Annotated in this window: 50 protein-coding genes, 5 tRNA genes and 2 pseudogenes (2 of these 57 only partly in view); 42 read left to right on the top strand and 15 right to left on the bottom strand. The window is 55.6% G+C overall.

Going from position 1 to position 57,671, the window contains the following annotated elements; genetic code table 11:
* On the bottom strand, positions 1-1,908 hold the 5' portion of the coding sequence (gene barA / locus ACA108_17415; GenBank protein ID XEX95111.1) for a two-component sensor histidine kinase BarA. The gene continues 864 nt to the left of window position 1, outside the view; 1,908 of the gene's 2,772 nt are visible here — the first part of the coding sequence; it begins with the start codon at positions 1,906-1,908; its stop codon lies off the left edge, out of view.
* A gap of 59 nt (positions 1,909-1,967) precedes the next feature.
* Here barA and rlmD point away from each other — a divergent pair, with 59 nt between their 5' ends.
* The 6 genes from rlmD to adhP all read left to right on the top strand — a co-directional run bounded on the left by rlmD (position 1,968) and on the right by adhP (position 10,876).
* A complete protein-coding gene (gene rlmD, locus ACA108_17410; protein ID XEX95110.1) occupies positions 1,968-3,281 on the top strand; it encodes a 23S rRNA (uracil(1939)-C(5))-methyltransferase RlmD in 1,314 nt (437 codons plus the stop codon).
* Positions 3,282-3,329: 48 nt separating this feature from the next.
* On the top strand, positions 3,330-5,561 hold the full coding sequence (gene relA / locus ACA108_17405) for a GTP diphosphokinase (GenBank protein XEX95109.1): 2,232 nt from the start codon (positions 3,330-3,332) through the stop codon (positions 5,559-5,561).
* A gap of 98 nt (positions 5,562-5,659) precedes the next feature.
* Positions 5,660-6,451: a nucleoside triphosphate pyrophosphohydrolase gene (gene mazG / locus ACA108_17400; protein XEX95108.1), complete on the top strand. Its 792-nt coding sequence runs from the start codon at positions 5,660-5,662 to the stop codon at positions 6,449-6,451.
* Positions 6,452-6,677: 226 nt separating this feature from the next.
* Complete coding sequence (gene pyrG, locus ACA108_17395; protein XEX95107.1) at positions 6,678-8,315, top strand: glutamine hydrolyzing CTP synthase; 1,638 nt, start codon at positions 6,678-6,680, stop codon at positions 8,313-8,315.
* Between the two features lie 81 nt (positions 8,316-8,396).
* Positions 8,397-9,692 carry a phosphopyruvate hydratase gene (gene eno, locus ACA108_17390; GenBank protein XEX95106.1) on the top strand — a complete coding sequence of 432 codons (1,296 nt, stop codon included), beginning with the start codon at positions 8,397-8,399 and terminating at the stop codon, positions 9,690-9,692.
* Between the two features lie 167 nt (positions 9,693-9,859).
* Positions 9,860-10,876: an alcohol dehydrogenase AdhP gene (gene adhP, locus ACA108_17385; GenBank protein ID XEX95105.1), complete on the top strand. Its 1,017-nt coding sequence runs from the start codon at positions 9,860-9,862 to the stop codon at positions 10,874-10,876.
* 47 nt (positions 10,877-10,923) lie between these two features.
* On the opposite strand, the pseudogene ACA108_17380 reads toward adhP, so the two are convergent.
* Positions 10,924-11,055: pseudogene (locus ACA108_17380) on the bottom strand (RpiR family transcriptional regulator).
* Between the two features lie 166 nt (positions 11,056-11,221).
* Between ACA108_17380 and ACA108_17375 the strand changes: the two are divergent.
* Together ACA108_17375 and queE are read left to right on the top strand one after the other, a co-directional pair.
* Positions 11,222-11,353, top strand: a pseudogene (locus ACA108_17375) (N-acetylmannosamine-6-phosphate 2-epimerase).
* 113 nt (positions 11,354-11,466) lie between these two features.
* Entirely contained in the window at positions 11,467-12,138 is a 672-nt protein-coding gene (gene queE / locus ACA108_17370) for a 7-carboxy-7-deazaguanine synthase QueE (protein ID XEX98148.1), read from the top strand.
* A 79-nt stretch (positions 12,139-12,217) separates the two neighbouring features.
* On the opposite strand, the gene queD is transcribed toward queE, so the two are convergent.
* A complete protein-coding gene (gene queD, locus ACA108_17365) occupies positions 12,218-12,580 on the bottom strand; it encodes a 6-carboxytetrahydropterin synthase QueD (protein ID XEX98147.1) in 363 nt (120 codons plus the stop codon).
* 326 nt (positions 12,581-12,906) lie between these two features.
* On the opposite strand from queD, the gene cysJ reads away from it, so the two are divergent.
* The 3 genes from cysJ to cysH all read left to right on the top strand — a co-directional run bounded on the left by cysJ (position 12,907) and on the right by cysH (position 17,252).
* Positions 12,907-14,712 carry an NADPH-dependent assimilatory sulfite reductase flavoprotein subunit gene (gene cysJ / locus ACA108_17360; protein XEX95104.1) on the top strand — a complete coding sequence of 602 codons (1,806 nt, stop codon included), beginning with the start codon at positions 12,907-12,909 and terminating at the stop codon, positions 14,710-14,712.
* Entirely contained in the window at positions 14,712-16,424 is a 1,713-nt protein-coding gene (gene cysI, locus ACA108_17355; GenBank protein ID XEX95103.1) for an assimilatory sulfite reductase (NADPH) hemoprotein subunit, read from the top strand. The genes cysJ and cysI overlap by 1 nt, the downstream gene beginning before the upstream one ends.
* A 93-nt stretch (positions 16,425-16,517) precedes the next feature.
* Positions 16,518-17,252: a phosphoadenosine phosphosulfate reductase gene (gene cysH / locus ACA108_17350; protein XEX95102.1), complete on the top strand. Its 735-nt coding sequence runs from the start codon at positions 16,518-16,520 to the stop codon at positions 17,250-17,252.
* Positions 17,253-17,298: 46 nt separating this feature from the next.
* Here cysH and ACA108_17345 read toward each other — a convergent pair whose 3' ends face one another.
* Positions 17,299-18,339: an aminopeptidase gene (locus tag ACA108_17345; protein ID XEX95101.1), complete on the bottom strand. Its 1,041-nt coding sequence runs from the start codon at positions 18,337-18,339 to the stop codon at positions 17,299-17,301.
* 271 nt (positions 18,340-18,610) lie between these two features.
* Here ACA108_17345 and cysD point away from each other — a divergent pair, with 271 nt between their 5' ends.
* From cysD to rpoS, 12 genes are all read left to right on the top strand, one after another.
* A complete protein-coding gene (gene cysD, locus ACA108_17340; protein XEX95100.1) occupies positions 18,611-19,519 on the top strand; it encodes a sulfate adenylyltransferase subunit CysD in 909 nt (302 codons plus the stop codon).
* Positions 19,520-19,530: 11 nt separating this feature from the next.
* Positions 19,531-20,958, top strand: coding sequence for a sulfate adenylyltransferase subunit CysN (gene cysN / locus ACA108_17335; GenBank protein ID XEX95099.1), 1,428 nt, complete (start codon positions 19,531-19,533; stop codon positions 20,956-20,958).
* A complete protein-coding gene (cysC, locus tag ACA108_17330) occupies positions 20,958-21,563 on the top strand; it encodes an adenylyl-sulfate kinase (protein XEX95098.1) in 606 nt (201 codons plus the stop codon). The genes cysN and cysC overlap by 1 nt, the downstream gene beginning before the upstream one ends.
* Before the next feature lie 53 nt (positions 21,564-21,616).
* On the top strand, positions 21,617-21,940 hold the full coding sequence (locus ACA108_17325; protein ID XEX95097.1) for a DUF3561 family protein: 324 nt from the start codon (positions 21,617-21,619) through the stop codon (positions 21,938-21,940).
* A 182-nt stretch (positions 21,941-22,122) separates the two neighbouring features.
* Complete coding sequence (gene ftsB, locus ACA108_17320) at positions 22,123-22,437, top strand: cell division protein FtsB (GenBank protein ID XEX95096.1); 315 nt, start codon at positions 22,123-22,125, stop codon at positions 22,435-22,437.
* Between the two features lie 19 nt (positions 22,438-22,456).
* On the top strand, positions 22,457-23,167 hold the full coding sequence (gene ispD / locus ACA108_17315) for a 2-C-methyl-D-erythritol 4-phosphate cytidylyltransferase (GenBank protein ID XEX95095.1): 711 nt from the start codon (positions 22,457-22,459) through the stop codon (positions 23,165-23,167).
* The gene (gene ispF, locus ACA108_17310) at positions 23,167-23,646 is read left to right on the top strand and encodes a 2-C-methyl-D-erythritol 2,4-cyclodiphosphate synthase (protein XEX95094.1); all 480 of its coding nucleotides are present in this window, start codon (positions 23,167-23,169) and stop codon (positions 23,644-23,646) included. The genes ispD and ispF overlap by 1 nt, the downstream gene beginning before the upstream one ends.
* Positions 23,646-24,692, top strand: coding sequence for a tRNA pseudouridine(13) synthase TruD (gene truD, locus ACA108_17305; GenBank protein XEX95093.1), 1,047 nt, complete (start codon positions 23,646-23,648; stop codon positions 24,690-24,692). Before ispF ends, truD begins: the two co-directional genes overlap by 1 nt.
* Complete coding sequence (gene surE / locus ACA108_17300) at positions 24,673-25,434, top strand: 5'/3'-nucleotidase SurE (GenBank protein XEX95092.1); 762 nt, start codon at positions 24,673-24,675, stop codon at positions 25,432-25,434. The genes truD and surE overlap by 20 nt, the downstream gene beginning before the upstream one ends.
* Complete coding sequence (locus ACA108_17295; protein XEX95091.1) at positions 25,428-26,054, top strand: protein-L-isoaspartate(D-aspartate) O-methyltransferase; 627 nt, start codon at positions 25,428-25,430, stop codon at positions 26,052-26,054. The genes surE and ACA108_17295 overlap by 7 nt, the downstream gene beginning before the upstream one ends.
* A 104-nt stretch (positions 26,055-26,158) precedes the next feature.
* Complete coding sequence (nlpD, locus tag ACA108_17290; protein XEX95090.1) at positions 26,159-27,322, top strand: murein hydrolase activator NlpD; 1,164 nt, start codon at positions 26,159-26,161, stop codon at positions 27,320-27,322.
* A gap of 58 nt (positions 27,323-27,380) precedes the next feature.
* Positions 27,381-28,373, top strand: coding sequence for an RNA polymerase sigma factor RpoS (rpoS, locus tag ACA108_17285; GenBank protein ID XEX95089.1), 993 nt, complete (start codon positions 27,381-27,383; stop codon positions 28,371-28,373).
* 89 nt (positions 28,374-28,462) lie between these two features.
* Here the strand turns inward: rpoS and mutS are convergent, their stop codons facing one another.
* The gene (mutS, locus tag ACA108_17280) at positions 28,463-31,024 is read right to left on the bottom strand and encodes a DNA mismatch repair protein MutS (GenBank protein ID XEX95088.1); all 2,562 of its coding nucleotides are present in this window, start codon (positions 31,022-31,024) and stop codon (positions 28,463-28,465) included.
* Between the two features lie 290 nt (positions 31,025-31,314).
* Here mutS and mltB point away from each other — a divergent pair, with 290 nt between their 5' ends.
* The 19 genes from mltB to ACA108_17185 all read left to right on the top strand — a co-directional run bounded on the left by mltB (position 31,315) and on the right by ACA108_17185 (position 46,617).
* The gene (gene mltB, locus ACA108_17275; protein XEX95087.1) at positions 31,315-32,391 is read left to right on the top strand and encodes a lytic murein transglycosylase B; all 1,077 of its coding nucleotides are present in this window, start codon (positions 31,315-31,317) and stop codon (positions 32,389-32,391) included.
* 255 nt (positions 32,392-32,646) lie between these two features.
* On the top strand, positions 32,647-33,342 hold the full coding sequence (locus ACA108_17270) for a metal ABC transporter ATP-binding protein (protein XEX95086.1): 696 nt from the start codon (positions 32,647-32,649) through the stop codon (positions 33,340-33,342).
* Positions 33,339-34,223: a metal ABC transporter permease gene (locus ACA108_17265; GenBank protein ID XEX95085.1), complete on the top strand. Its 885-nt coding sequence runs from the start codon at positions 33,339-33,341 to the stop codon at positions 34,221-34,223. Before ACA108_17270 ends, ACA108_17265 begins: the two co-directional genes overlap by 4 nt.
* A complete protein-coding gene (locus ACA108_17260) occupies positions 34,220-35,098 on the top strand; it encodes a metal ABC transporter substrate-binding protein (GenBank protein ID XEX95084.1) in 879 nt (292 codons plus the stop codon). Before ACA108_17265 ends, ACA108_17260 begins: the two co-directional genes overlap by 4 nt.
* A 129-nt stretch (positions 35,099-35,227) precedes the next feature.
* Positions 35,228-35,737: a nicotinamide-nucleotide amidase gene (pncC, locus tag ACA108_17255; protein ID XEX95083.1), complete on the top strand. Its 510-nt coding sequence runs from the start codon at positions 35,228-35,230 to the stop codon at positions 35,735-35,737.
* Between the two features lie 82 nt (positions 35,738-35,819).
* Complete coding sequence (gene recA, locus ACA108_17250) at positions 35,820-36,884, top strand: recombinase RecA (GenBank protein XEX95082.1); 1,065 nt, start codon at positions 35,820-35,822, stop codon at positions 36,882-36,884.
* A 67-nt stretch (positions 36,885-36,951) separates the two neighbouring features.
* Positions 36,952-37,461, top strand: a complete 510-nt coding sequence (locus tag ACA108_17245; GenBank protein ID XEX95081.1) for a regulatory protein RecX — start codon at positions 36,952-36,954, stop codon at positions 37,459-37,461.
* Between the two features lie 139 nt (positions 37,462-37,600).
* On the top strand, positions 37,601-40,228 hold the full coding sequence (alaS, locus tag ACA108_17240) for an alanine--tRNA ligase (protein XEX95080.1): 2,628 nt from the start codon (positions 37,601-37,603) through the stop codon (positions 40,226-40,228).
* A gap of 246 nt (positions 40,229-40,474) precedes the next feature.
* Entirely contained in the window at positions 40,475-40,660 is a 186-nt protein-coding gene (gene csrA, locus ACA108_17235) for a carbon storage regulator CsrA (protein ID XEX95079.1), read from the top strand.
* 325 nt (positions 40,661-40,985) lie between these two features.
* Positions 40,986-41,078: transfer RNA gene (locus ACA108_17230), tRNA-Ser, on the top strand.
* 4 nt (positions 41,079-41,082) lie between these two features.
* Positions 41,083-41,159, top strand: a tRNA-Arg gene (locus ACA108_17225).
* A 202-nt stretch (positions 41,160-41,361) separates the two neighbouring features.
* A tRNA-Arg gene (locus tag ACA108_17220) sits at positions 41,362-41,438 on the top strand.
* A gap of 202 nt (positions 41,439-41,640) precedes the next feature.
* Positions 41,641-41,717, top strand: a tRNA-Arg gene (locus ACA108_17215).
* A 191-nt stretch (positions 41,718-41,908) separates the two neighbouring features.
* Positions 41,909-41,985 (top strand) — tRNA-Arg (locus ACA108_17210).
* A gap of 282 nt (positions 41,986-42,267) precedes the next feature.
* Positions 42,268-42,834 (top strand): fructose-1-phosphate/6-phosphogluconate phosphatase, encoded by a 567-nt coding sequence (gene yqaB / locus ACA108_17205; GenBank protein ID XEX95078.1) that lies wholly within the window; start codon positions 42,268-42,270, stop codon positions 42,832-42,834.
* A complete protein-coding gene (locus ACA108_17200) occupies positions 42,831-43,259 on the top strand; it encodes a YqaA family protein (protein ID XEX95077.1) in 429 nt (142 codons plus the stop codon). The genes yqaB and ACA108_17200 overlap by 4 nt, the downstream gene beginning before the upstream one ends.
* 78 nt (positions 43,260-43,337) lie before the next feature.
* Complete coding sequence (gshA, locus tag ACA108_17195; GenBank protein ID XEX98146.1) at positions 43,338-44,897, top strand: glutamate--cysteine ligase; 1,560 nt, start codon at positions 43,338-43,340, stop codon at positions 44,895-44,897.
* Between the two features lie 152 nt (positions 44,898-45,049).
* Positions 45,050-45,565 (top strand): S-ribosylhomocysteine lyase, encoded by a 516-nt coding sequence (luxS, locus tag ACA108_17190; protein ID XEX95076.1) that lies wholly within the window; start codon positions 45,050-45,052, stop codon positions 45,563-45,565.
* A 254-nt stretch (positions 45,566-45,819) separates the two neighbouring features.
* Positions 45,820-46,617, top strand: a complete 798-nt coding sequence (locus ACA108_17185; protein ID XEX95075.1) for a helix-turn-helix transcriptional regulator — start codon at positions 45,820-45,822, stop codon at positions 46,615-46,617.
* Here ACA108_17185 and leuA read toward each other — a convergent pair.
* From leuA to proV, 10 genes are all read right to left on the bottom strand, one after another.
* Complete coding sequence (gene leuA / locus ACA108_17180) at positions 46,575-48,245, bottom strand: 2-isopropylmalate synthase (protein XEX95074.1); 1,671 nt, start codon at positions 48,243-48,245, stop codon at positions 46,575-46,577. The two genes, ACA108_17185 and leuA, sit on opposite strands and share 43 nt — an antisense overlap.
* Positions 48,246-48,408: 163 nt before the next feature.
* Entirely contained in the window at positions 48,409-49,947 is a 1,539-nt protein-coding gene (gene emrB / locus ACA108_17175) for a multidrug efflux MFS transporter permease subunit EmrB (protein ID XEX95073.1), read from the bottom strand.
* 15 nt (positions 49,948-49,962) lie between these two features.
* Positions 49,963-51,138, bottom strand: coding sequence for a multidrug efflux MFS transporter periplasmic adaptor subunit EmrA (emrA, locus tag ACA108_17170; GenBank protein ID XEX95072.1), 1,176 nt, complete (start codon positions 51,136-51,138; stop codon positions 49,963-49,965).
* Between the two features lie 131 nt (positions 51,139-51,269).
* Positions 51,270-51,800, bottom strand: a complete 531-nt coding sequence (mprA, locus tag ACA108_17165; GenBank protein ID XEX95071.1) for a transcriptional repressor MprA — start codon at positions 51,798-51,800, stop codon at positions 51,270-51,272.
* A gap of 91 nt (positions 51,801-51,891) precedes the next feature.
* Positions 51,892-52,227, bottom strand: a complete 336-nt coding sequence (gene ygaH / locus ACA108_17160) for an L-valine transporter subunit YgaH (GenBank protein XEX95070.1) — start codon at positions 52,225-52,227, stop codon at positions 51,892-51,894.
* Positions 52,227-52,964: an AzlC family ABC transporter permease gene (locus ACA108_17155; protein XEX95069.1), complete on the bottom strand. Its 738-nt coding sequence runs from the start codon at positions 52,962-52,964 to the stop codon at positions 52,227-52,229. The genes ygaH and ACA108_17155 overlap by 1 nt, the downstream gene beginning before the upstream one ends.
* 115 nt (positions 52,965-53,079) lie before the next feature.
* Positions 53,080-54,264, bottom strand: a complete 1,185-nt coding sequence (locus ACA108_17150; protein ID XEX95068.1) for an MFS transporter — start codon at positions 54,262-54,264, stop codon at positions 53,080-53,082.
* A 161-nt stretch (positions 54,265-54,425) separates the two neighbouring features.
* Positions 54,426-55,418 (bottom strand): glycine betaine/L-proline ABC transporter substrate-binding protein ProX, encoded by a 993-nt coding sequence (gene proX, locus ACA108_17145; GenBank protein XEX95067.1) that lies wholly within the window; start codon positions 55,416-55,418, stop codon positions 54,426-54,428.
* Between the two features lie 57 nt (positions 55,419-55,475).
* Positions 55,476-56,558, bottom strand: coding sequence for a glycine betaine/L-proline ABC transporter permease ProW (gene proW, locus ACA108_17140; protein XEX95066.1), 1,083 nt, complete (start codon positions 56,556-56,558; stop codon positions 55,476-55,478).
* Positions 56,551-57,671, bottom strand: partial view of a glycine betaine/L-proline ABC transporter ATP-binding protein ProV gene (gene proV / locus ACA108_17135; protein ID XEX95065.1) — the 3' portion only. It continues 82 nt past the right edge of the window; 1,121 of the gene's 1,203 nt are visible here — the last part of the coding sequence; its start codon lies beyond the right edge, outside the window; its stop codon occupies positions 56,551-56,553. Before proV ends, proW begins: the two co-directional genes overlap by 8 nt.

Here is a 57,671-nt window from a genome sequence, read left to right as displayed (position 1 = left end):
AGGTTTGAGCAGACAGCCCGCCACGCCTTTGCTCTTCAGCTCCTCTGCGTTGACCTGCGCATGGCAGGGGAGCGCCAGAATCAGGCAGTCCGTCAGGGCCGTGGCCTTCACCAGCTTCGGATTTTCCATGCTCAGCGAGTCGTTATAGGTAATCGGGATGCCGATCAGCAGGATGTCATAATGCTCATCCGGCAGCGTGGTGAACGACGGGCTGTAGACCACCGTTAGCGGCGTGCTGGAAAGCAGATTCAGCGTACTTTGCGCCGCTGCAGCGTTCTGTTCAACATAGGCAATGCGCTTCCCGGTCAGGTTTTCGGTCGAGTGGCCGTCGAGCACCGCGTTAGGGTTCAAATCCAGATTGATATGGAACCAGAAGGTCGAGCCGCGGTTTGGCTGGCTGTGAAATGAAATGTCCCCGCCCATCTCGTTAACCAGCTTCTGGGTGATGACCAGCCCCAGCCCGGTGCCGCCGTGACGGCGGGAGATGCTGGCGTCAGCCTGGCGGAAGGCCTGGAACAGCCGCGACTGCTCGCGTTCGGGAATGCCGATGCCGGTATCGTGGATCTGCATCTCTATCTGGACTTTGTTATTGCCCAGCGAACGCTTCTCAACCAGCAGGTCGATGTTGCCGCTTTCGGTAAATTTAATCGCATTGCCGACCAGATTGGTGATGACCTGCTGCAAACGTAGCGGATCGCCAATAACGTTGTCCGGCACATCATTTTTAATATTGAGCGTCAGTTCCAGACCTTTGTCGTGGGCGGCATGGGCGAGCAGGGTGACGACGTCATCCAGGGTATTACGCAGCGGGAACGGGATGCTTTCCAGAATCAATTTCCCGGCCTCGAGTTTGGAGAAGTCTAAAACGTCGTTGATGATGGTCAGCAGGTTGTTCGCCGAGCGTTCAATGGTGTGCAGATGATCGCGCTGGGTGGCGTTAAGATCCGTTTTTAGTGTCAGTCGGGTAAAGCCAATCACGCCGTTGAGCGGCGTACGCAGCTCATGAGACATATTGGCGAGGAATTCTGACTTGATGCGGGCTGCTTCCTGAGCGCGCTTTTTGGCCAGATCCAGCTCAACGTTCTGAATTTCCATCTGCTCAAGGGTCTCACGCAAGTCCGATGTGGCCTGGTCAATATTGTGTTGCATCTCCTCGTGATAGGCGGTCAGGGACATCGCCATCGAGTTAATTCCGTTCTTGAGCATGTCCAGTTCGCCGAGCATAAAGCCCTCAACGCGGCTGTCTAATTGCCCCCGGCGGATACGGTCAACCGTGTTGACCATGTTGCGAATTGGGCTGGTTACATCGCGCATCAGGCGATAGGCGAATAGCATCGCAATCCCCACGCAGAACAGCATCATCATGATGGAGATGAAAATTTCCCGATACTGCTGCAGGCGAACCGACTTCAGATCCAGCTCCATTGCGACGTAGCCGAGGGTGTTGCCGTCCTGCTTGGCATCCACCACTGCGGACTCATCCGGCGAGTAGCTTTCGGAAATGATTGGCGTACGCAGGATTATCACATCGCCTCTGCGCGTGACGCTCAGGCTCAGGGGGATTTTTACTCCGGCGGGAAGCTGCAGAACGGATGGGCTAAGTTGGAAATTTGAGGTGACAAAAAGCTTGTTGTTCTCATCGAATACCGAGATGGCGCGGACGATATCAGAGTGACGACGGTGCAGCACGCTAACCAATTGGTGGATAGACTCACGACTGTGGAAGTTCATCCCGTACTCGCTCGACACGGCAAGCGGTTCAATAATGCTGGTGCCGGCATCTTCCAGCTGGCGCTGTAAGTCGTTGTAGCGGTGGACGACAAAGAAGGTACTGAGCAGCAGACCGATCATCAGCGTCGGAGCCAGAATCAGGATCATCATGCGTGCCCGCAGGCTGTAGTTGGTCATGGGGTTCCGATATGGGACAATTGAGGCAACGGTTAAAATTTAAGAGTTCATCTCGACATATGGCGCAATTCTACTCTGCAAAGCGACGTGTTACGACACGTCAGATCATAACTGTGACGGTTAATGACCTTGACCCCTTCGGGCAGGGCGTTGCGCGTCACAACGGAAAAACGCTGTTTATCGCGGGTGCACTGCCGGGTGAGCAGGCCGAGGTCACGATCACTGAGGATAAACGTAATTTTTCCCAGGCTGTGGTCAAACGGCGCTTAACCGACAGCCCCGAGCGGGTTGTGCCACGTTGCCCGCACTTTGGCGTTTGTGGCGGCTGTCAGCAGCAGCACGCAAACGTCCCCCTTCAGCAGCAGGCGAAATCCCGCGCGCTGGCCCGCATGATGGGCACCCGTGATGCCCCTCGTGAGGTGAATGAGATTATTTCAGGTGAGCCGTGGGGCTACCGCCGTCGTGCGCGCCTGAGCCTCAACTTCAATCTTAAAACGCATACGTTGCAGATGGGCTTTCGTAAGGCCAGCGACAAAGAGCTGGTGGAGATCAAACGGTGCCCCGTTCTGGTGCCCCAGCTCGAAGCACTGATTAACCCGCTGCGTAAATGCCTGTCGGAACTGAAGGCCGTGCGCAAGTTAGGGCACGTAGAGCTGGTGCTGGCGGGCAGCGGGCCGCTGATGGTTCTGCGGCATCTTTCGCCGTTGGAGCCTGCCGATCGACAAAAACTGGAACAATTCTCGCATTCTGTCGGGCTTGCGCTATTTTTAGCACCCGACGGTGAAACGCTTGAGGCGAACGGCAACGATGCGCCCTGGTATGATTCGGACGGTCTACGATTAAGTTTCAGCCCGCGTGACTTTATCCAGGTGAACGACGGGGTGAATCAGCAGATGGTCGCTCGCGCTATCGACTGGCTGGACGTACAGCCAAAGGATCGGGTGCTGGATCTGTTCTGCGGCATGGGCAATTTTACCCTGCCGCTGGCGAAACGAGCGGCGAGCGTGGTGGGGGTGGAAGGCGTTGCTGCGCTGGTGGCGAAAGGCGAATATAATGCCCAAAATAATTCGCTGAAAAATGTCACATTCTTTCATGAAAATCTGGAGGAGGATGTGACTCGTCATGCCTGGGCGGCGCAGGGATTCGATAAAATCTTACTCGACCCTGCCCGAGCCGGTGCGCCAGGCGTGATGCAGCATGTGATTAGCCTTGCTCCCAAACGGGTCGTTTACGTCTCGTGTAGCCCCACTACGCTCGCCCGCGATAGCGAAGCGCTGCTGGCTGCGGGCTATCAGATTCAGCGGCTGGCAATGCTCGACATGTTTCCCCACACTGGGCACCTGGAGTCAATGGCGCTCTTTGAGCGTATTTAAGCGGTTAATCAGGCCTGGGTCTGATTGAGAAACCGACAGGAGAGGACAATGGTTGCGGTAAGAAGTGCACATATCAACAAAGCTGGCGAATTTGCGCCCGATAAATGGATTGCGAGTCTCGGGATCACTAACCAGCAGTCGTGTGAGCGCTTAGCCGAAACCTGGCGTTACTGCGAGCAGCAGACGAAAGGCCATCCGAACGCGGAGCTGCTGCTGTGGCGCGGCGTTGAGATGGTGGAAATCCTCTCTATGCTCAGCATGGACAACGATAGTCTGCGGGCGGCGCTGCTGTTCCCGCTGGCGGACGCTGGCGTGGTCACCGAAGAGGTGATGAGGGAAAGTATTGATAGTCAGGTAGTGACGCTAATACACGGCGTGCGCGACATGGCCGCCATTCGCCAGCTGAAAGCCGCCCATACCGATTCCGTCTCCGCAGAACAGGTTGATAACGTCCGCCGCATGTTGCTGGCGATGGTGGATGACTTCCGCTGCGTGGTCATCAAGCTCGCCGAACGTATCGCCCACCTGCGGGAAGTGAAAGACGCGCCGGAAGACGAGCGCGTGCTGGCGGCGAAAGAATGTACCAATATCTATGCGCCGCTTGCCAACCGCCTCGGCATCGGCCAGCTGAAGTGGGAGCTGGAAGATTACTGCTTCCGTTACCTGCATCCGGCGGAATATAAGCGCATCGCAAAACTGCTGCACGAGCGCCGTATCGACCGCGAACACTACATAGATGAGTTCGTCGGGCTGCTGCGCAAGTCGATGAAAGAGGAGGGCGTGAAGGCCGAAGTGTATGGCCGCCCTAAACACATCTACAGCATCTGGCGCAAAATGCAGAAGAAAGCGCTGGCGTTTGATGAGCTGTTCGACGTACGGGCTGTGCGCGTGGTGGCCGAACGTTTGCAAGACTGTTATGCCGCGCTGGGCATCGTCCACACGCATTTCCGCCACCTGCCGGACGAGTTCGACGACTATGTTGCCAACCCGAAGCCAAACGGCTATCAGTCTATCCATACGGTTGTGCTGGGGCCGAACGGCAAAACCATCGAAATCCAGATCCGGACCAAACAGATGCACGAAGAGTCGGAGCTGGGCGTTGCCGCACACTGGAAATACAAAGAGGGTAACGCGCGCAGCGGCAGTTCCGGGCACGAAGACCGTATCGCCTGGCTGCGTAAGCTGATTGCGTGGCAGGAAGAGATGGCGGACTCCGGCGAAATGCTCGACGAAGTGCGCAGCCAGGTCTTCGACGACCGGGTTTATGTATTTACGCCAAAAGGCGACGTTGTTGACCTGCCTGCCGGTTCCACGCCGCTAGACTTTGCTTACCACATTCACAGCGACGTGGGGCACCGCTGCATCGGCGCGAAAATTGGCGGGCGCATCGTACCGTTCACCTATCAGCTGCAGATGGGCGATCAGGTTGACATTATCACCCAGAAGCAGCCGAACCCAAGCCGCGACTGGCTGAACCCAAACCTGGGCTACGTCACCACCAGCCGTGGGCGCGCCAAGATCCACAACTGGTTCCGCAAGCAGGATCGCGACAAAAATATTGTGGCGGGCCGTCAGATCCTCGACGATGAGATCGAGCGGCTGGGCATCAGCCTGAAAGAGGCCGAAAAACATCTGCTGCCGCGCTACAACTTCAACGAAATTGAAGAGCTGCTGGCGGCGATTGGCGGCGGGGATATTCGCCTCAACCAGATGAGCAACTTCCTGCAGGCGCAGTTTAACAAGCCAACCGCCGCTGAACAGGACGAGCAGGCGCTTCGTCAGCTGGAGAAAAAATCCTCCAGCCAGCATCAGTCCCGCAGCAAGGATAATGGCCGGGTGGTGGTGGAAGGCGTGGGCAATCTGATGCACCACATTGCGCGCTGCTGCCAGCCGATTCCAGGGGATGAAATTATCGGTTTCATCACTCAGGGACGAGGCATCTCCATCCACCGCGCGGACTGCGACCAGTTGGCCGACCTGCAATCCCACGCCCCAGAACGTATCGTGGACGCCGTCTGGGGTGAAAGCTACTCCAGCGGCTATTCGCTGGTGGTGCGGGTGACGGCGAACGATCGCAGCGGCCTGCTGCGCGATATCACCACTATTCTGGCAAACGAGAAGGTGAACGTGCTGGGCGTGGCGAGCCGCAGCGACACAAAGCAACAGCTGGCCACCATCGACATGAACATTGAAATCTACAACCTGCAGGTGCTGGGCCGTGTGCTCGGCAAGCTGAACCAGGTGCCGGATATCATCGATGCGAAACGGCTGCACGGCTGACCTGTAGGGTGGATAAGCGAAGCGCCATCCACCAAAACATTCAATACCCGGCAGATGGCGCTTTGCTTATCTGCCCTACGTTTTCTTAAGGATCGACATTGACTCAAATTACCCGCCTTCTTGGCATCATGAAGCGGCTGCGCGACCCGGAAAACGGCTGTCCGTGGGATCGCGAGCAGACCTTCGCCACTATCGCGCCCTACACCCTGGAAGAGACTTACGAAGTGCTGGACGCCATTAACCGTGAAGATTTTGACGATCTGCGCGGCGAGCTGGGCGATCTGCTTTTCCAGGTCGTGTTTTATGCGCAGATGGCGCAGGAAGAGGGGCGGTTTAATTTCGACGATATCTGCTCATCCATCAGCGACAAGCTGGAGCGCCGCCATCCGCATATTTTTGCCGACGGCGAAGCGGGTACCAGTTCCGAAGTGCTGGCGAAGTGGGAGCAGATCAAAACCGCCGAGCGCGCGGAGAAAGCTCAGCACTCCGCGCTGGATGATATCCCCGAGGCATTTCCTGCCCTGATGCGCGCGCATAAAATTCAGAAGCGCTGCTCATCCGTAGGCTTCGACTGGACCTCTCTTGGCCCGGTGCTGGAAAAAGTTCACGAAGAGATCGATGAGGTGATGCACGAAGCTCAGCAGGTCGTTGTGGACGAAGCGAAACTTGAAGAAGAAGTCGGGGATTTGTTGTTCGCTACGGTTAATCTGGCCCGCCATTTAGGCACCAAAGCTGAAGTTGCTTTGCAAAAAGCCAACCGCAAATTCGAGCGTCGTTTCCGGGAGGTGGAACGGATTATCGCCGCGCAGGGGCTGCAGATGACCGACGCGACCCTCGATCAAATGGAAAATGCCTGGCAGCAGGTTAAACGCCAGGAAACTGAAATCTAACGCGTTTTTGCGGTCAAGCGCTATTTCCCGGTATTCCCATTTAACAAGCGCTTGATTTGCGTCAAAAACATTTATGCCAGACCCGCTATTTTCTCAAGCCTGACAAAGCGCGAGGTCAGGTTGGCGGGTTGAAGAATGAAAGTTTGTGGCACCCTGAGTGTTCGGGTATACTGCTTTCCCGTCCTGGTTATTCCATCGTCTTTAAACCTAACTTCTCAGGTTCAGCATGACAACGAACTATATTTTTGTGACCGGCGGGGTCGTTTCCTCTCTGGGTAAAGGCATTGCCGCAGCCTCCCTCGCAGCTATTCTCGAAGCCCGTGGCCTCAACGTATCCATCATGAAACTCGATCCGTACATCAACGTCGATCCGGGTACCATGAGCCCTATTCAACATGGGGAAGTGTTCGTTACCGAAGACGGCGCTGAAACCGACCTGGATTTGGGTCACTACGAGCGCTTCATCCGTAACAAAATGACGCGTCGTAACAACTTTACCACTGGCCGTATCTACTCAGAAGTTCTGCGTAAAGAACGCCGTGGCGACTACCTGGGCGCAACCGTACAGGTTATCCCCCACATCACCAACGCTATCAAAGAACGCATCCTTGAAGGTGGCGAAGGCTATGACGTCGTGCTGGTTGAAATCGGCGGCACCGTGGGGGATATCGAATCCCTGCCGTTCCTCGAAGCGATTCGCCAGATGGCCGTTGAAGTGGGCCGTGAGCACACGCTGTATATGCACCTGACCCTGGTGCCGTACATGGCCGCAGCCGGTGAGGTGAAAACCAAACCAACACAGCACTCCGTAAAAGAACTGCTTTCTATCGGTATTCAGCCAGACGTGCTGATCTGCCGTTCTGACCGCGTGGTTCCGGCAAACGAACGTGCGAAAATCGCGCTGTTCTGTAACGTGCCGGAGAAAGCGGTTATCTCCCTGAAAGATGTCGATTCTATTTATAAGATCCCTGGCCTGTTGAAATCACAGGGGCTGGACGATTATATTTGTAAACGATTCAGCATTAACGCACCAGAAGCTAATCTGGGCGAGTGGGAACAGGTAATCTACGAAGAAGCGAACCCAACGGGCGAGATCACCATCGGTATGGTCGGCAAGTACATTGAACTGCCGGATGCCTACAAATCGGTGATTGAAGCGCTGAAACACGGTGGCCTGAAGAACCGTCTGACCGTCAATATCAAGCTGATTGATTCGCAAGATGTTGAAACACGTGGCGAAGAGCTTCTTAAGGGTCTGGATGCTATTCTTATCCCTGGCGGTTTTGGCTATCGCGGCGTGGAAGGCAAAATTGCTACCGCCCGCTATGCTCGTGAAAACAATATTCCTTATCTGGGTATCTGCCTGGGTATGCAGGTTGCGCTGATCGAGTTCGCGCGTAACGTTGCAGGGATGGCTAACGCCAACTCCACGGAATTTGTGCCAGACTGTAAATATCCGGTGGTGGCGTTAATCACCGAGTGGCGTGACGAAGAAGGCAACGTTGAAGTGCGTACTGAAAAGAGCGATCTGGGCGGTACTATGCGTCTGGGTGGCCAACAGTGTCAGCTGACCGACGGTACGCTGGTGCGCCAGATGTACGGCGAGCCGCAAATCGTTGAACGCCATCGTCACCGCTACGAAGTCAACAACATGTTGTTGAAGCAGATTGAAGCAGCGGGCCTGAAAGTTGCGGGCCGCTCCGGCGATGATCAACTGGTAGAAATCATCGAGGTTCCAAATCACCCTTGGTTTGTTGCCTGCCAGTTCCACCCGGAATTTACTTCTACGCCGCGTGACGGGCATCCACTGTTTGCAGGCTTTGTGAAAGCTGCCGGTGAGTACCAGAAGCGTCAGGCGAAGTAAGCAGAGTTAGAACGACAACGCGCGACATTTCGCGCGTTGTTTGTCTGGAGTTTTAGTTTAACTTGTACTGAGGAAAACCTAATGTCCAAAATCGTTAAAGTCATCGGTCGTGAAATCATCGACTCCCGTGGTAACCCGACTGTTGAAGCCGAAGTTCATCTGGAGGGCGGTTTCGTAGGTATGGCTGCTGCACCATCAGGTGCTTCTACGGGTTCCCGCGAAGCGCTGGAACTGCGCGATGGCGACAAATCTCGTTACATGGGTAAAGGCGTGACTAAAGCCGTTGCCGCTGTTAACGGCCCAATCGCTCAGGCGGTTATGGGTAAAGATGCGAAAGACCAGGCTAACATCGACAAGATCATGATCGATCTTGATGGTACTGAAAACAAATCTAACTTCGGTGCTAACGCGATCCTGGCTGTTTCTCTTGCTGCTGCAAAAGCTGCTGCTGCCTCTAAAGGCCTGCCGCTGTACGCACACATCGCTGAACTGAACGGCACCCCAGGCAAATACTCTATGCCTCTGCCAATGATGAACATCATCAACGGCGGCGAGCATGCTGACAACAACGTTGATATTCAAGAGTTCATGATTCAACCAGTTGGTGCTAAAACTCTGAAAGAAGCGATTCGTATCGGTTCTGAAGTGTTCCACAACTTGGCGAAAGTGCTGAAATCTAAAGGCATGAGCACTGCTGTTGGTGACGAAGGTGGCTACGCGCCTAACCTGGGTTCTAACGCAGAAGCGCTGGCTGTTATCGCTGAAGCGGTTAAAGCTGCGGGCTATGAGCTGGGTAAAGACGTTACTCTGGCTATGGACTGTGCGGCATCTGAATTCTACAAAGACGGTAAATACGTTCTGGCTGGCGAAGGCAACAAAGCGTTCACCTCCGAAGAATTCACCCATTTCCTGGAAGATCTGACTAAACAGTACCCAATCGTTTCTATCGAAGACGGTCTGGACGAGTCTGACTGGGCTGGCTTCGCATACCAGACTAAAGTACTGGGCGACAAAATCCAGCTGGTTGGTGACGATCTGTTCGTAACCAACACCAAGATCCTGAAAGAAGGTATCGACAAAGGCATCGCTAACTCCATCCTGATCAAATTCAACCAGATCGGTTCTCTGACCGAAACTCTGGCAGCGATCAAAATGGCGAAAGACGCTGGCTATACTGCCGTTATTTCACACCGTTCAGGCGAAACTGAAGACGCTACCATCGCTGACCTGGCTGTGGGTACCGCTGCAGGCCAGATCAAAACTGGTTCTATGAGCCGCTCTGACCGTGTTGCTAAATACAACCAGCTGATTCGTATCGAAGAAGCGCTGGGTGATGCAGCACCATTCAACGGTCTGAAAGAAGTTAAAGGCCAGTAATTCGTTACGGTCCTCTTCTTATAAAAAAACCGCTTCGGCGGTTTTTTTTTACCCTTTTTTCTCAAATTCTCGCACTTAGTTTGATTTAAAGACGCATTCTCATTTGCAGATTGCATCTTATCCGTCCAAAATCAGGGAGGAATACCACAACAGGTCAGGAGACCGCCATGAAAGCAGCAGTTGTTACGAAAGACCATTCCGTTGAAATCGTAGACAAACCGATGCGCGCGCTGGAGCACGGCGAAGCATTGCTGAAAATGGAATGCTGCGGTGTGTGCCACACCGATTTGCACGTTAAGAACGGAGATTTTGGTGATGTTACGGGCACTACGCTCGGACATGAAGGGATTGGTATTGTTAAATCCGTCGGGCCTGGCGTGACCTCCTTAAAAGTAGGTGACCGGGCAAGCGTTGCGTGGTTCTTCCGTGGCTGCGGCCACTGCGAATACTGCAACAGCGGTAATGAAACGCTGTGTCGCAGCGTGACCAACGCAGGCTTCACCGCGGATGGTGGCATGGCCGAAGAGTGCATTGTGGTTGCAGACTACGCCGTAAAAGTGCCGGACGGCCTGGAATCAGCCGCCGCCAGCAGCATTACCTGCGCAGGTGTGACCACTTACAAGGCCGTTAAGGTTGCTGGCATCAAGCCAGGGCAGTGGATTGCGATTTACGGCCTGGGCGGCCTCGGCAACCTTGCGCTGCAATACGCGAAGAACGTCTTTAACGCCAAAGTCATCGCGGTAGACGTTAACGATGCGCAGCTCAATTTTGCCAAAGAGAGCGGCGCGGATATGGTGATTAACTCGCGCAACGAAGATGCCGGCAAAGTCATTCAGGAGAAAACCGGTGGCGCGCATGCCGCGGTGGTGACCGCCGTGGCGAAATCCGCGTTCAACTCGGCGGTAGATGCCGTTCGCGCGGGTGGGCGCGTGGTGGCCGTTGGCCTGCCGTCAGAGTCCATGAGCCTGAATATTCCGCGCCTGGTGCTGGACGGCATTGAAGTTGTTGGCTCGCTGGTCGGCACCCGTCAGGACCTGGCCGAGGCGTTCCAGTTTGCTGCTGAAGGTAAGGTCACGCCGAAGGTCGCGCTGCGTCCGCTGAAAGACATCAACGCCATTTTCGAAGAGATGGAGAGCGGCAAAATCAAAGGCCGCATGGTGATTGATTTCAGAACGCACAAGTAACCAGTGACGGGCCGGGATTTCCCGGCCTTTTTTATTCTCCGGCAGGTCTACAACAGCAGCGGCAGCGTAGCGCTGGCAGTTTGCTGACTAGCCGTTGCGTACCGGCTGTCATGACTTATCAGTTCTCCCACCAGCACCTCTACCAGCAACATTGCGCCCACTTTGGCATTTAGCCTGCCCCCTATTTTCTTCGTACAGCTTGCCGATCCGAATACCCAGCGGTTTTACGTCGGCGATTCGCGCTAACAGTCTTGTTGATGTGCAGGCAATCATGGGACTGGTGGATATACTGGTTATCGCCATCGTTAAGCGTGACTATCCGGGCAGCGATGTCTACATCACGCCAACGCTGAAATACCGGAGATGGCGGCGCATTGTCTTGAGCCTGGAGCCCATGCGGTGGTGGTGGGCGGGGCGATTACCCGTCCGCAGCAAATTACCCGCCGTTTCGCCAACGCGATGTATTCGGAAAGCTAATTGCCAATCAGGCCGGCCCGGTTCATAGCGAATTGGGCTGTTTTCACCGCCGCGCATGATCTCAACCGTTAGTTCTGCGATAATTACTTTTTGCGAAGATAACAGAGATGATTATGCAGTACCCGATTAACGAGATGTTCCAGACCCTGCAAGGGGAGGGCTATTTTACTGGTGTGCCCGCCATCTTCATTCGCCTGCAAGGCTGCCCGGTCGGCTGTGCGTGGTGCGATACCAAACACACCTGGGATAAGCTCGCGGATCGTGAAGTCTCTCTGTTCAGCATTCTGGCGAAAACCAAAGAGAGCGATAAGTGGGGCGGGGCCAGTGCGGAAGACCTGCTGAATATCATTCAGCGTCAGGGCTATACCGCACGCCACGTGGTGATTACCGGCGGTGAGCCGTGCATTCACGACCTGATGTCGCTCACTTCGTTGCTGGAACATCATGGTTTTAGCTGCCAGATTGAAACCAGCGGCACGCATGAAGTGCGCTGTACGCCGGGGACCTGGGTGACAGTTTCGCCGAAGGTGAACATGCGCGGTGGCTACGACATCCTCGCGCAGGCGCTGGAACGAGCCGACGAGATTAAACACCCGGTAGGACGCGTGCGTGATATAGAAGCGCTGGATGAGCTGCTGGCAACGCTGCATGACGAGAAAAACCGTGTGATTGCCCTGCAGCCCATCAGCCAGAAAGAAGATGCCACGCGTCTGTGCATCGAAACCTGTATCGCCCGCAACTGGCGGCTTTCCATGCAGACGCACAAGTATCTTAATATCGCTTAACGCATAAAGGCACCCAAGGGTGCCTTTATGTTTTGTAGTTTTGTAGGGTGGATAAGCGGCAGCGCCATCCACCAAAGGCTTAGCCCTTATACACACATCCGGCGGTACAAGTCTCTTTAACCATCACCGCGCTCAGCAGCGGAACGATGGGTTTCATTTTGTCCCAGATCCACTTCGCCAGCACTTCGCTGGTTGGGTTCTCAAGGCCTGGAATATCGTTCAGATAGTAATGATCGAGGCTATCGTAGGTTGGCTTAAACGCCGCCTTTAGCTCGGAGAAATCCATAATCCAGCCCGTATACGGATCGACCTCGCCGGTGATTTCCAGGCGCACCATGAAAGAGTGGCCGTGCAGGCGACCGCACTTGTGGCCTTCCGGTACGTGCGGCAGGCGGTGGGCGGCTTCGAAGGTAAAATCTTTAAACAGGGTGGTTGCCATTATTGAGTCTCAGTTAGCGCAGTTAAGTCGAGCGAAAAACCGCCGCATAGTACCGGAATTGACATTTTTGCGCATTAACTAAAAGCCTCATCTTCTTTTTGCCGTCTCTTTGTCGTGCTGTTCTGAATGAAATTCCTTTCATTTCAGATGGTTAATTAATCGTTTTTAATGTTATGAATTACCCGAAAAAGCGGTTAGTCATTTTGGTTATTTGTTATTTCCATCCCTTCTTTAATTGTTACTATCCGGCTGGTTACCCTTACCCCTATGAATGCTTTTTACCGTTGATTGTTATAAACGGACCTTTTGCTACTGGAACCCAATCAAGCATGACAACTCAGGCCCCACCGACCGCTTTGCTGCCGCTCACCCCGGAGCAACTGGCTCGCCTCCAGGCGGCAACAACAGACTTCTCGCAGACGCAGCTGGCCTGGTTATCAGGCTATTTCTGGGGGATGATTAATCAACAGCCTGGTAGCATTGCCACGCCTGAGCCAACGGCTGCGGAAGTGCCAGCGATCACTTTGATCTCCGCCTCCCAGACGGGCAACGCACGCCGCGTCAGCGAACAGCTGCGCGACGACCTGTTAGCAGCAAAGCTGAACGTTAACCTGGTGAACGCTGGGGACTATAAATTCAAACAAATCGCCCAGGAAAAACTGCTGGTTGTCGTGACCTCCACGCAGGGGGAGGGGGAGCCGCCGGAAGAAGCGGTGGCGCTGCATAAATATCTTTTCTCCAAAAAAGCGCCGAAGCTGGTCGATACGGCCTTTGCCGTGTTCAGCCTGGGCGACTCCTCCTATGAATTCTTCTGCCAGTCCGGCAAAGACTTCGATTCGAAGCTTGCGGAGCTGGGCGGTCAGCGGCTGCTCGACCGCGTGGACACCGACGTTGAGTTCCAGCCTGCTGCTCAGGAATGGCGCGCTAAAATCGTTGATATCCTGAAATCCCGCGTCCCGGCTGAAACGCCTGCACAGGCCGCAGCCACGGCAACCGGCGTGGTCAACGAAGTCTTCTCCAGCCCGTACACCAAAGAAGCGCCGCTGACCGCAACGCTCGCGGTGAACCAGAAAATCACCGGACGTGACTCTGACAAAGACGTGCGCCATCTCGAAATCGATCTCGGTGATTCTGGCCTTCGCTACCAGCCCGGCGACGCGCTCGGCGTCTGGTATCAGAACGACTCGGCCCTGGTGAAAGAGCTTGTTGAGCTGCTGTGGCTAAAGGGCGATGAAACCGTCACCGTTGATGGCAAAACCCTACCGCTTAGCGAGGCGCTGGAGTGGCACTTTGAGCTGACCATTAACACCGCGAACATCGTTGAGAAGTACGCGCAGCTTACCCGTAACGCCGCGCTGCTCGACCTGGTTGGCGACAAAACCAAACTGCAGCACTTTGCCCAGAGCACGCCGATTGTCGACATGGTGCGCTATGCCCCGGCGGAGCTGACCGCAGACCAGCTGGTTGAGCTGCTGCGTCCGTTGACGCCACGCCTGTACTCCATCGCCTCTTCACAGGCTGAAGCAGAAAGCGAAGTTCACATTACCGTTGGCGTGGTGCGCTACGACATCGAAGGGCGTGCCCGCACCGGCGGCGCCTCTGGCTTCCTGGCCGACCGTCTGGAAGAAGACGGTGAAGTGCGCGTGTTCATCGAACATAACGATAACTTCCGCCTGCCGGCCAACCCGGAAACCCCGGTGATCATGATCGGCCCCGGCACCGGCATTGCGCCTTTCCGCGCCTTTATGCAGCAGCGTGAAAACGACGGCGCTAGCGGCAAAAACTGGCTGTTCTTCGGCAACCCGCACTTCACCGATGACTTCCTGTATCAGGTTGAGTGGCAGCGCTACGTTAAAGACGGCCTGCTGACCAAAATCGATCTCGCCTGGTCCCGCGACCAGGAACACAAAATATACGTACAAGATAAACTGCGCGAAAAAGGCGCGGAGCTGTGGAGCTGGATTCAGGAAGGCGCCCACATATACGTCTGCGGCGATGCCAATCGCATGGCAAAAGACGTTGAGCAGGTTTTACTGGAAGTGGTAGCCGAGTTCGGTGGCATGGACACCGAGACGGCCGATGAATTTTTGAGTGAGCTGCGCGTTGAGCGCCGTTATCAGCGAGATGTCTACTAATGAGCGATAAACACCCCGGACCGTTAGTGGTCGAAGGAAAACTGGCTGACGCCGAGCGCCTGAAGCTGGAAAGCAATTTCCTGCGCGGCACCATCAAAGAAGATTTGCAGGATGGCCTGACCGGCGGCTTTAAGGGCGACAACTTCCTGCTGATCCGCTTCCACGGCATGTACCAGCAGGACGACCGTGACATCCGTGCCGAACGCGCCGAGCAGAAGCTGGAGCCGCGTCATGCCATGATGCTGCGCTGTCGTCTGCCGGGCGGCATTATCACCACCCAGCAGTGGCGCGCCATTGATAAGTTTGCCGAAGATAAAACCATCTACGGCAGCATCCGTCTGACTAACCGCCAGACGTTCCAGTTTCACGGCATCCTGAAAAAGAACGTGAAGCCCGCGCACGAGATGCTGCACGAAGTCGGGCTGGACGCGCTGGCGACCGCCAACGACGTTAACCGTAACGTGCTTTGCACCTCGAACCCGATTGAGTCTGAACTGCATCAGGAAGCTTACGAGTGGGCGAAAAAACTCTCTGAGCACCTGCTGCCGCGCACCCGCGCGTATGCTGAAATCTGGTGGGACAAAGAGAAAGTCGCGACCACCGACGAAGAGCCGATTCTGGGCGCGACCTATCTGCCGCGTAAGTTTAAAACCACGGTTGTGGTGCCGCCGCAGAACGATGTGGATCTGCATGCGAATGACATGAACTTCATCGCCATCGCTAAAGACGGCAGGCTGGTGGGCTTCAACCTGCTGGTGGGCGGTGGGCTATCCATCGAGCATGGCAACAAAGCCACCTACGCCCGCACCGCGAGCGAATTCGGCTATATCCCGCTGGAGCACACGCTTGCCGTTGCCGAAGCGGTGGTGACTACCCAGCGCGACTGGGGTAACCGTACCGACCGTAAAAATGCGAAAACCAAATACACCCTCGAGCGCGTCGGCGTTGACGTGTTTAAAGCGGAAGTAGAGCGCCGCGCGGGCATTACCTTTGAGCCGATTCGTCCATACGAATTCACCGGCCGTGGCGATCGCATCGGCTGGGTAAAAGGCATCGATGATAAATGGCACCTAACGTTGTTTATCGAGAACGGTCGCATCCTGGACTACCCGGATCGTCCGCTGAAAACAGGCCTGCTGGAGATCGCGAAGATCCACAAAGGTGATTTCCGCCTGACGGCTAACCAGAACCTGATCGTGGCTGGCGTGCCGGAAAGCGAAAAGGCGAAGATCGAGCAGCTGGCGAAAGAAAGTGGGCTGATGCATGCGGTGAAACCGCAGCGTGAAAACTCCATGGCCTGCGTCGCCTTCCCAACCTGTCCGCTGGCGATGGCCGAAGCAGAGCGCTTCCTGCCGCAGTTTGTGACTAAAGTTGAAGATGTGATGGAGAAGCACCACGTTGGCGAAGAGAACATCGTCCTGCGCGTGACCGGCTGCCCGAACGGCTGTGGTCGCGCAATGCTGGCGGAAATCGGTCTGGTGGGTAAAGCGCCTGGCCGCTACAACCTGCACATCGGCGGTAACCGCATCGGCACGCGCATCCCGCGCATGTACCGCGAGAACATCACCGAGCCCGAAATTTTGGCCTCCATTGATGAGCTGGTGGGGCGCTGGGCGAAAGAGCGTGAAGGGGATGAAGGCTTCGGCGACTTCACCATCCGCGCCGGGATTATCCGTCCGGTGCTCGATCCTGCCAGGGATTTGTGGGATTAACATTCATCGGCGGGTGACGCTGCCCTGGTTTTTTGCAGGGTAGATAAACGGTAGCGTCATCCACCCTGATTTTTGCCAATAAGCGAGGCACGTATGTCCGTACTCGATCTAAAAGCACTGAACGAACTGCCAAAAGTCGAACGCGTTATGGCGCTGGCCGAGGTCAATACCCAGCTCGAAAAGCTGACCGCGGAGCAGCGCGTCGGCTGGGCGCTGGAAAACCTGCCCGGCGAGTTCGTGTTGTCCTCAAGCTTTGGGATTCAGGCGGCGGTGAGCCTGCATCTGGTCACCCAGCTGCGCCCGGATATCCCTGTGATCCTCACCGATACCGGCTATCTGTTCCCGGAAACCTACCAGTTTATCGACGAGCTGACGGACAAGCTGAAGCTGAACCTCAAGGTGTTTAGCGCAAAAGAAAGTGCGGCATGGCAGGAGGCACGCTACGGCAAGCTGTGGGAGCAGGGCGTTGAGGGCATTGAGAAATACAATGAGATCAACAAAGTCGAGCCGATGAACCGCGCCTTGCAGGAGTTGGGCGGCCAAACCTGGTTTGCTGGCCTGCGTCGTGAACAGTCCGGCAGCCGGGCGAATCTGCCGGTGCTGGCGATACAGCGCGGCGTTTTCAAAATCCTGCCAATTATCGACTGGGATAACCGCACGGTTTACCAGTACCTCACCGCCCACGGACTGAAATACCATCCGCTTTGGGATCAGGGCTATCTGTCAGTCGGTGATACCCATACTACCCGCAAGTGGGAACCGGGCATGGCAGAAGAAGAGACTAGATTTTTTGGCCTGAAGCGCGAGTGCGGACTGCACGAAGGCTGATTCAGGAATAATAAGGTGGGCGCCGACCCACCTTATTTTTTAAGTCCTATTTCCCCGCCTTCGCCAGCTCCTTCACCAGCGGCAGCATGATGCTGACGACGTCGTGGCTGCGTTTTTTTATGCGGCCCGGCAGCCATTTATCCAGGTGCTGCTGGTTATCCAGCAGCACGCTGTGCCAGCTTGACCCGTCCGGGAAGGCTTTATTTTTGGCCCGCTGCTGATAGCCATCTTTTTTGCCCAGCGACCAGTTAGTGGATTCTACGGACAGCACGGGTATGCCTGCTTTGTCGAAAGGTTCGGCATCGTTGCAGCAGCCGGTTCCTTTTGGGTATTTTGCGTTTCGGCCCGGATTTGTGGCGGCCTGAATGCCCATCTGGCGTGCCAGCATAATCGCGCGGTCACGCGTTAGTTTGCGCACCGGCATCGGCGTTTTTATGCCGCTATTAAAATAGAGCCAGTCACCGGTCACGAGGCTGTCGAGATTGATCACAAGCAGGGTGTTTTTCCTCTCTTTTTCGCTCATGCGGCTGAGGATGTTTGCAGCCCCCAGTTCGCCGAGCTCCTCGCCGCTGGTAGCGATAAAGCGAATGCCGTAGCGCGTCGGAACCTTTGCCATACGTTGAGCCAGCTCCAGCATGACGCCGAGGCCGGAGGCGTTGTCGTCCACGCCCTGTAGCGTCAGGCCACCGAGATTATTATTGGTATCGGCATCGCTCAGCGGGATGAAGGTGTCCAGGTGCGCCATGATAATAATCTGCTGCGGCTCTTTCCCCTCTCGCGCGGCAATCACCTGACTTGCGCTGACGTGATGCCAGCTCTGATGACCGTCTTTGGTGGTATAGAGATAGCGGGTCTTAAAGCGGCGAATATCGGCCTGGTAGCCATATTGTATGAACTGTTCTTGCAGATAGTCGGCGGTAAGGAGTTCGGCGGGGCTGCCGGCCATTCGGCCTGGAAAAACGGTGGCGATATGGCGAGTCTGCGCTTCGGCAGTTTTACCCAGATGTGTCGTGGTGGCTTCGGCAGGCAGGGAGAAACCCATCCCCAGCGCAAGAGAAACAGCCCAGAAGCGCTGCGCGGAAAACATAGTCGATCCTTTTTTATTATGCGTAATTTTTGCGTGGCTAGTATGAAACTGTGACCTGCGATAAACAATTCCAAATCATCCTAAAGCCCCGTTAAACCTCCCGTTAAGCACATTTTGTAATTTAGTTTTCCAGGGCTTTATTCCTTTGTGGAACTACTCATTCCAATTCGTAATTTCATATCAAATAACCCTGCGTCTTATAGTCCCTGTAATTTCATGCAAACGGTCGGGCTATGACCCGCCGTGCTAATCGCAGCTTTAAGGGAAGGTTATGGACCAAAAACGACTCACTCACCTGCGGCAACTGGAGGCAGAAAGCATCCATATTATCCGCGAGGTCGCTGCCGAATTTTCCAATCCGGTAATGATGTATTCAATCGGCAAAGACTCGTCGGTGATGTTGCATCTGGCTCGTAAGGCTTTTTATCCGGGCACGCTCCCTTTCCCGCTGCTGCACGTGGATACCGGTTGGAAATTCCGTGAGATGTACGAGTTCCGCGACCGTACCGCGAAGGCCTACGGCTGCGAGCTTCTGGTGCATAAAAATCCCGAAGGCGTGGCGATGGGCATCAACCCTTTCGTGCACGGCAGCGCCAAACACACCGATATCATGAAAACCGAAGGGCTGAAGCAGGCGCTGAATAAATACGGTTTCGATGCGGCCTTTGGCGGCGCGCGTCGAGACGAAGAGAAATCCCGTGCAAAAGAACGTATCTACTCGTTCCGCGACCGTTTCCACCGCTGGGACCCGAAAAACCAGCGTCCGGAACTGTGGCACAACTACAACGGGCAGATAAACAAAGGTGAAAGCATTCGCGTGTTCCCGCTCTCCAACTGGACCGAGCTGGATATCTGGCAGTACATCTACCTGGAAAATATCGACATTGTTCCTCTCTACCTGGCAGCGCCGCGTCCCGTACTGGAGCGTGACGGCATGCTGATGATGATTGACGATGACCGTATCGACCTGCAGCCGGGTGAAGTCATCGAGCAGAAGATGGTGCGCTTCCGTACCCTCGGCTGCTGGCCGCTTACCGGCGCGGTTGAGTCCAGCGCTCAGACGCTGCCGGAGATCATCGAAGAGATGCTGGTTTCCACCACCAGTGAACGCCAGGGCCGCATGATTGACCGCGACCAGGCCGGCTCCATGGAGCTGAAGAAACGCCAGGGTTATTTCTAAGGAGCCGCCAGATGAACAGCACCATTGCACAACAAATTGCCGAAGAGGGCGGCGTAGAGGCTTATCTGCACGCTCAGCAACACAAAAGCCTGCTGCGTTTCCTGACCTGCGGCAGCGTGGATGACGGGAAAAGCACGCTGATTGGGCGTCTGCTGCATGACACGCGTCAGATTTACGAAGATCAGCTCTCCTCACTGCAAACCGACAGCAAGCGCCACGGTACTCAGGGCGAGAAGCTCGATCTGGCGCTGCTGGTGGATGGTTTACAGGCCGAACGCGAGCAGGGCATCACCATCGATGTGGCCTATCGTTATTTCTCTACCGAGAAGCGCAAATTTATTATCGCCGATACGCCGGGACACGAGCAGTACACTCGTAACATGGCTACGGGTGCGTCAACCTGCGAGCTGGCGATCCTATTGATTGACGCGCGTAAAAGCGTGCTGGATCAGACCCGCCGCCACAGCTTTATCTCCACGTTATTGGGGATCAAACACCTGGTCGTAGCCGTCAATAAAATGGATCTGGTTGAGTTCAGCGAAGAGACATTCGAGCAGATCAAGCAGGATTATTTGACGTTTGCCAAACAGCTGCCGTCTGACCTGGATATCCGCTTTGTGCCGCTGTCTGCGCTGGAAGGCGACAATGTTGCGACGCAAAGCGCAAATATGCCGTGGTATACCGGGCCTACGCTTCTTGAGCTGCTGGAAACGGTTGAGGTTAAGCGTATCGTAGATCTGCAGCCAATGCGCTTCCCGGTTCAGTATGTAAACCGCCCGAACCTGGATTTCCGTGGCTATGCCGGTACTCTTGCTTCCGGCGCGGTGAAAGTCGGGCAGCGCGTTAAGGTTTTACCGTCCGGCGTGGAGTCATCCATTGCGCGAATCGTAACGTTTGATGGGGATTTGCAACAAGCTGCTGCCGGAGAGGCGATCACCCTGGTGCTGAAAGATGAAATCGACATCAGCCGCGGCGACCTGCTGGTGGATGCAAGCGACTCGCTGCCAGCCGTGCAAACCGCGAAGGTTGATGTGGTCTGGATGGCAGAGCAGGCGCTGGTGCCGGGCCAGAGCTATGACATTAAAATCGCTGGTAAAAAGACCCGCGCCCGTGTGGATAACATCCATTATCAGGTAGAAATTAACTCCCTGACCCAGCGCGTGGTGGAAAGCCTGCCGCTTAACGGCATCGGCCTTGTGGATTTAACCTTCGACGAGCCGTTAGTGCTCGATAAATATCAGGAAAATCCGGTTACCGGCGGGCTTATCTTTATCGATCGCCTGACTAACGTCACCGTAGGCGCGGGTATGGTTCGTGAGCCGCACGAAGAGGTGTATCAGGAACCTTCTGCATTCAGTGCCTTTGAGCTGGATCTGAACGCGCTGGTGCGTCGTCATTTCCCACACTGGGGCGCGCGTGATTTGCTGGGAGGCAAGTGATGGCAGAGCACGACGATAACGTGGTCTGGCATGCCCATCCTGTGACTCAGGAGCAGCGTGAACGGCTTCACCAGCATCGCGGGGCGGTGCTGTGGTTTACCGGGCTATCCGGCTCCGGTAAATCCACCGTCGCCGGTGCGCTTGAGGAAGCGCTGCACAAGCTGGGCGTCAGCACCTATCTGCTTGACGGCGATAACGTGCGCCACGGACTGTGCCGTGATTTGGGGTTCAGCGATGCCGATCGCAAAGAGAATATCCGCCGGGTAGGTGAAGTCGCCAACCTGATGGTAGATGCCGGGCTGGTGGTGCTGACGGCTTTCATCTCCCCGCATCGTGCAGAGCGGCAGATGGTGCGTGAGCTTGTCGGGGAAGGGCGGTTTATCGAAGTATTTGTTGATACCCCCCTTGAAATCTGTGAAGCGCGCGATCCTAAAGGACTGTATAAAAAAGCCCGGGCCGGCGAGCTGATAAATTTCACCGGGATTGATTCATTGTATGAATCGCCGGGCGAGCCGGAAATTCACTTAGACGGCGAACAATTGGTAACAAATTTGATTGCGCAAATGTTAGACCTGCTGCGTCGTAACGATATTATCAAAGCCTAATGAGAGTGCCTGGCGCATCACTGCGTCCGGCCAGCCAGGCCACCGGATTCGTTATGCGCAACAGCTCGAACATTGTTATTACACAGACTGAACCTGGACCTTCAGCCGAAGAAACCACCAGGTCACTGCCAGGGGCGTTCATCGGCCTTTTGTCGTGGCTGCTCGCGCTTGGCATCCCGTTTCTGATGTATGGGCCTAACACCCTGTTTTTCTTCCTTTATACCTGGCCTTTCTTCCTTGCGCTAATGCCCGTTGCCGTCCTGGTGGGCATAGCGCTGCATTCGCTGCTTAGCGGCAAGCTCATCTACAGCTGCCCTGCCACGGTCATCACCGTAGGACTGATGTTCGGCGTTTTATTCATGTGGCTGACGGGTTGAGCCTGACCGACGAAAATGCCCCGATTTAAGCTAAACCTCCTGCAAGCGCGCATGTCGGCGCGATCTGTGATAAATTCTGCCGCAAATTTGTCGACTCACTTTGTGCCCGCGACCCTGTTGGGGTTACAAGTGAAGTCAGACACGCAGTTGTGGAATGGGTGTGCCGTTTTTCAGGGGGCAGGATGGGTAAACTAACGCTGCTGTTGCTGGCCTTGCTGGTCTGGCTGCAGTATTCGCTGTGGTTCGGTAAAAATGGCGTGCATGATTACACGCGAGTCAACGAAGACGTGGCTGCTCAGCAGGCGACTAATGCCAAACTGAAGGCGCGTAACGATCAGCTGTTTGCTGAAATTGACGATCTTAACGGCGGCCAGGAGGCCATCGAAGAGCGCGCGCGCAACGAACTGAGTATGACCAGGCCTGGTGAAACCTTCTACCGCCTGGTGCCGGACACCTCTAAGCGCGTCGGCAACAATGCCGCGCAGAATAATCGATAAATAAGCGTAAGTGATTCTCATGGCAGACTCCTCACGGGACGTAATTGCCGTGGTGCCGGCCGCCGGAATAGGCAGCCGTATGCAAACGGAATGTCCAAAGCAATATCTTCACATCGGCAATAAAACCATCCTTGAGCATGCAGTCGCGAGTCTGCTGGCACATCCACGTGTCAGCCATGTCGTCATTGCCATCAGCACTACAGACACCTGGTTCACCGCTTTGCCGCTGGCAGCAGATCCCCGTATTACCGTAGTAAACGGCGGAGGGCAGCGCGCCGATTCCGTGCTGGCTGGTCTTCAGGCCGCAGGTAAGGCTGAATGGGTGCTGGTGCACGATGCCGCACGTCCCTGTCTGCATCAGGATGACCTGGCGCGCTTGCTGGCCATTACTGAAACCAGCAAGGTTGGCGGTATTCTTGCGGCTCCGGTGCGCGACACGATGAAGCGCGGGGAGCCAGGCAAGCCTCTGGTCGCCCATACCGTCGAGCGCGAAGATCTCTGGCACGCGCTTACGCCGCAGCTTTTTCCGCTTGAACTGTTGCGAAGCTGTCTGCTGCGCGCGCTGAATGAAGGGGCGACGATCACCGATGAAGCATCGGCCCTTGAATACTGCGGCTTCCATCCCGAATTAATTAGCGCCCGCGCCGATAATATAAAAGTGACGCGCCCGGAAGATCTGCGGCTTGCAGAGTTTTACCTCACGCGGTTGACCCAAACGGAGAATATTTAATGCGTATCGGACATGGTTTTGACGTACACGCTTTTGGCGGCGAAGGCCCGATCATCATTGGCGGCGTGCGCGTGCCTTTCGAAAAAGGGTTGCTGGCCCATTCTGACGGCGACGTTGCACTCCATGCGCTGACCGATGCGCTGCTTGGCGCTGCCGCGCTGGGGGATATCGGCAAGCTGTTCCCTGATACTGACGCCGCCTATAAGGGCGCGGACAGCCGGGAGCTACTACGCGAAGCCTGGCGCCGTATTCAGGCTAAGGGTTACACTCTAGGCAACGTCGATGTCACCATTATTGCTCAGGCACCGAAAATGGCACCGCACATCCCCCAGATGCGCGTGTTTATTGCCGAAGACCTCGGCTGCCACATGGACGACGTCAATGTCAAAGCTACCACCACGGAGAAGCTCGGCTTTACCGGTCGTGGCGAAGGGATTGCCTGCGAAGCAGTCGCGCTGCTGCATAAGGCTCGTCCATAATGGATATGCAAAATCTCACCTGGCTGCACGGCAAGCCGGAAGGGGCGGGGCTTATCAAAGCCAGCCCCGAGGATTTCATGGTTACCGAGGATCTGGGCTTTGGCCCGGACGGTGACGGCGAGCACCTGCTGCTGCGCATCCTGAAAAAGGGCTGTAACACCCGCTTTGTGGCCGACGCGCTGGCGAAATTCCTCAAAGTTCACGCTCGCGAAGTCAGCTTCGCCGGACAGAAAGATAAGCATGCCGTCACCGAGCAGTGGTTCTGCGTACGTCTGCCTGGCAAAGAGATGCCTGACATGAGCGCATTTGAGCTGGAAGGCTGTGAAGTGCTGGAGTACGCGCGCCACCGTCGCAAGCTGCGCCTTGGAGCGCTGAAGGGGAATAACTTTACCTTGGTGCTGCGTGAGGTCAGTCATCGCGAGGAGCTGGAAGCGCGGTTGAATCTTATCCTACGCGACGGCGTGCCGAACTACTTTGGCAGCCAGCGTTTTGGCATCGGCGGCAATAACCTGAACCAGGCCCGCCGCTGGGCCCAAACTAACGCTCCGCTGCGCGATCGCAATAAACGCAGTTTTTATTTGTCAGCGGCCCGTAGCGCGTTGTTTAATCAGATTGTTAGCCTTAGACTGAAAAAACCAGACTTTAATCAAGTTGTTGATGGCGATGCGCTACAATTGGCAGGACGCGGCAGCTGGTTTGTCGCCACTGCCGAAGAACTCCCGGTATTACAACCTCGCGTTGACGGCGGCGAACTGCTGATTACGGCACCGCTGCCGGGCGACGGCGCGTGGGGGACGCTCAATGAAGCGCTAGCCTTCGAGCAGCAAAGCGTTGAGCAGGAAACCGATCTACAGGCATTGCTGGTGCGCGAGCGAGTCGACGCCGCACGACGTGCCATGCTGGTTAAACCAGAAGAATTACGCTGGAGCTGGTGGGATGATGTAACCGTGGAGGTCAGCTTCTGGCTGCCTGCCGGTAGCTTCGCCACCAGTGTTGTAAGGGAACTCATGAACACGCCGGGTGATTATGCGAATATTGCTGAGTAACGATGACGGGATCTATGCGCCGGGCATTCAGGCGCTGGCGAAAGCCTTGCGGGAATTTGCCGAGGTACAGGTCGTGGCCCCGGACCGTAATCGCAGCGGCGCATCAAACTCGCTGACGCTTGAATCCTCACTGCGCACTTTTACGCTGGCTAACGGCGACATTTCCGTCCAGATGGGCACGCCGACGGACTGCGTCTACCTTGGCGTGAACGCGCTGATGCGCCCTCGCCCTGACGTGGTGGTCGCCGGTATTAATGCCGGGCCAAATCTGGGCGACGACGTTATTTACAGCGGCACCGTCGCTGCCGCCATGGAAGGGCGTCACCTGGGCTTTCCTGCGCTTGCCGTCTCATTAAATGGTTATCAGCATTACGATACGGCGGCTGCCGTCACCTGTTCAATTTTGCGAGCTTTATCGCGCGAACCGCTGCGTACCGGCCGTATTCTTAACATCAACGTGCCTGATTTGCCCCTTGATGAAATTAAGGGGATTCGCGTCACGCGCTGCGGCAGTCGCCATCCGGCAGATAAAGTCATCCCACAGGAAGATCCGCGTGGCAACACGCTCTACTGGATTGGTCCGCCGGGAGACAAGCACGATGCCGGTCCGGACACGGATTTTGCCGCCGTTGAAGAAGGCTATGTCTCTGTTACCCCCCTGCACGTTGATTTAACCGCTCATAGCGCCCATGACGTTGTGAGCAGCTGGTTAACTAAAGCGGGAGTTGCCGGGGAATGGTAAGCAAACGCGTACAAGCTCTTCTCACTCAGCTTCGTGCTCAGGGCATTCAGGACGACAATGTCCTGGATGCGATTGCGCTGGTGCCGCGGGAAAAATTTGTCGACGAAGCGTTTGAGCACAAAGCCTGGGAAAATACGGCGCTGCCGATTGGCTCAGGCCAGACCATTTCACAGCCGTATATGGTTGCCCGCATGACCGAACTGCTGGAGTTGACGCCGGAATCCCGGGTGCTGGAAATCGGCACCGGTTCAGGTTATCAGACCGCAATTCTCGCCCACCTGGTCCACCACGTGTGTTCCGTTGAGCGCATTAAAGGGCTGCAATGGCACGCACGGCGTCGCCTGAAACAGCTGGATTTGCATAATATTTCTACCCGCCACGGTGATGGCTGGCAAGGCTGGCATGCGCGCGCGCCATTTGACGCTATCATTGTTACGGCTGCGCCGCCTGAGATCCCTTCGGCTTTATTATCACAGCTGGACGAGGGCGGCATTCTGGTTCTGCCGGTAGGCGAAGAACGGCAATTTTTAAAACGCATTCGTCGCCACGGTGGCGAATTTACTATTGATACGGTAGAAGCCGTTCGTTTTGTACCCTTAGTAAAGGGCGAACTGGCATAACCTGGATATTTCTTGTTTTTTAACCAGGGCCTTAGCGTAACGTTGCAGGGTTAAACCTATCGTATTTTCATAAGCATGTAGTGGTTTCATTTTTTGGGGGATTTATGAGCGCGGGAAGCCCGACTTTTACTCTACGTCGCATTGCGACGCTATCGCTGGTTAGCCTGTGGCTGGCTGGTTGTAGCAATAGCACGACTCAGGCACCAATTAGCTCTGTCGGTGACAGCAGTAGCGCAGGGAGCAGCAGTGCTGACGGTGCACAGGTAGCCCAGCCTCCACAGATGTCTGCGCCAGTGCCGACCCCTCAAGTTCAGCCGGTTCAACAGCCGGCGATCCAGCCTGTACAGACTCAGCCAGTACAGCAGGCCCAGCCGGTTCAAAGCCAGCCCGCCGTACAGTCTGCACCTGTACAGACGGAAAACGGACGTATCGTTTATAACCGCAAGTATGGGAATATTCCGAAAGGCAGCTATGCCGGAGGCAGCACCTACACGGTGAAGCGCGGGGATACCTTGTTCTACATTGCGTGGATCACCGGCAACGATTTCCGTGACCTTGCGCAACGTAACAACGTCGCGGCCCCGTATGGTCTGGAGGTGGGTCAGACCCTGCAAGTTGGTAGCGCATCCGGCACGCCAATTACCGGCGGAAATGCCGTCACCCAGGCTGATGCGACTGCTCAGGGTGTGAACAATCCGGCTGCGCAAAACTCAACCGCAGTGGTTGCTTCTACACCGACAATTACGTATTCTGAGGACTCAGGTGAACAGAGTGCTAACAAAATGTTGCCGGATAATAAGCCAGCTGCGACAACCGTCACAGCACCGGCTACGGCACCTGTGGTTAGCTCTACAACTACCGCACCCACTGCCAGCAGCACGTCCGACAGCGCGCCAATCTCGACCTGGCGCTGGCCGACTGATGGCAAGGTTATCGAGAACTTCTCTGCCACTGAGGGTGGTAATAAAGGGATCGATATCGCCGGCAGTAAAGGACAGGCTATCATCGCGACCGCTTCAGGCCGCGTAGTATATGCCGGTAACGCACTGCGTGGTTACGGTAATCTGATCATCATTAAACACAACGATGATTACCTGAGTGCCTACGCCCATAACGATACGATGCTGGTCCGGGAACAACAAGAAATCACGGCGGGGCAGAAGATAGCTACCATGGGTAGCACCGGAACCAGTTCAACAAGATTGCATTTTGAAATTCGTTACAAGGGGAAATCCGTCAACCCGCTGCGTTATTTGCCGCAGCGATAAGCCGGCAAAGCACTCCACATAAGTGCTTTGCCCAGGGATCACGGGTAGGAGCCACCTTATGAGTCAGAATACGCTGAAAGTTAATGAATTAACCGAAGACGCGGAATTTGATGAGAACGGAGTTGAGGCTTTTGATGAAAAAGCCCTTGTAGAAGAGGAACCCAGTGATAACGACATTGCCGAAGAGGAGCTGTTGTCACAGGGCGCCACGCAGCGTGTATTAGATGCGACTCAGCTTTATCTTGGGGAGATTGGCTATTCCCCATTACTGACCGCCGAAGAAGAAGTTTACTTTGCCCGCCGCGCGCTGCGTGGTGATGTTGCCTCCCGCCGTCGCATGATCGAAAGTAACCTGCGTCTGGTGGTAAAAATTGCCCGTCGTTACAGCAATCGTGGTCTGGCACTGCTGGATCTGATTGAAGAGGGGAATCTGGGGCTGATTCGTGCGGTAGAGAAGTTTGACCCTGAGCGTGGGTTCCGCTTCTCAACCTATGCAACCTGGTGGATTCGTCAGACCATCGAACGGGCAATCATGAACCAAACCCGTACGATTCGCCTGCCAATTCATATCGTGAAAGAGCTGAACGTTTATCTGCGTACCGCTCGTGAACTCTCCCACAAGCTCGACCATGAGCCGAGCGCGGAAGAGATTGCAGAGCAGCTGGATAAACCCGTTGATGACGTCAGCCGTATGTTGCGCCTTAACGAACGCATCACCTCAGTAGACACCCCGCTGGGCGGTGACTCTGAGAAAGCGCTGTTGGACATTCTGGCAGACGAAAAAGACAACGGACCTGAAGACACCACGCAAGACGATGATATGAAGCAAAGCATCGTAAAGTGGCTGTTTGAACTGAACGCTAAGCAGCGTGAAGTGCTGGCTCGTCGCTTTGGTCTGTTAGGCTATGAAGCTGCAACACTGGAAGATGTAGGTCGTGAAATCGGCCTGACTCGTGAACGTGTTCGTCAGATTCAGGTTGAAGGTCTGCGTCGTCTGCGTGAAATTCTGCAGACTCAGGGGCTGAACATCGAAGCGCTGTTCCGCGAATAAAGACCCTTCAAATAAAAAAGCGGTGACTGATGTCACCGCTTTTTTTATGTTTTTGTAGGCCGGATAAGCGCAGCGTCATCCGGCGTTTTCTACACCAGACTCTTCAAGCGATAGATCCACTCCAGCGCCTGACGTGGCGACAGAGAATCCGGATCGAGTGCTTCCAGCGCTTCTACCGCAGGCGACGTCTCTTCCGCGACCGACAGTAACGACATCTGCGTACCGTCGACCTGAGTTGCCGCGGTGTTACCAGAAACTGTCTCCAGCTCGCGAAGCTTCTGACGCGCCCGTTTAATCACCTCCTTCGGTACGCCTGCCAGTGCCGCAACGGCCAAACCGTAGCTTTTGCTTGCCGCTCCGTCCTGCACGCTGTGCATGAAGGCAATGGTGTCGCCGTGCTCCAGCGCATCCAGATGGACGTTGGCTACGCCCTCCATTTTTTCCGGCAGGGTGGTCAGCTCGAAATAGTGGGTCGCGAACAGCGTCAGCGCCTTGATACGGTTTGCCAGATTTTCGGCACAGGCCCAGGCAAGCGACAGCCCGTCGTAGGTTGACGTCCCGCGCCCAATTTCGTCCATCAGCACCAGACTGTGTTCGGTGGCATTGTGCAGAATATTGGCCGTTTCGGTCATCTCCACCATGAAGGTAGAGCGGCCGGAGGCCAGATCGTCTGCCGCCCCAACTCGGGTGAAGATACGGTCGATTGGTCCGATTTCGGCCTGCTGTGCGGGAACAAAGCTGCCTATATAGGCAAGCAGGACGATCAGCGCCGACTGCCGCATATAGGTACTTTTACCGCCCATATTTGGACCGGTTATAATCAGCATTCGTCGCTGGGGGGACAGGTTAAGCGGGTTAGCGATAAACGGTTCGCTCAATACTTTCTCGACTACCGGGTGACGTCCACCAACTACCTTTATGCCCGGCTTATCGCTAAGCTGCGGACAGGTATAGTTCAGGGTATAGGCGCGCTCGGCCAGGTTGACCAGCACGTCCAGCTCCGCCAGCGCTGTGGCGCTTTGCTGCAGGGCTTCCAGGTGGGGCAGCAGCGTATCAAACAGCCGATCGTAGAGCTGTTTCTCAAGCGCCAGCGCCTTGCCCTTCGAGGTCAGCACCTTATCTTCGTACTCTTTCAGCTCGGGAATAATGTAGCGCTCGGCGTTTTTCAGGGTCTGGCGGCGGACATAGTGGATTGGCGCATGGTGACTTTGCCCACGACTTATCTGGATGAAGTAGCCGTGAACGGCGTTGTAGCCGACTTTCAGCGTATCCAGCCCCAGTCTTTCTCGTTCGCGGATTTCCAGCTTATCAAGGTAATCCGTCGCGCCGTCTGCCAGCGCGCGCCATTCGTCCAGCTCTTCGTTATAGCCTTGCGCGATAACGCCGCCGTCACGTACCAGAACCGGCGGAGACTCAATAACCGCGCGCTCAAGGAGTTCGCGGAGTTCGGTAAATTCGCCAATATTCTCGCGCAACGTCTGCACGTAATCCGTTGGCACGTCCGCCAGCATTTCACGCAGTTCAGGAAGCTGCTGGAAAGCGTAACGCATGCGGGCTAAATCGCGTGGACGGGCGGTACGTAGCGCCAGACGCGCGAGAATACGCTCAAGATCGCCTACCTGGCGCAGCACCGGCTGGATCTCCGCCGTGCGGTCCTGCAGGGCGGCAATGGTGCTCTGACGTTTCTTCAGCACCTCGACGCTGCGAACGGGCATATGCAGCCAGCGTTTAAGCATGCGGCTGCCCATCGGCGTGACGGTGCAGTCCAGCACCGAAGCCAGCGTATTTTCAAAGCCGCCGGCCAGATTCTGGGTGATCTCCAGATTGCGGCGCGTGGCGGCATCCATAATGATGCTGTCCTGCTGCCTGTCCATGGTGACGGAACGGATGTGCGGCAGCGACGTGCGCTGGGTGTCTTTAACATACTGCAGCAGGCAGCCCGCGGCACAAAGGGCGTGACGAGCGTTTTCGACGCCGAAGCCCGTTAAATCACGGGTGCCAAACTGCAGATTCAGCTGCTGGCGAGCGGTTTCAATCTCAAACTCCCACAGCGGTCGGCGGCGCAGGCCGCGGCGGCCTTCGATCAGGCGCATCTCGGCAAAATCTTCTGCATACAGCAGCTCAGAAGGATTGGTACGCTGGAGCTCGGCGGCCATGGTTTCGACATCTTCCGGCTGGCTCAGACGGAAACGGCCGGAGCTGATATCCAGCGTCGCGTAGCCGAAGCCCTTGCTGTCCTGCCAGATGGCGGCGAGCAGGTTGTCCTGACGCTCCTGGAGCAGCGCTTCGTCGCTGATGGTGCCGGGCGTCACGATGCGCACAACTTTACGCTCGACCGGACCTTTGCTGGTTGCCGGATCGCCAATCTGCTCGCAAATCGCTGCGGATTCACCGAGGTTGACCAGTTTTGCCAGGTAGTTTTCTACGGCGTGGTACGGTACACCCGCCATGGGGATAGGCTCGCCCGCTGAAGCCCCGCGTTTGGTCAGCGAGATGTCCAGCAGCTGCGACGCGCGTTTCGCGTCGTCATAAAAGAGTTCGTAAAAATCCCCCATACGATAAAACAGCAGAATTTCAGGATGCTGGGCCTTCAGGCGCAGATACTGCTGCATCATTGGCGTGTGGCCGTCGAAGTTTTCCATAGTAGTCATTTGATTTTATTAACCAACTTCGTAGTCGAATTAAAAAGCAATCCTGAACATCCGGGCCAGGATCGCGAGTGCTGCAAAGCGTATCATAATGGGAGGATTCGGTGCATCTCACATCCTGCAGACTAAGCGGCATAAGAGGGAAGAACTTAAAAATCCTACCTTCGCTAGCGTTTAACTTAATCAGTAATTTATAACTAAATATTCTCGTTATTTTCGCTGCGGATGTTTTTGCCATTTTGCTTTACCATTAGAGCAACCCATACTGGTCAGACATACGGATATCACAGCCCATGCGTTATTCAGCAGCACTCCTCCCGCTTCTTGTTTTACTCAGCGCTTGTAGTAGCAAGCCAAAAACTGAGGCGCAGACCCAGCCGACGGCTGGTAAGCCATCCGGAGGCTTCCTGCTGCAGCCGCAGCATGATGTCTTTATGCAAACCGGGGATTTTGCCTACAACCCGGAAGCCGAAAAATTTATCGACAAGATGGTCAGCGAGCATGGTTTCGACCGTCAGCAGCTGCATGAAGTCTTTTCGCAGACCAAAAAGCTAAATTACGTGCTGCGCCTTATGGATCGGCAGGCGCCGACTACTGCACCACCTGCGGGCCCGAACGGTGCATGGCTGCGCTACCGGGGCAAATTTATCACGCCTGATAACGTGCAAAACGGCGTGGTTTTCTGGAACCAATATGATGATGCGCTCAAGCGCGCTTTCCAGGTCTACGGCGTGCCGCCTGAGATCATCGTCGGAATTATCGGTGTAGAAACCCGCTGGGGCCGCGTGATGGGTAAAACCCGCATTATTGATGCGTTGTCTACTCTGGCCTTCGCGTATCCGCGCCGTGCGCAGTACTTTGCAAGCGAACTGGAAACCTTCCTGATCATGGCGCGTAACGAAGGGGATGACCCGCTGACGCTGAAAGGTTCCTTCGCGGGCGCTATGGGCTATGGCCAGTTTATGCCTTCTTCTTTCAAAGAGTATGCGGTTGATTTTAACGGCGACGGCCACGTTAATCTGTGGGATCCGGAAGATGCCATCGGCAGCGTGGCGAACTACTTTAAAGGCCACGGCTGGGTGAAGGGCGATCTGGTTGCGGTACCGGCAAACGGGCAGGTGCCGGGCCTGGCGGATGGCTTCAAAACCAAATACTCCGTCTCTGCGTTGCAGCAGTCAGGCCTGACGCCGCAGAGTTCGCTGGGTGACCATCAGGAAGCCAGCCTTCTGCGCCTGGATATGGGCGACCGCTATCAGTACTGGTACGGCATGCCGAACTTCTACACCATCACCCGCTATAACCACAGCACGCACTACGCGATGGCAGTCTGGCAGCTTGGCCAGGCGGTTGCGCTGGCGCGCGTTCAGTAATTAAATCGCCCCGTTCCGGGGCGATTTCTTTCGTTGGCGGCCATGTTGCGCCGGTATAGCTTTGGTTTAACTCTGCAATTTACAAGTTGCTCAAGTTGGTTTATGTTATGTTATAACAAATCAATTTGAGTATGCTGCCATGGATTTACCCCACCCCTCAACGCTTTTCTCTGCCTCCGCACTGCTACGTATCGGGGGGATCCTCATCGTGCTGTGCTGTCTTTGGCTGGCCGTTTTATGGGCGGTAGCGCTGCCATGATCGAACTTGAACGGGTTGTGCCGGGCTATCAGGGTAGGGCGGTCGCTCCCGCGCTATCCGGTACCTTTCACGCGGGCAGCATGACGGCGGTGATCGGCGCGAACGGCACGGGAAAATCGACGCTGCTTAAAACCCTGATTCGGCTTCAGGCTCCCGTCTCTGGGAAGGTCGTTTACAGCCGAGGTGCCATGCCACGCGTAGCCTGGCTGCCGCAGCTTGCCGAGATGGATCGCCAGTTCCCGACGACAGTTTACGACGTGGTGAGCATGGGAAGCTGGCCCGCGCGGAGCATTTTTTCCGGCCTTAACCGTCGGTGCAGGCAACGGGTGGCGGAGGCAATAGAGCGCGTTGGGCTGAGCTTGATGGCGAAACAGCCCATTGAAACCCTGTCCGGCGGCCAATATCAGCGCATGCTCTTTGCTCGCCTGCTTGTCCAGAACGCGCCGCTGGTGCTGCTCGATGAGCCGTTCACCGGTATTGACGTGCAGACCACAAACTTCCTGATGACGCTTATTCGGCAGATGCACGAGGAGGGGCAGACGGTGATCACCGTGCTGCATGATAACGAACTCGTAGAGCGTTTTTTCCCGGATGTTCTGCTGCTTGGCCTGCAAACCACGCACTGGGGAGCAACGTCACAAGTTTTACCTGGTTACCTGTCATCAGGCTCTCATCTGGCGCTATCTGTATGATCTATCAATTTTTAATTGAGCCGTTTATTGACTACGGCTTTATGCGCCGGGCGCTGGTTGCCTGTCTGGCTCTATCACTAAGCACGGCCCCGCTGGGGATTCTCCTGCTGCTGCGCCGGATGAGCCTGGTGGGGGATGCGTTATCCCACGCGATTTTGCCGGGGGTTGCCGTGGGGTATCTGCTTGCGGGCATGTCGCTGGTGGCGATGGGTATTGGCGGCTTTATTGCCGGAGTAGTGGTGGCGTTAATTTCCGGGTTGGTAAGCGCCCGCACGAATCTTAAAGAAGATGCCAGCTTCGCCGGTTTTTACCTGGGCTCTCTGGCTCTTGGCGTCACGCTGATTTCCCTGCGTGGTTCGAGCGTCGACCTGCTTCATCTATTATTCGGTTCCATCCTTGCCGTTGATGGTGGGGCGACAATATTTGTCGGCATTATTGCCAGCGTGACCCTGATCCTGCTGGCGTTGATTTATCGCGGCCTTGTCATGGAGACGTTTGACCGGGCGTTTCTGCGGGTCAACGGGCGTCTGATTCCTCATCTATTGCACGGTGTTTTTCTGGCGCTGCTGGTGCTTAACCTGGTGGCTGGCTTTCAGATACTCGGCACCTTAATGTCCGTCGGGTTGATGATGCTTCCCGCCGTTGCCGCCCGCTGCTGGGCGAAAACGCTGGCGGGCTCAATAGCTATTGCGGTGCTTTGCGGTCTGTGCTGTGCCTGGCTAGGTCTGGCCTGGTCATTCAGCGCCTCGCTGCCTGCCGGGCCTGCCATCGTACTGACCGCCAGCGGCGCATTCGTTCTGTCTCTTCTTTTCGGGCCACGCAGTGGGCTACTTCGGAGCTTCTTCCGGAATGGGTTAACAATCAGCAAGGGGATTAAATGAAACGTTTTGGGATGGCATTAACGTTAGCCGTGGCGATTTCAGGCCAGACGGCAATGGCGAAAGAAATAAACGTCGTAACCAGTTTTACCGTACTGGCGGATATGGCAAAGCAGGTGGGGGGCAAGCATGTGAAAGTGACGAGCCTTGTCGGGCCTGACGGCGACCCGCACAGCTTTGAGCCGTCCCCGAAAGACAGCGTGGCGCTGAGCCATGCGGATGTCGTGATCGTCAGCGGTCTGGGCATGGAAGGGTGGATGGACAGGCTGGTGAACGCATCGGGCTATAAAGGCAAAATTGTTGTTGCTTCTCAGGGAGTGGATACCCGCAGCATGGAAGAAGACGGGAAAACTATCACCGATCCGCACGCCTGGAACAGTGCGGAAAACGGATCGATTTACGCCAGCAACATTTTGCAGGCGCTGATTGCTGCCGACCCACAGGACGCGCCGGAGATTCGTCAGGGGGGTGAGGATTACATTACGCGTCTGAAGCTGCTGGACAGCTGGGCGAAAACGCGCTTTGAAGCTATCCCAAAGGCCCGCCGCCATGTGCTGACCAGCCACGATGCGTTTGGCTACTTTGGTAAGGCGTATGGGGTAACGTTCCTTGCCCCGGTGGGTATCTCTACGGAAGCTCAAGCCAGCGCCAGTGACGTGGCCGCGTTAATTAAGCAGCTCAAGGTGCAGCACATCAAAACCTATTTTATCGAGAATCAAACCGATCCGCGCCTGGTGCAGCAGATCGCCGCTGCCAGCGGGGCGAAGCCGGGCGGGGAGCTTTATCCTGAAGCGTTATCTGCCGCAGACGGCCCGGCTGCGACCTATGAAATGGCGTTCAAACATAACGTCGAAACCATTGCCAGCAGCATGAAATAACACCATGGGCCAGCTTCTGCTGGCCTTTTTCATTTCTGGAATCGTCCTCTAGCTTCATGATGTAATCTTCTGAAAGCGCCGTAAAATGCTACCCTGGTAATAAACGACATGACTACAATCGGAGCAGCTATGACGGATAAAACATTGCGACAACTAAGCCATCAACTTGGTGAGGTTTTAGGCCCGCTGGGGGCTACCGTAACCACCGCAGAATCCTGTACCGGCGGATGGATAGCCAAGATCATCACGGATGTCTCGGGAAGTTCGGCCTGGTTTGAACGCGGCTTTGTGACATACAGCAACGAGGCTAAACATCAAATGATCGGCGTTGACAGCTGCACGCTTGAAACGCATGGCGCGGTCAGTGAAGCCGTGGTTCGTGAAATGGCTCAGGGCGCGCTTTATGCAGCCGGAGCAGACTACGCGATTTCCGTCAGCGGCATCGCCGGTCCCAACGGAGGGAGCGATGAAAAACCGGTAGGTACTGTGTGGTTTGGCTTCGCCTCAAAGCAGGATGGCACCCTTGCCCGGCAGCAGCTTTTTGACGGTGACCGGGATGCGGTACGGCGTAAGGCCACGGAATATGCTCTGCAAACCCTGTGGGATGAATTTCTAAAAAATAAGCTTGATACTGTATGACCATACAGTATAATTGCCTCAACAAATTGTATTCGAACGCAGCGTAGCGCATCAGCGCTCACCCTGCATGACAGGAGTAAAAATGGCTATCGACGAAAACAAACAGAAGGCGTTAGCGGCAGCACTTGGCCAGATTGAAAAACAATTCGGTAAAGGCTCCATCATGCGCCTGGGTGAAGACCGTTCCATGGACGTGGAAACGATCTCTACCGGTTCACTTTCACTGGATATCGCGCTGGGGGCCGGTGGCCTGCCAATGGGGCGTATTGTTGAAATCTACGGGCCTGAATCTTCGGGTAAAACGACGCTGACCCTGCAGGTTATCGCCGCCGCACAACGTGACGGTAAAACCTGTGCGTTTATTGATGCGGAACACGCGCTGGATCCTGTCTATGCGAAGAAACTCGGCGTGGATATCGACAACCTGCTGTGTTCTCAGCCAGACACCGGCGAACAAGCGCTGGAAATCTGTGACGCGCTGGCGCGTTCCGGTGCGGTAGACGTTATCGTCGTTGACTCCGTGGCGGCCCTGACGCCGAAAGCGGAAATCGAAGGCGAAATCGGTGACTCTCACATGGGCCTCGCGGCACGTATGATGAGCCAGGCGATGCGTAAGCTGGCCGGTAACCTGAAGCAGTCCAACACCATGCTTATCTTCATCAACCAGATTCGTATGAAGATTGGCGTCATGTTTGGTAACCCGGAAACCACGACCGGCGGTAACGCCCTGAAGTTCTACGCTTCCGTGCGTCTGGATATCCGCCGTATTGGCGCGGTGAAAGATGGCGACAACGTGGTGGGCAGCGAAACCCGCGTTAAAGTGGTCAAAAACAAAATCGCTGCGCCGTTTAAGCAGGCTGAATTCCAGATCATGTACGGCGAAGGCATTAACTTCTACGGCGAGCTGGTTGACCTTGGCGTGAAGCACAAGTTCATTGAAAAAGCGGGCGCATGGTACAGCTACAACGGCGAGAAAATCGGTCAGGGTAAAGCGAATGCCAGCAACTTCCTGAAAGAGAACAAACCGATGTCCGCAGAAATCGAGAAAAAACTGCGTGAAATGCTGTTGAACAACCAGGACGGTACGCCGGATTTCGTCGTTGACGATCACGACAAAGATGTCGCCGAAACCAACGAAGATTTCTGATGAGAAATAGGGCCGCGAAATGCGGCCCTTGTTGCATTTAGCGCTCAATTCCCGCAGTTTATAGCCTATGTCTGAATCCTCCTCTCCAAAACGCAGCGCCTACGCGCGCTTACTCGACAAAGCCACCCGTGTTCTTGCGATGCGGGATCACAGCGAGCATGAGCTCAGGCGCAAACTTAGCGCCGCACCCACTTTCCCCGGCAGCCAAACCGCAGAGCCACCTGCCTTCACCCCGGAAGACATCGAAAAGGTTATTGCCTGGTGCTATGAACACCGCTTCCTGGACGACGCGCAGTTTGCCGCCCGCTTTATCGCCAGCCGTGGCCGTAAAGGCTATGGGCCGCAGCGTATACGTCAGGAGCTGCAGCAAAAAGGCATCGACAGGGCTACGGGTGAAACCGCCATGATGAACTGTGAGGTGGACTGGCCGGCGATGGCGCGAGAAATGGCTGAAAAAAAATTTGGCGATCCGTTGCCGACAGAGTGGAAAGAGCGTGCCAAAGTGCAGCGTTTCCTGATGTATCGTGGTTTCTTTATGGAAGATATCCAGGCCATCTACCGAAATTTTACCGATTAGAGTCATACGGTATTTTACTTCCCTGACCAGAAAACTTATCTTATTCCCACTTTTTTCCAGGTAAGCTTGCCATCGCTTCAGTAACCCTGTAGGGAATGTCAGGTTTGCAACACCTCTTTAGCTTGATTTCAGGATAATTATGAGCAAGAGCACCGCTGAGATCCGTCAGGCGTTTCTCGACTTTTTCCATAGTAAAGGTCACCAGGTTGTAGCGAGCAGCTCTCTGGTGCCGAATAACGACCCGACCCTTCTGTTTACCAACGCCGGGATGAACCAGTTCAAGGATGTATTCCTGGGCCTCGATAAGCGTAACTATTCCCGCGCCACAACGTCACAGCGTTGCGTTCGAGCGGGCGGTAAACATAACGATCTGGAAAACGTCGGTTACACCGCGCGTCACCATACTTTCTTCGAAATGCTGGGCAACTTCAGCTTCGGGGATTACTTCAAACACGACGCAATTAATTTCGCCTGGGAACTGCTGACCGGCGAGCAGTGGTTTAACCTGCCAAAAGAGCGTCTGTGGGTTACCGTGTACGAAACCGATGACGAAGCGTTTGAAATCTGGGAAAAAGAAGTGGGCGTGCCGCGCGAGCGTATTATTCGCATCGGCGACAACAAAGGTGCGGCCTATGCGTCTGACAACTTCTGGCAGATGGGCGACACTGGTCCTTGCGGCCCGTGCACCGAAATTTTCTTCGATCATGGCGATCACATCTGGGGCGGCCCTCCGGGCAGCGCCGAAGAAGATGGCGACCGTTATATCGAGATCTGGAATATCGTCTTCATGCAGTTCAACCGTCAGCAGGATGGCACTATGTTGCCACTGCCTAAGCCATCGGTTGATACCGGCATGGGGCTGGAGCGTATTGCGGCGGTTCTGCAGCACGTCAACTCCAACTATGAAATCGACCTGTTCAGCAAGCTTATCCAGTCCGTTGCCAACGTCACCGGTGCGACTGACCTGACCAGCAAATCCCTGCGCGTTATTGCCGATCATATCCGTTCCTGCGCCTTCCTGATTGCCGATGGCGTTACGCCGTCCAACGAAGGTCGTGGTTACGTGCTGCGCCGCATTATTCGCCGCGCTATCCGCCATGGCAACATGCTGGGCGCCAAAGACACCTTCTTCTACAAGCTGGTGGGGCCGCTGGTTGAGGTTATGGGCTCCGCAGGCGATGAGCTGAAAGGCCAGCAGGCGCTGGTTGAGCAGGTTCTGAAAACCGAAGAAGAGCAGTTTGCCCGTACGCTTGAGCGCGGTCTGGCCCTGCTGGATGAAGAGCTGGCAAACCTGAAAGGCGACACGCTGGACGGCGAAACGGCTTTCCGCCTGTATGACACCTACGGCTTCCCGGTTGACCTGACGGCGGACGTTTGCCGTGAGCGCAATCTGAAGGTAGATGAAGCTGGATTTGAAGCCGCAATGGAAGAGCAGCGCCGTCGCGCGCGCGAATCCAGCGGTTTCGGCGCGGACTACAACAGCATGATCCGCGTTGATACGCCATCCACCTTCAAAGGCTACGATCATCTCGATCTGACTGCGAAGGTCACCGCACTGTTTGTTGACGGCAAAGCCGTAGAGCAGATTTCAGCGGCACAGGATGCGGTCGTTGTGCTGAACGAAACGCCATTCTACGGCGAATCCGGTGGCCAGGTGGGCGACAAAGGTGCCATCAAAGGCAACGGTATCGACTTCACCGTCAGCGACACCCAGAAGTACGGCCAGGCCATTGGGCATCTGGGCAAACTGGCGAGCGGCGTGCTGAAAGTGGGCGACAGCGTTAAGGCGGAAGTTGACGAGGAGCGCCGTGCACGTATCCGTCTGAACCACTCTGCAACGCACCTGCTGCATGCGGCGCTGCGTCAGGTATTAGGCACACACGTCGCGCAGAAAGGTTCTCTGGTCAACGACAAAGGCCTGCGTTTCGACTTCTCCCATTTTGAAGCGATGAAACCGAGCGAAGTTCGTGCTGTCGAAGATATCGTTAACGCTCAGATTCGTCGCAACCTGCCGGTCGAAACCAACGTTATGGATCTCGAAGCGGCTAAAGCGAAGGGGGCGATGGCGCTGTTCGGTGAGAAATATGACGATCACGTCCGCGTGTTGAGCATGGGCGACTTCTCAACCGAATTGTGTGGCGGTACTCACGCTAACCGTACCGGTGATATCGGTCTCTTCCGCATTGTGGCGGAATCCGGCACTGCGGCGGGCGTACGCCGTATCGAAGCGGTAACAGGTGAAGGTGCGCTGAGCAGCCTGCATGCGCAGAGCGATCAGCTGCACGAGATTGCACACCTGCTGAAGGGCGACAGCCAGAACCTGAACGAGAAAGTGCGTTCGGTGCTGGAACGTACCCGTCAGTTGGAAAAAGAATTGCAGCAGTTAAAAGAGCAGCAGGCTTCGCAGGAGAGCGCAAATCTTTCCAGCAAAGCAACAGAAGTGAAGGGCGTGAAACTGCTGGTGAGCGAACTGAGCAACGTTGAACCTAAGATGTTGCGTACGATGGTCGATGACCTGAAAAATCAGCTTGGCTCAGCGGTAATCGTTCTGGCCACCGTGTCAGAAGGTAAGGTTTCTCTGATTGCTGGTGTCTCCAAAGATGTGACCGACCGCGTTAAGGCCGGGGAGCTGGTGGGGATGGTTGCACAGCAGGTTGGAGGCAAAGGTGGTGGTCGTCCGGACATGGCGCAAGCGGGTGGTACAGACGCTCAAGCCTTGCCTGGCGCGCTGTCTGGCATCGAAGCCTGGGTCGCGGCAAAACTTTAAGTCACTATAAAGTAGAGGCGTGCGCCCGTTCCGTTTTGTGGGCTGGCGCTCGTTCATCTGCACATTATCAATAATGATAAAGTCAGGTTGAAGTTGTGTATATCGGCTAAACTTAGTCATAACAGAATGTAATGCCGTGACTGCTTACACATATGTGTTTGTCATCGCTTACTTTTTGGCGTTATATGATGGATAATGCCGGGATACGCACAGACCCGACTCTTTTAATCTTTCAAGGAGCAAAGAATGCTTATTCTGACTCGTCGAGTTGGTGAGACCCTCATGATTGGGGATGAGGTGACAGTGACAGTACTAGGGGTTAAAGGCAACCAGGTCCGTATTGGTGTGAACGCCCCGAAGGAAGTCTCTGTACACCGCGAAGAGATCTACCAACGTATCCAGGCTGAAAAATCGCAACAAACGAGTTACTAAAGTTACTGCGTCTCGCCAGCTGCTGGCGAGGCGCTCTCTTTCTTCTTCCGTATTTCCCCGTTCTCTCCCCCTTTGTTCGTTTTAACCTGTAGCTTCCCGAATTTTTCTTACTGAGCAGTATCTCTATTTCTTCCCGTTTCTCATATCTTGCCTGTTGATAAAACACTCTTTTTGCCTTCAAATTACGCGAATTGCATGGGAATTGTGCAATTGATTACGAGTCGGGAAAAATTGTTTGACTTATAAGTGCGGGAAAGTAATATGTGCGCCACGCAGTGCCGATGAGCAGAAACAAGTTCAGCGGTGCGACTCGAAAGAGGCGTGTGGTGAGGTGGCCGAGAGGCTGAAGGCGCTCCCCTGCTAAGGGAGTATGCGGTCAAAAGCTGCATCCGGGGTTCGAATCCCCGCCTCACCGCCATTTTGCATCCGTAGCTCAGCTGGATAGAGTACTCGGCTACGAACCGAGCGGTCGGAGGTTCGAATCCTCCCGGATGCACCATCTTCTTCCTGACTATCAGCGATGATCGTATGCCAGAGAATTTAGTGTTCTCAGCATGCTCCAGGGAGGAAAACGTTGCTTTAGCAAGCAACGGCCCGTAGGGCGAGCCTTCGGTGAGTAATCCTCCCGGATGCACCATATCTCTTCAGTGTTGCGGCAAGTTGAGTGACATTGAGTCAGCAGTAAATCAGCAGTTCCCGATGCATCCGTAGCTCAGCTGGATAGAGTACTCGGCTACGAACCGAGCGGTCGGAGGTTCGAATCCTCCCGGATGCACCATCTTCTTCCTGACTATCAGCGATGATAGTATGCCAGAGAATTTAGTGTTCTCAGCATGCTCCAGGGAGGAAAACGTTGCTTTAGCAAGCAACGGCCCGTAGGGCGAGCCTTCGGTGAGTAATCCTCCCGGATGCACCATATCTCTTCAGTGTTGCGGCAAGTTGAGCGACATTGAGTCAGCAGTAAATCAGCAGTTCCCGATGCATCCGTAGCTCAGCTGGATAGAGTACTCGGCTACGAACCGAGCGGTCGGAGGTTCGAATCCTCCCGGATGCACCATATTCTTCCTGTCTCTCAGCGATGAGAGAAAGCCAGAGAACTTAACGTTCTCAGCCAGCACCAGGGAGGATAACGTTGCTTTAGCAACGGCCCGCAGGGCGAGCCTTCGGCGAGTCATCCTCCCGGATGCACCATATTTCTGATTATCTTCCCTGATGATTAGATACCGCAGTAAATCAGCAGTCCCCAATGCATCCGTAGCTCAGCTGGATAGAGTACTCGGCTACGAACCGAGCGGTCGGAGGTTCGAATCCTCCCGGATGCACCATATTTTTCCTGATTCTCAGCGATGAGAGAAAGCCAGAGAACTTAACGTTCTCAGCCAGCACCAGGGAGGATAACGTTGCCTTAGCAACGGCCCGTAGGGCGAGCCTTCAGCGAGTCATCCTCCCGGATGCACCATATTCTCCCTGATGCACCCTTTCCTTGCCTTTCCCCCATTGTTTTCAACATCGTTCTGACATTCAAACCTACCCTCCATGACAAAAGCGACAAATATCCGTGTTTACGCTAAAGTAACGCCTTGATATTTGGCTATGCGAGGGATGAGATGTACGAACGTTACGACGGGCTTATTTTCGATATGGACGGCACCATCCTCGATACCGAACCGACACACCGTAAGGCATGGCGTGAGACGCTGTCCCGTTACGGCATGACGTTTGACGAGCAGGCAATGGTTGCGCTAAACGGCTCACCCACCTGGCGCATTGCGCAGGCCATTATCGACTCTCATCAGGCAGACCTAAATCCCCATCATTTAGCGCAGGAAAAGACCCTGGCCGTCAGAGCTATGCTGCTCGACACCGTGCGTCCTTTGCCGCTCATCGAGGTGGTGAAGACCTGGCATGGCCGTCGTCCCATGTCGGTGGGGACAGGCAGCGAGAGTGATATCGCCGAAGCGTTGCTTAACCATCTTGGCCTGCGCCAGTATTTCTCTGCGGTTGTCGCCGCCGATCATGTTAAAAATCATAAACCATATCCGGACACTTTCCTGAAGTGCGCTGAACTAATGGGCGTGCCGCCCGAGAAGTGTGTGGTGTTTGAAGACGCTGATTTTGGTCTGGAAGCGGCTCGCGCAGCGGGTATGGCCGGTGTGGACGTTCGCTTACTGTGAACGAGCTGCTGTCACTGGGTTCGCTGTTTACCAGCAGCTTCCTGAGTGCGACCTTACTGCCCGGCAGCTCCGAGGCCGTGCTGGTCGCGTTATTGATTGGCGGCGCAGGTCCCACCTGGTTGCTAGTGTTAATAGCAACAATGGGTAATAGCCTCGGGGGGCTAACTAACGTTATTCTGGGTCGTTTTTTCCCGCAGCGTGCGCAGTCTCGCTGGCAGGGAAAAGCGACCGCCTGGCTGACCCGATTCGGCCCGGCTGCTTTATTACTGAGTTGGTTGCCGCTGATTGGCGACCTATTGTGCCTGCTTGCCGGATGGTTACGTCTGGCATGGGGGCCGGTAATCTTTTTTTTGTGCCTTGGTAAAGCGTTACGCTACATCGTTGTCACGGTTGCAACGGTACAAGGCATGGCGTGGTGGCAATAATTGCGTGGTGCGAGAGTACGGAAGTCCGCTAAAACAATTATGCTTAATAAAAATGAATTCGACAGGCGGGAGGTCAATTTGATCCCGGACGTATCACAGGCGCTGGCCTGGCTGGAAAAGCATCCTCAGGCAGTAAAGGGCATTTGTCGCGGTCTTGAACGCGAAACACTGCGAGTCACGCCAACGGGCGAACTGGCAACGACAGGTCACCCGGAAACCCTCGGCTCAGCGCTGACACATAAATGGATCACCACGGACTTCGCCGAAGCCCTGCTGGAATTTATTACGCCAGTGGACGGTGACATCGATCATATGCTCACTTTCATGCGCGATATTCATCGCCATGTGGCCCGTGAACTGGGCGAAGAGCGCATGTGGCCACTGAGCATGCCGTGCTATATCGACGATGGTCAGAACATTGAGCTGGCGCAGTACGGCTCGTCCAACACTGGCCGTCTGAAAACGCTTTATCGTGAAGGGCTGAAGAACCGCTACGGCGCGTTGATGCAGACCATCTCTGGCGTGCACTATAATTTCTCTCTGCCGCTGGAATTCTGGCAGGCAAGGTTAGGTGTTAAAGATGCCGAAAGCGGGAAAGAAGAGATCTCTGCGGGCTACTTCCGTCTGATCCGTAATTATTACCGTTTTGGTTGGGTTATTCCGTACTTGTTTGGCGCCTCGCCGGCGATTTGTTCCTCTTTCCTGCAAGGGAAAGAAAGCACGCTGCCGTTTGAGAAAACAGAATGTGGCATGAACTACCTGCCGTATGCCACGTCGCTGCGCTTAAGCGATCTGGGCTATACCAACAAATCGCAAAGCAACCTGGGCATCACCTTCAACGATCTCCATACCTATGTTGAAGGGCTGAAGAAAGCGATTAAAACGCCGTCTGAAGAGTATGCGCATCTTGGCCTGGAGAAAGACGGTAAGCGTCTGCAAATCAACACTAACGTGCTACAGATTGAAAACGAACTCTATGCGCCGATTCGTCCGAAACGCGTGACCGCGAAAGACGAGTCGCCGTCAGACGCGCTGCTGCGCGGCGGTATCGAATATATTGAAGTGCGTTCGCTTGATATCAACCCGTTCTCCGCCATTGGCATGGACGAGCAACAGATTCGCTTCCTCGACCTGTTTATGATCTGGTGTGTGCTGGCCGACGCGCCGGAAATGAGCAGCGACGAGCTGCTCTGCACCCGCACAAACTGGAACCGGGTGATTCTGGAAGGACGTAAACCTGGCCTGACGCTGGGTATGGGCTGTGAAACTTCCCAGCATCCGCTGTCACAGGTGGGCAAAGATCTGTTCGCTGATTTACGTCGGGTTGCTCAAACGCTGGACGGCATCGCGGGTAATGACGATTATCAGAAAGTGTGCGATGAGCTTGTCGCCAGCTTTGACGATCCAGAGCTGACGTATTCAGCCCGCATTCTGCGGTCTATGATTGATAATGGCATTGGCGGTACGGGGCTTGCGCTTGCGGAGCAGTATCGTCAACAGCTTATCAATGAACCGCTGGAGATTATGACGACGGAAGTGCTGCAGCAGGAGCACGATGCTTCATGGCAGCGTCAGCGTGATATCGAAGCCGGGGACAGCGAGCCGTTTGAGACATGGCTTGAGAAACAGTCGCGGTAGAAAAGAAAATGGCCACAATCAATGTGGCCAAAATATTCATCTCTGAAGACAGGGATGATGATAACAAATGCGCGTCTTTCATATATTCAGACGCGTGCCGGGAAAAATGGTTCATTTTATTTTAAAAAAATTCACTTATCGGAGGTGACCAGATGCCATTGTTGGATAGTTTCACTGTCGACCACACCCGCATGGGCGCGCCAGCAGTACGTGTAGCCAAAACGATGCACACACCAAGCGGCGATACCATCACCGTATTCGACCTGCGCTTTTGTGTCCCGAACAAGGAAGTGATGCCGGAAAAAGGGATCCATACGCTTGAGCACCTGTTTGCAGGTTTCATGCGCGATCACTTAAACGGTAACGGCGTTGAGATCATCGATATTTCGCCGATGGGCTGCCGCACCGGCTTTTACATGAGCCTGATTGGCGTGCCGGAAGAAAGCCGCGTTGCCGAAGCATGGAAAGCGGCAATGGAAGACGTGCTGAAGGTAAAAGAGCAGAACCAGATCCCGGAACTCAACGTCTATCAGTGTGGCACATACCACATGCACTCTCTGCAGGAAGCGCAGGACATTGCGCGCCATATCATAGAGCACGGTGTGAGCGTCAACAGCAATGACGAGCTGGCGCTGCCGAAAGAAAAGCTGAAAGAGCTGCACATCTAGTAATAGTAGTAGGTCGGATAAGCGCAGCGTCATCCGACATAGCTTGTCGACAAAAGGAGCCGGATGGCTCCTTTTGATTGCTGACAAAGAAGGAAAAAGCGTGGTTTTTCCTTCTTTGTGATTAGCAGCCGAATATCAATGAATTGATTTTCCTGGTTATTTTTTTGATGAGATCTGTTCATTCGTTAAATATTTCAGGTTTGTCATCATTCTGAAGGAGCCTGACGGCTCCTTTTTTATAAAGAAATAAAATTATGTCTACCACTCTCCAGTTCAGTTTCGCAACCCGCCCGCTGGTGCCGTTTGCCCATGATTATCCGCATGGCGCTACCGAGCCATGGCACAGCCACGATTGCGCGCAGCTTCTGCACGCGCTCAGCGGCGTGGTGCGGGTTGAGACGGAGCAGGGATACTGGGTGGTGCCGCCAAGCCGCGGCGTATGGCTTCCTGCTGGGACGCAGCATCGCTTTCAGGTTACGGGGTATGTTGCAGCCCGAACGTTGTTCATTGACCCTTTTGCGCGGGCGGACCTGCCCTCGGTTTGCCAGGTGGTGCAAATCTCAGATTTGCTGCGTGAGCTTATTATCAGCTCGCTGACGCTGCCCGAAAGCTACGCGGCCGGGAGCAGGGAAGAGCGGATCTATGAGCTGATCCTCGATGAGATCCGCGTGATGACGGTGCTGCCGTTTAATTTACCTGAACCGGCGTCGGCGGCCTTACTGGCGCTTTGTCGTCAGATCCAGGCCGAACCCGGCAAAACCTGGAGCACGGCGCTGGCCGCCGGGCTGCTCAATATCAGTGAAAGGACCCTGCTGCGGCATTTCCGTCAGCAAACCGGGCTGGCGTTCAGCGAGTGGGTACGGCGGGCGCGGCTGATGGAAGCCCTGAGCCGTCTTGCCCAGGGCCAGTCCGTATTGCGGGTAGCGCTGGATTTAGGCTACGAGAGCCACAGCGCGTTCAGCGCCATGTTCCGACGTACCCTTGGTGTTTCCCCCGGCGACTACTTCCATCAGAACCGCTCGTCTGACGGCAGTGCATTAAGCAACGCCTGAAGCGAAGCCCGCGCCACGTCGTTATCGATACCCACGCCCCAGCGGCTTTCGCCTTTCGCGAAGGTGCAGCGGATATAGGCCGCCGAACGGCTCTCGCTGTGCCTGCCGAGCGTGTGTTCATGGTAGTCATCAATGGCGAACGCGACGTTAATCAGGCTTTTCAGGGCATCGGCAGCGGCGGACAGCAGACCATTTCCTTTTCCCTGAAGCGTAATAACGCCAACTTCCGCCTGAATACGTGCCTGGAGCGACAGCAGGCCCTCTCCCTGGCTTTCGCTACGGTAATCCAGCAGCTGCCGTCCGGCGGCCTTGTGATGCCCGTACAGCTCGCGGAAGAGCTGCCAGATGGCGGCCAGCGTCATCTCGTTTCCGTCGCGATCGGTCTGCTCCTGTACGTGACGGCTGAAATCCTGCTGCAAAGCGCGCGGCAGCATCAGGCCGTGATTCTGCTCCAGCACCCACGCCGCGCCGCTTTTACCGGACTGGCTGTTAACGCGGATCACCGCTTCGTAGCTGCAGCCGATATCGTTCGGATCGACGGGCAGATAAGGCATCTCCCAGCGTGAATCGGAAGCCTGCTGGCGCGCGGTAAATCCTTTTTTAATGGCATCCTGATGCGAACCGGAAAAGGCCGTAAAGGCCAGCTTACCGGCGTAGGGATGGCGAGGATGGACGGGCAGCTGATTACATTGTTCGACAACTTCCACGACCTGCTTCATATCGCTGAAGTCGAGCCGTGGCGATATCCCCTGGCTGTAGAGGTTCATCGCCATAGTCACCAGGCAGACGTTCCCGGTGCGTTCGCCGTTACCGAATAAGCAGCCTTCCACGCGATCGGCTCCTGCCAGTATTGCCAGCTCCGCGCTGGCGACGCCGCTTCCCCGATCGTTATGAGGATGCACGCTGATGCACACGGCATTACGCCGTGAGAAGCGGCGGCAGAAATATTCGATCTGATCGGCGTAGACGTTTGGCGTATTGACCTCCACCGTCGCCGGCAGGTTGATAATCATTGGCCGTTCGGCGCAGGGTTCCCACACGTCCGCTACCGCCTCGCAGATTTGCAGGGCGAAGTCAGGCTCGGTAAAGCAAAACGTTTCCGGGGAGTATTCATAACTCCACTGCGTTTGCGGATGAGCTTCGCACAGGGCGCGGATCTGGCGCGTGGCGCTGACGGCAAGCTGAACGATCTCCTCTTTGCTCTGGCGGAACACCAGGCGGCGGAAGAGCGGGGCGGTGGCGTTATAAAGATGCACGGTTGCGCGGTGGGCATCCTGCAATGCCGCAAAGGTGCGCTCGATAAGATCGCTACGCGCCTGGGTCAGGACCTGGATGGTGACGTCTTCCGGGATGCGGCGCTCTTCAATCAGCTGGCGCACAAACTGAAAATCCGTTTCTGAGGCTGCCGGGAACGCCACCTCGATTTCTTTAAAACCGCATTTGAGCAGCCGTTCCCAGAAGCGCAGCTTGCGCGCGCTGTCCATCGGCTCAGCCAGTGCCTGGTTGCCGTCGCGTAGGTCGGTGGAAAGCCATCGCGGAGCATGGGTTAGCTGTTTATTCGGCCACTGACGATCCGGCAGATTAACCGGTGGATGCGGAAGGTATTTTTGCGACGGGTCTTGCAACATGTGGGATCTCCTTTGCTCGGGTCAGACTTTATCCTGACAACTAGTTGGGGAGATTACTGGCGCACAACTGACAACCTGTGCTGAGAAACAGCCATAGGGTGCAAAGGCGATCCACCCTACGGCTGTTTTTGTAGTTCGGGTAAGCGAGCGCTACCCGACAATTTTAGTGCGCACCACCGGCGCCGCCGCCTGCACCAAACGGCGGTTTGGCGAACCAGACCAGCCCCAGCAGCAGAATGAACACGCCGCCGGAGACCCAGAAAATCTCATTTGCCGAGATAATCAGCCCCTGGCTTGTGATCTGCTGGGCAATAAAGCCGGACGCCTGCTGGGTCGACATTCCCAGATTCTGCAGATCGTTGTACATCTGCACGGCATTCTGGTTAAACGGCGTGACCGACTCCGTGAGCTGCGCGTGGTGCAGTGATTCACGGTTAGTCCACAGCGTAGTGGTTATCGACGTACCTATAGAACCAGCCAGCGTTCGGGTGAAGTTCGACAGGCTTGATGCCGCCGCCAGACGTTCAGGCGGCAGGCCGGACAGCGTAATGGTCGTCAGCGGCATAAAGAAGCACGCCACCGCGAAGCCCTGAATAAACTGCGGCCACGCCGATCCGCCAAAGTCCATCCCCGGCTCGAAGGTGTACGCGCGCCAGTAGAAACAGACTGCGTACATGATAAAGCTGAACGTCACCAGCCGCCGCATATCGAGCTTGTGCGCAAAGCGCCCGATGATCGGTGACAGCAGTACCGGCAGAATCCCAACGGGAGCAGAAGCCAGGCCCGCCCAGGTTGCGGTGTAGCCGTATACCTCCTGCAGCAGCTGCGGCAGCAGAACAATCGCGCCGAAGTAGAGCATGTAGGCAAGGCTGATACACAGGCAGCCGATGGTAAAATTGCGCGACTTAAACAGCGACAGGTCAACTATCGGGTTATCGTCCGTCAGCTCCCAGACAATCAGGAAGCTTATCGCCACCACCGCAACGATGGTTAGCACGATGATTTCTGTTGAGTTAAACCAGTCCAGCTCTTTACCGCGGTCGAGCATGACCTGCAGGCTACCAATCCCCACCACCAGCAGCGCAAGGCCGATGGCGTCGATACGCCGGTTTTCGGTTCGCGTTTCCCGACCCCGCAGCGTTTGCAGCGTCATCAGTACCACGACCACGCCGATCGGCACGTTGATAAAGAAGATCCAGCCCCAGTGATAGTTATCGCTGATGTAGCCGCCGAGGATCGGCCCGAAGATCGGCGCAACGATGACCGTCATCGACCACATCGCCAGCGCAATGCTGCGCTTGGCCGGTGGATAGTTGCTTAACAACAGGCTTTGCGACAGCGGGATCAGCGGCCCGGCGACAATCCCCTGCAGGACCCGGAAGAAGATCAGCATCTCAAGGCTATTGGAGACGCCGCACGCCCAGGAGGCGATAACAAACAGGATGGTCGACCACAGGAACAGCTTCACTTCGCCGAAGCGTTTAGCCAGCCAGCCGGTGAGCGGGATCGAGATGGCGTTCGCCACCCCGAAGGAGGTGATAACCCATGTCCCCTGGCTCAGGGACGAGCCAAGGTTCCCGGCAATGGTCGGGATCGCCACGTTGGCGATGGTGGAGTCCAGCACCTGCATAAAGGTTGCCAGAGACAGCGCGATGGTCATGATGACCAGCTGGGCTCCTTCTAGCGGTTTAAGCTGCGCCATACAACCTCCGCTTTATTAACCCGCATTCGCCTGGATAATCTGGTTAATCAGCTGGTTTACCGGCGCCAGATCCAGCTCGCGGGCGTTACTTTCGTAAACCGGTGAGGTACGGCTCTTGCTTGCCAGCATGCTGCCATCGCGATCCGTCGTGTTCACGGTGACCAGGGTCGACAGGCCGATGCGCAGCGGATGCTGTTCGAGCTGTTTTGCATCCAGCTCGATACGCACCGGCAGACGCTGAACCACTTTGATCCAGTTACCGGTGGCGTTCTGGGCTGGCAGCAAAGAGAAGGCGCTGCCGGTCCCCATATCCAGGCCGACAACCCTGCCGGTGTATTCAACGTTGTCGCCGTAGATATCGCTGACGACGGTCGCAGATTGCCCAATACGCATATGTGCCAGTTGGGTTTCTTTGAAGTTGGCATCAACCCACAGGCCGCTGGCCGGCACGATGGCCATCAGAGGCGTGGTCGGGCTGATTTGCGCGCCGACCTGCACCGCACGGCGGGAAACATAGCCGGTCATCGGGCTGACGATTTTGGTACGCTGCAGGGCCATCCATGCGTTACGCAATTCGGCGGCGGCCTGCTTCACGTTGGGCTGCTCTTCGAGTTTTGTACCGAGGATCATTGCCTGGTTGGCGTTGTACTGCTGAACGGCGACGTCCAGCGCTGCCTGAGCGGATGCCACGGTGTCACGGGCGTGCTGCAGCTCTTCACGGCCAATCAGGTTTGCGCTGCCTAAAGGTATACGACGGTTCAGGTCGCTTTGCGCCTGGGCCAGCGCGGTCTTTTTCAGCTCAATATTGGCCTGATACTGCTTGCTGTTGATCATCTGCTGGCGTGTCTGACGCACGCTGGAGGCCAGCACGGTCTGCGCCTTATCGAACGCCTGTTGGGCGTCGGCCTGGTCGAGCGTGACCAGCACATCACCCTGTTTTACAAAATCAGTATTGTCAGCCCAGACCTTGGTGACGCTGCCTGAAACCTGGGACATGATCTGCACCTGGTTACCGGCGACGTACGCATCGTCCGTGTTTTCGTAATGGCGTAAGACTAAGAACCAGTAAATTCCATATGCCACAGCAATAATGACGAAGAGCAAGGTCAACAGCAGAAGGGCGGTCTTACGCTTGCCTTTCTTATTGTTCACCGGTTGCTGCGGGGTTTCATGCTCCGCATGTGCGCTCATGCTAATCTCCAAACTTATTATTATTATGGTCAGCTTTGCTGACCCGTTAGTGCATAGAGGCCAGCAATGGAGTTGCTGGCCTCTGTAGTTATCTGTTTTCCGGGATGCTTAATCGAGTCTGACGCGTCCTGTCAGCGAACGGCTTCCAGCATGGTCTGGTCTACGTCCATTTTGTCCAGACGAGTCAGCAGCTTGCGGGTGATGGCTTCCAGCTGCTCTTTTTCAGAGCCGCTCAGGGAAGACCACAGCTCGTGCAGGCAGTTATGCTGCGGTGGCAGGACCTGACGCAGGAATTCATGACCTTTATCGGTCAGCTGCAAATGCAGACAGCGACGGTCGTTGTCGCTTTCACGGCGTTCAATCCAGCCCCGCTTTTCCAGCTCGTCGGCAATGCGCGTCGCGTTGGTACGGGACGATCCCAACGCACAGCTTAGCTCAGAGGGCTGAATGCTGTGGTTCTCCTGGGACTCAAGAGTGATTAACGCCATAAACAACGTTTCGTTAATCCCCTGAGCCTTCAGCATCTTATTGCGGTTTTCCAGCAGCTTACCCTGCATGTGCATGCACAGACGGGTCAGCAGGATCTCCTGGTACGGGAAGTCCTGATGGCGTTTGGCGCGAAATTTTAGCATTTGTTCAATGGGCGTAAACGAACTATCCATTTTGGCATAACCTCATTAGTTGCAGCCGATATAGTAACGATGGTGACAAATAAAGTAAATCTATTGTTCAGGGATTTTTTATCCGTCGGGTCTATATCACCATCATGAGTTTCCAGGCTAATCCATAACCCAGAGCACTGAGAAGCGTAGGAATGATAATGCTACGAGTCTTATAAAAGCTCACGCCGAGAACCGCAAAACCGACCAGCGTCGGCAGCAGCCGCCTGCTGTCATGCATGATTTCCGGGGCGCAGGAGACCACCAGCAGCGCGCAGATTGAGGCGATGCCGATGCTATCCAGCAGCACACCGGTGGCGCCGCGCTTAGCGGGGCGAGTGGCGTTTGCACGCAGACGAAGGGGTAAATAGCGGAATAAATAGTTGGCTAAGCCGACCAGCAGGCCGAGTAGCAGGACCTGGGTGCTCATTACGCCTCCTCCTGATAAAACGCCTGGATCACGGCGGCCAGGCAGCCGCAGACGATACCGGCCAGAATCGCGGCTGGTATCGACACCAGCGTCACGCCGAGCAGGGCACCCGCCAGGGCGGCGGTAACGGTCCAGGACTGCTTACGCTGGAACGAGGCGAGCAGGAAGCTCAGGAACAGCACGGGAAGCATAAAGCTTAATGCGGCCTCCACAGCTGGGAAGCTATCGAGCAGGCCATTGCCGGACCAGGAGCCGAGCGCGGTGCCGAGCACCCAGGAAAACCAGGAGCTGAAGGCGATGCCGATCATCCAGTTTTCGCTCCAGCGCCGGTTGTCGCGCACCAGTTTCGCGGTGGCAGCGGCAAACACCTCGTCCGTCAGCCCGAAGGCCCAGACTGCCGTTTTGGGCCTGCTGAGCGTTTTAGTGATTCGCTGGCGTAGCGAGGGGCCGTATAGCACGTGGCGGACGTCCATCGCCATCACGGTCAGGGCAGCCACCCACAGAGAGCTACCCGCCGCCAGCAGCGCGGTGATCACAAACTGGCTGGCACCAGCGTAGATAATGCAGGAGAAAAACAGGCTTTCGAGCGGGGTAAACCCCAGCTTAGTGGCGTTCAGACCGAAGGCAAAGGCCACGGGGAGGTAACTGATGACGATGGGCAAACTGTCTTTCAGCCCCTCAACCCAGGTCGCTTCGTGCTGATGATTGTCGTTTGAAATTGTCGCGGGACTGTCCATATTAAATTTTTATAAATAACCGGCGTGAATGTCACTCGAATTAATAATCTGGGACAACCTTACCAGACTGCCCCAGGCCTTAACACCCTTGTTTGTCCACAAGGGTTGTAAAGGATTATTGGCAGACCTCCTGGCGGTGGTAGCCGCGCCACCAGACCACCAGGTTTAGTAGGGCCATAATCGCGCCCGCCGCACAAACGCCATTCCAGCCAGCATGTTGGTAAGCACTTGCTGAAATCAGTGACCCTGCGGCGCCGCCGATAAAATAGCTGGTCATGTAGCCAGCCGTCAGGCGGTTGCGGGCTTCCGGCATCATGCGGTAAATCACGGTCTGGTTGGTGATATGAACGCCCTGCACGGTAAGATCCAGGACGAGAATACCGATAATCAGCGCGATCACCGAATACTGGCCCAATGCGGTGGCAATCCATGAGAGCAGCAGCAGCACCAGACCAACGGTTGTGGTGAGATGCGCCTTGCCCTTATCGGCAAATCCTCCCGCAGGTCGCGCTCCCAGCTCGCCAGCCGCGCCCGCCAGGCCAAACAGCCCGATGACGCCTTCGGAGAAGTTAAACGGCGGAGAAGCCAGCAGGAACGCCATCGAGGTCCACAGAATGCTGAAGTTGGCGAAGGTGAGGCAGCCGAGCGTGGCACGGGTGCGCAGCAGGCTGTCTTTGATAAACAGGCTGAATACGGAACCCAGAAGCTGCGGATAATTCAGATGGTTTTCCTGCTTCACGGTTGGCAGACCGCGCCACAGGGCGACAGCCATAATAACCATCAGCACGCTGGCAACCCAGTAAACCGTGCGCCAGCCGCCCAGGCTTGCCAGCAGGCCCGCGACGGTACGCGCCAGCAGGATCCCCAGCAGCAGGCCGCTCATAATGGTCCCCACGACTTTGCCACGCTTAGCCGGTTCCGCGAGGTGAGCCGCAAGCGGCACGAGGATCTGCGCGACGACGGAGAACAGGCCGGTGAGCGCGGTACCCAGGATCATCATCGGCAGCGTCTGGCTGGTGGCGGTGATCAGCATGCCGCCCGCGGCCAGCAGCGTCATAAAGACGATAAGCCCGCGTCGTTCAAACATATCCCCCAGCGGCACCAGCAACAGCAGGCCAGCGGCATAGCCCAGCTGGGCGGCGGTGACGATAAACCCGGCCTGGTTGACGGAAAGAGAAAAGGCGCGGGCGATGGTGTCGAGCAGAGGTTGCGCATAATAATTGCTGGCAACGGCAAGGCCGGTGGCCACGGACATCAGGGCAATCAGCGCGGGGCTGAGCCCCTGAGCGGTATTTTTCATTGTTATCTTCAGCTTGTCATTGAGATCGCGAATGATAACGAAAATTGATGGTTAAGACAGGTGGGGTGGGTGTCGGATTGTGCGGTTATGGGGAAGCAATAACCCTCACCTCGGCCCTCTCCCTGGAGGGAGGAGGGGCAGAGTGAGGGATGTCTGAAACGTTACTTAGCGGCTAAAGCTTCTTTCACCCAGCCGTCAAACTGCGCCTGGTGCGCTTTGATCCAGCCGTCAACGTGACCCTGAATATCCGCTTCGGAAGCGTGACCGGCATGCATCATGGCATTCTCGGCGTTGATATCCGCCAGCGGCAGCTTCATCAGGCTGAACAGCTTCGCCGCCTGCGGGTTTTTCTCCGCCCAGGCTTTGTTCGCTACGATGTGCATGGTGTTCACCGGGAAGCCGTAGTTCGCGCCGTTAGGCAGCTTGGTATCGATATCCTTCTGCTCGCCAGGCATGGAAGAGAACGGCACCTGCAGCCAGACCACGTCTTTCCCCGGCACCATCACATCGCTCACCCAGTACGGCGTCCAGGTGTAGTACAGAATCGGCTTGCCTTCTTTATGACGCGTAATGGTATCGGCGATCATTGCGGAGTAGTTACCCTGGTTGTGCACCACGGTATTGCTCAGCCCGAAGGCCTCAATCTGATGGTTGATAACGGCTTCGCAGCCCCAGCCAGGCGTGCAGCCGGTCAGATCCGCTTTACCGTCGCCGTTGGTATCGAACAGTTTGGCGATTTTGGGATCTTTGAGCTGGGCAATATTGCTGATTTTGTACTTCTCAGCGGTTTTTTTATCGATGAGATAGCCCTGAGCGGCACCTTCGACATAATTCCCCTCGCGATAAAACTTTTTGTCTCCACCGGCGGCGGCAAACATGTCGTCGTGCAGGGGCTGCCAGTTAGTGGCGGTAAAAGTGGCATCGCCAGAGGAAATTGAGGTGTAGGCCACGTTGTAGTCCACTTCGCTTGGCTTATTGACGGTGTAGCCCATTTTCTCCAGCGCTCGGCTCACCAGCAGCGTCTGGAACGTCTCTTCGGAGATGGTGCTTTGAATCGGCTGAACGGTAATGCCTTTGCCCGGCAGGTCGGCGGCAAAGGTGCTGGTGGTAACGAGTGTGGCAAGGGCTGTGGCTAAGATCGCAGTGTGTCGCATCGTTAATCCTTAATTGTTGTGATGGGGCAAGGGGCGGCAAAGCTGCCGCCGCCAGGCTTATTTACAGAAGGGACGGGTCAGAAGACCCAGCGGGCCGGTGGTGTACCAGCGGCGGTTGCCACGGCTACGCGAATCGCGGCCAATGGACTGCGTCAGGCGGTCAAGAATAATAGCGAGGATCACGATCCCCACGCCGCCGACGGTGGCAAGGCCCATATCCAGACGGCCTATGCCGCGCAGCACCATCTGGCCAAGGCCGCCTACGGCAATCATCGAGGCGATTACCACCATAGAAAGGGCGAGCATCAGCGTCTGGTTGACGCCGGCCATGATGGTCGGCATCGCCAGCGGAAGCTGCACTTTGAACAACATCTGATGCGGGCTTGCGCCGAACGAACGAGCGGCCTCAATCAGATCTTCCGGCACCTGTTTAATCCCCAGAATGGTCAGGCGCACGATTGGCGGCAGGGCGAAGATAATCGTCACCACTACGCCCGGCACGTTGCCGATGCCAAACAGCATCACAATCGGCACCAGATAGACGAATGCCGGGGTGGTCTGCATCGCATCAAGCAGCGGTCGGATAAATTTTGCCGCCCGCTCGCTGCGCGCAAGCCATATGCCGAGCGGTAGCCCGATAATCATGCAGAACAGCAGGGCGGTCAGCACCAGCGCCAGGGTGACCATCGCCTGGGACCAGGCCCCGATGGCACCAATGGCGACCAGCGAGACGAGCGTGGCGATCCCCATACCGAGGCTGGACATCTGCCAGGCGATCAGCGCGAAGATAATAATGGCCACCGGTGCGGGCATCCCCAGCAGAAAATGCTGGAAGCCACTGAGGATGTAATCTACCGGCACGCGGATGCCCTGGAACACCGGACGGAAGTTAGTGACCACCCAATCGATGCCGTGTGTTACCCATGTGTCGAGCGGGATCAGCGTCTTATGGAACGGATCGAGAATATTAAAATGTTCGGCCTGCGGCGCAGGAGCAGCATTCAGCCAGTCTGACCCGCCGCTGGCGGCAGGCGCTGATGCTGCCTGGCTGCCCCACGCGTCTGCGCTGGAAGCGGCCTGATTGGTTGTTGCGTCGGCAGCCGCGCTGCCGGTATCCCACGGATTTGCTGAATTACTCACTGGTTGCCCCCTCACGGTCTAATGCCTGCAGCAGCACCCCTTTCGAGATGATGCCCACGTACTGATTCTCATCGCCCACTACCGGCACCGCGCACGGAGCCTGGCCTACATGGGTGAGCAGGTCGCTCAGTGACGTGTCGGCGGAGACGGGCGCCGGGGACTCCAGAAACGCGCTTTCCAGACCCAGCCCGTTAGCCAGTGCGCTTTTCAGGGAGTCGGTAGAGACGATGCCGAGGAACTTCTGGCCGCGCTCAATGACATAGCCATATTCACGGTCGTCATCCTGCAGCAGCTTCAGGGCCACGCGGGGACCAAAGCCGGCGGTCTTGCGCAGCAGGCCAGCCGGGCTGCGGCGGGCGATATCTTTTGCGCTGAAGACCTGGCTGATATCCACGCCGCGGAAGAAGGTGCGCACATAGTCATTAGCCGGATTATTAAGAATTTCATCCGGCGTGCCGACCTGCACAACTTCACCGCCCTGCATAATGGCAATCCGGTCGCCAATACGCATAGCCTCATCAAGATCGTGGGAAATAAAGACGATGGTACGCTGATGCTTCGCCTGTAATTTAACTAGTTCATCCTGCATCTCAGTACGAATTAACGGGTCGAGGGCCGAAAAGGCTTCATCCATCAATAATATGTCTGGATTGATGGCCAGCGCGCGGGCTAATCCTACACGCTGACGCATGCCGCCGGATAGTTCATCAGGATAAGCGTGGGAATAATTCTCCAGCCCAACCTGACGCAATGCATCAAGGGCTTTTTCCTGACGTTCAGCAACCGGCATGCCCGCTAATTCCATGCCAAAAGCGGTATTATTCAGCACGGTCATATGCGGCATTAAAGCGAAGGACTGGAAAACCATTGAGATCTTATTTTTGCGAACCTCGCGGAGTTCTGAATCTGATATTTTGGCAATATCCACGCCGTCAATCAGCACCTGTCCACGGGTTGGTTCAATCAGGCGATTGAGAAGGCGAACCATGGTCGATTTACCCGAGCCGGATAACCCCATGATGACGAAGATCTCGCCTTCTTCAATTGCCAGACTGGCGTCTTTCACGCCAAGTGACAGCCCTGTCTTTTCCAGTATCTCTGCTTTAGTAAGGC

The organism is Dryocola sp. LX212 (genome assembly GCA_041504365.1).
Taxonomy (GTDB): Bacteria; Pseudomonadota; Gammaproteobacteria; order Enterobacterales; family Enterobacteriaceae; genus Dryocola.
The sequence above is the reverse complement of the archived record's forward strand: the minus strand, read 5'-3'. Positions and strand labels throughout refer to the sequence as shown.

Excerpts from the sequence above, each read along its gene's own strand:
- cysN (XEX95099.1), top strand. The coding sequence starts at position 19,531 with ATGAACAGCACCATTGCACAACAAATTGCCGAAGAGGGCGGCGTAGAG.
- eno (XEX95106.1), top strand. The coding sequence starts at position 8,397 with ATGTCCAAAATCGTTAAAGTCATCGGTCGTGAAATCATCGACTCCCGT.
- pncC (XEX95083.1), top strand. The coding sequence starts at position 35,228 with ATGACGGATAAAACATTGCGACAACTAAGCCATCAACTTGGTGAGGTT.
- ACA108_17345 (XEX95101.1), bottom strand. The coding sequence starts at position 18,339 with ATGTTTTCCGCGCAGCGCTTCTGGGCTGTTTCTCTTGCGCTGGGGATG.
- leuA (XEX95074.1), bottom strand. The coding sequence starts at position 48,245 with ATGTTGCAAGACCCGTCGCAAAAATACCTTCCGCATCCACCGGTTAAT.
- surE (XEX95092.1), top strand. The coding sequence starts at position 24,673 with ATGCGAATATTGCTGAGTAACGATGACGGGATCTATGCGCCGGGCATT.
- proX (XEX95067.1), bottom strand. The coding sequence starts at position 55,418 with ATGCGACACACTGCGATCTTAGCCACAGCCCTTGCCACACTCGTTACC.
- ACA108_17245 (XEX95081.1), top strand. The coding sequence starts at position 36,952 with ATGTCTGAATCCTCCTCTCCAAAACGCAGCGCCTACGCGCGCTTACTC.
- ACA108_17185 (XEX95075.1), top strand. The coding sequence starts at position 45,820 with ATGTCTACCACTCTCCAGTTCAGTTTCGCAACCCGCCCGCTGGTGCCG.
- emrB (XEX95073.1), bottom strand. The coding sequence starts at position 49,947 with ATGGCGCAGCTTAAACCGCTAGAAGGAGCCCAGCTGGTCATCATGACC.
- mltB (XEX95087.1), top strand. The coding sequence starts at position 31,315 with ATGCGTTATTCAGCAGCACTCCTCCCGCTTCTTGTTTTACTCAGCGCT.
- ACA108_17295 (XEX95091.1), top strand. The coding sequence starts at position 25,428 with ATGGTAAGCAAACGCGTACAAGCTCTTCTCACTCAGCTTCGTGCTCAG.
- cysJ (XEX95104.1), top strand. The coding sequence starts at position 12,907 with ATGACAACTCAGGCCCCACCGACCGCTTTGCTGCCGCTCACCCCGGAG.
- alaS (XEX95080.1), top strand. The coding sequence starts at position 37,601 with ATGAGCAAGAGCACCGCTGAGATCCGTCAGGCGTTTCTCGACTTTTTC.
- rpoS (XEX95089.1), top strand. The coding sequence starts at position 27,381 with ATGAGTCAGAATACGCTGAAAGTTAATGAATTAACCGAAGACGCGGAA.
- cysI (XEX95103.1), top strand. The coding sequence starts at position 14,712 with ATGAGCGATAAACACCCCGGACCGTTAGTGGTCGAAGGAAAACTGGCT.
- ACA108_17270 (XEX95086.1), top strand. The coding sequence starts at position 32,647 with ATGATCGAACTTGAACGGGTTGTGCCGGGCTATCAGGGTAGGGCGGTC.
- ftsB (XEX95096.1), top strand. The coding sequence starts at position 22,123 with ATGGGTAAACTAACGCTGCTGTTGCTGGCCTTGCTGGTCTGGCTGCAG.
- ACA108_17325 (XEX95097.1), top strand. The coding sequence starts at position 21,617 with ATGCGCAACAGCTCGAACATTGTTATTACACAGACTGAACCTGGACCT.
- truD (XEX95093.1), top strand. The coding sequence starts at position 23,646 with ATGGATATGCAAAATCTCACCTGGCTGCACGGCAAGCCGGAAGGGGCG.
- mutS (XEX95088.1), bottom strand. The coding sequence starts at position 31,024 with ATGACTACTATGGAAAACTTCGACGGCCACACGCCAATGATGCAGCAG.
- pyrG (XEX95107.1), top strand. The coding sequence starts at position 6,678 with ATGACAACGAACTATATTTTTGTGACCGGCGGGGTCGTTTCCTCTCTG.
- ACA108_17155 (XEX95069.1), bottom strand. The coding sequence starts at position 52,964 with ATGGACAGTCCCGCGACAATTTCAAACGACAATCATCAGCACGAAGCG.
- recA (XEX95082.1), top strand. The coding sequence starts at position 35,820 with ATGGCTATCGACGAAAACAAACAGAAGGCGTTAGCGGCAGCACTTGGC.
- ygaH (XEX95070.1), bottom strand. The coding sequence starts at position 52,227 with ATGAGCACCCAGGTCCTGCTACTCGGCCTGCTGGTCGGCTTAGCCAAC.
- relA (XEX95109.1), top strand. The coding sequence starts at position 3,330 with ATGGTTGCGGTAAGAAGTGCACATATCAACAAAGCTGGCGAATTTGCG.
- ACA108_17150 (XEX95068.1), bottom strand. The coding sequence starts at position 54,264 with ATGAAAAATACCGCTCAGGGGCTCAGCCCCGCGCTGATTGCCCTGATG.
- ACA108_17260 (XEX95084.1), top strand. The coding sequence starts at position 34,220 with ATGAAACGTTTTGGGATGGCATTAACGTTAGCCGTGGCGATTTCAGGC.
- csrA (XEX95079.1), top strand. The coding sequence starts at position 40,475 with ATGCTTATTCTGACTCGTCGAGTTGGTGAGACCCTCATGATTGGGGAT.
- ispD (XEX95095.1), top strand. The coding sequence starts at position 22,457 with ATGGCAGACTCCTCACGGGACGTAATTGCCGTGGTGCCGGCCGCCGGA.
- queE (XEX98148.1), top strand. The coding sequence starts at position 11,467 with ATGCAGTACCCGATTAACGAGATGTTCCAGACCCTGCAAGGGGAGGGC.
- cysD (XEX95100.1), top strand. The coding sequence starts at position 18,611 with ATGGACCAAAAACGACTCACTCACCTGCGGCAACTGGAGGCAGAAAGC.
- luxS (XEX95076.1), top strand. The coding sequence starts at position 45,050 with ATGCCATTGTTGGATAGTTTCACTGTCGACCACACCCGCATGGGCGCG.
- emrA (XEX95072.1), bottom strand. The coding sequence starts at position 51,138 with ATGAGCGCACATGCGGAGCATGAAACCCCGCAGCAACCGGTGAACAAT.
- ispF (XEX95094.1), top strand. The coding sequence starts at position 23,167 with ATGCGTATCGGACATGGTTTTGACGTACACGCTTTTGGCGGCGAAGGC.
- ACA108_17265 (XEX95085.1), top strand. The coding sequence starts at position 33,339 with ATGATCTATCAATTTTTAATTGAGCCGTTTATTGACTACGGCTTTATG.
- adhP (XEX95105.1), top strand. The coding sequence starts at position 9,860 with ATGAAAGCAGCAGTTGTTACGAAAGACCATTCCGTTGAAATCGTAGAC.
- yqaB (XEX95078.1), top strand. The coding sequence starts at position 42,268 with ATGTACGAACGTTACGACGGGCTTATTTTCGATATGGACGGCACCATC.
- rlmD (XEX95110.1), top strand. The coding sequence starts at position 1,968 with ATGGCGCAATTCTACTCTGCAAAGCGACGTGTTACGACACGTCAGATC.
- nlpD (XEX95090.1), top strand. The coding sequence starts at position 26,159 with ATGAGCGCGGGAAGCCCGACTTTTACTCTACGTCGCATTGCGACGCTA.
- cysH (XEX95102.1), top strand. The coding sequence starts at position 16,518 with ATGTCCGTACTCGATCTAAAAGCACTGAACGAACTGCCAAAAGTCGAA.
- mprA (XEX95071.1), bottom strand. The coding sequence starts at position 51,800 with ATGGATAGTTCGTTTACGCCCATTGAACAAATGCTAAAATTTCGCGCC.
- cysC (XEX95098.1), top strand. The coding sequence starts at position 20,958 with ATGGCAGAGCACGACGATAACGTGGTCTGGCATGCCCATCCTGTGACT.